Origin of the sequence: Lentzea sp. HUAS12 (genome assembly GCF_024125735.1) — a bacterium.
In the GTDB taxonomy this organism is placed as follows: domain Bacteria; phylum Actinomycetota; class Actinomycetes; order Mycobacteriales; family Pseudonocardiaceae; genus Lentzea; species Lentzea albida.
The window spans coordinates 9,367,687-9,425,357 of record NZ_CP099738.1 but is presented as its reverse complement, the minus strand read 5'-3'; the positions used below and the strand labels follow the sequence as shown (position 1 = coordinate 9,425,357).

Here is a 57,671-nt window from a genome sequence, read left to right as displayed (position 1 = left end):
CAGCAGCAGGGCCAGCTGTTCGCCGAGTTGTTCGGGATCGGCGGCGCCGGCCTGGCGAGCGGTCTCGGTGAAACGGGCCGCGACCGACATCTTGTAGTCGCGCGCGCACCTGCGCCCGGGATCGTCCGGGTCGGCTATCTCGACGGCGGCCGCGATGAACGGGCACAGCGGCGTCACTTCGGCCGGCGGCACCGTTCGCGGCTTGTCGAACGCGGCCAGCAGCCGCTCACGGGGAGACAGGTCGTCGCGGTCGAAGACCTCGGGCATCGTGTCGGGGTCGTGCCGGCGCAGGTACTCGGCGACGAGCTCGTTCTTGCTGCCGAAGTGCTGGTACACGGTGCGCTTCGACACCTGCGCCTCGGCGGAGAGCTGGTCCATGCCGGTGCCGCCGATCCCCTGGCCGCGGAACAGGCGCTCCGACGTCTCCAGGATGCGCTCTCGCGCGCCTCTGCCACGTCGTCGGCTCGACGGGCCCATCTCCAGCTCGGCCATGCCACCAGTGTACGAGCTGGGTAATGGTCGGAGTACTTAACTTGCGGCGCCACGGCCCGTCGGGCTAGCTTAAGTACACAGTCGTTGTACTTAAGGAACCGGAGAACCTCGATGCCACTCAGCCTTGACACCTACCGACTGCTGGGGCGGTCAGGACTCCGCGTCTCCCCGCTGGCGCTCGGCACGGCGACGTTCGGCACCGAGTGGGGCTGGGGCGTCGAGCGGGACAACGCCCGAGTTCTGTTCGACACGTACGTCGAGAACGGCGGCAACTTCATCGACACCGCCCCCACCTACACCAACGGGAGCTCCGAACGGCTGGTGGGCGAGTTCAGCCGCGGCCGGCGCGAAAGCCTGGTCCTGGCCACGAAGTACTCCACCCTGCGCACTCCCGGCGACCCGAACTCGGGCGGGCCGCACCGCAAGAACCTGTTCGCCTCGGTGGAGGCCAGCCTGCGGCAACTCGGCACCGACCACATCGACCTGCTGCACCTGCACGTCTGGGACTTCACGACACCGGCCGACGAGATCCTCCGCGGCCTGGACGACGTGGTCCGCCAGGGCAAGGTCCTCTACGTGGCGATGTCCAGCGCCCCCGCGTGGGAGATCTCGCGCATGCAGACCATCGCCGACCTGCGCGGCTGGTCGCCGCTGATCGCACTGCAGGTCGAGTACAGCCTCATCAACCGGGACGCGGAACGCGACCTCATCCCCATGTCCCGCGCGATGGGACTGGGCGTGACGCCGTTCTCGCCACTGGGCGGCGGCGTCCTGTCGGGCAAGTACAGCCGCGCCGACCTCACCCCGGCGAGCCCCGAGCCCGGCGAGAGCAACCGCAAGAGCTTCAACGCGAACCTGGGCATGGTGACCGAGCGGACGCTCGGCATCGCCGACGTCGTGCGGGACATCGCCGCCGAGCACGGACGCACGCCGGCGCAGGTCGCGCTGGCGTGGGTGCTGCGCAACCCCGGTGTCGCGGCGCCGATCATCGGGGCACGCACTCCGGACCAGTTGCGGGGCAACCTCGACGCCTTGCAGGTCGAGCTGACCGACGACCAGTTCGCCCGGCTCGACGAGGTCAGCGCGATCAGCCTCGGCGACCCGCACGACCTGCTCGCGAGCGACCACATCCGCATGGTGTCCCACGGAGACATGAAGATCGACACCCGCGGCCGCTGACCGTGCACAGTGGACCAGACCTCGAACCCCTTGCAGCACATCGAAGAACAAGCGCAGGAGATGCCAGGATGGGTGTGTACACCGGAAAGCACGCTGTCGTCACCGGCGGAGCCAGCGGACTCGGGTTCGGGATCGCCGAGTTCCTGGTGGAGCGCGGCGCACGGGTCGTGATCACCGGCCGCTCCCGGGAACGACTCGACGCCGCCCGGGAGAGGCTCGGACCGAACGCGCTGACCGCGCGGGGCGACGTGGCTTCGCTGGAGGACCTGGACTCACTCGCCGAACAGGTCTCGGCGGAACTCGGTTCGCTCGACGCGCTCTTCGTGAACGCCGGTGTCACCCGCACCGCGTTGCTGGAGGAGATGACCGAGAACGCCTACGACGAAGTGTTCGACATCAACGTCAAAGGTGCCTACTTCACGGTGCAGAAACTCGCCCCTCTGTTGCACAAGGGAGCCGGTGTCGTCCTCACGACCTCGGCCGCGAGCGTCATGGGCATCCCCACCACCAGTGCCTACGCGGCGGGCAAGGCGGCGCTGCGTTCCCTGGCCCGCAGCTTCGCCGCCGAACTGACCGGCCGAGAGATCCGGGTCAACGCGATCAGCCCCGGGCCGGTCGACACCGGGGTGCTCGAGAAGGAGATGAGCCCGGAGGCCGCCGCGGAGTTCATCGCGCAGCGGGTGGCGGAGAACCCGTTGCGACGTCTCGGCACCCCCGTGGAGATCGCCACGGCGGCCGCGTTCCTGGCCTTCGACGCCACCTACACCACCGGGGTCGAGCTGGCGGTGGACGGTGGCTACACCCAGCTCTGAGCCGTTGTCCCACAGGGAGTCCGAAGCAATCCCCGGCACGAGCGTCGCAGCCGGCAGCCGCGGTGCCCCGCCCATCACGGTGCCCTCACTCCGGACGGGGCCGCCCACGTCACGGGCCAGGAGATCATGGTCGGAGGCGGACCTCACCTCTTCTGAGTATAGTGATCGTTACATACAATTCAGAGGAGAACTCATGCCTGGCGACGGCTTCGAGCACAACCAGGCGGTCGTGTCCGCCCGAGCCGCGTTGATCGATCGTCTGCCCGCCCAGCAGGTGCACGTGTCCGGGCCGGAGTACGCCCGCGGCATCGCCTTGTGGAACGGTGCCGCGGAACAGCGTCCCGCCATCGTGCTGACCTGCACGTCCACCGATGACGTGGTGATCGGCGTGCGGACCGCTCGCGAGTTCGGGCTGCCGCTGTCGGTGCGTGGACGGGGCCACAACCACGCGGGACTGGCCTTGGCCGAGGGAGGTCTGACGCTGGACATCAGGCCGCTGAACTCCGTGCGGGTGGACCCGCGGGCCCGGACGGCCGAGGTGGGCGGGGGCGCTGCCGTCAACGACCTGCTGGGCGCGGCCGGCGAGCACGGCCTGGTGGCGGCGACCGGCACGGTGGGAACGGTGGGGGTGTCCGGTCTCACCCTCGGCGGTGGCTACGGGCCGCTGAACGGTGTGGCCGGTCTTGCCGCGGACAACCTGCTCGGCGCCGAGGTGGTGACCGCGGACGGGTCCGTTGTGGACGCTGACGAGGACCTGCTGTGGGCGCTTCGCGGTGGTGGCGGCAACTTCGGGGTCGTCACGTCGATGACCGTGCGGCTGCACGCCGTGCCACAGGTGGTGTCCGGGCTGTTGCTGTACCCGTGGCACCAGGCCCGTCAGGTGCTCGAGGGCGTGCGCGAGGCCATGGAGAACTGCCCCGACAGCCTGACGATCCAGACCGCGGTGATCGTGGGACCGGACGGTTCGCCCGGTCTGGCCGTCATCCCCACCTGGTCGGGTGATGTCGAGGCCGGGCTCGATCCGCACGGTCCGGCCATGGCGCTGACCAGGCTGGGCGACCTGGTGGTGGGCCGACTCGCGGCCGCGCCCCAGGCCGCGGTGATCGCCTCGCTGGACGCGATGTTCCCCGATGGCCGCAACGTCGTGATGCGGACGCGCAACGTCCCCTCCCTCAGCGACGAGCTCATCGATTCTCTCGTGGAGTTCGGCGACACGGTTCCGACGTCGTTCTCCGCTCTCGTGCTGCACCACTTCCACGGCACTTCCACGAGGGTCGCTCCGGACGCCACCGCCTTCGAGCGGCGCGAGCCGCACCTCATGATCGAGATCATCGGGATCTGGGAGGGTGAGGACGCGGGCGATCGTGTTCGCGCGTGGGCCGACGCGGCGTCGGAGGCGCTGGCGGAGCAGTCGTTCCCCGGCGGCTACGTCAACAACCTCGGGCCGGAGGCGACCGAGCAGATCGCACACCTGTACGGGGAGAACCTCTCCCGCCTGCAGCAGGTGAAGGCGAAGTGGGATCCGGAGGGCCTGTTCTCGGCGACGCCGTTGCCCGTGGCGGGGGCGTGATCCGCGATGCGATACCAGACCTTCGGCCGACGGACCGGACTGCGGGTGTCCGAACTGGCACTCGGCACAGCCGGGTTCGGCACCGGGCCGAACGCCCGCAGCACGCCGGACGAGGCCCGGATCGTCCTGAACGCCTTCGCCGACGCCGGCGGTACTTTCCTGGACACGTCGGACGGATACGGGGCCGGGGAATCGGAAAGCGTCCTGGGCGAGCTCATCGAGGGCCGGCGTGAGGACTTCGTGCTGGGCACCAAGTACACGCGCATGCCGCATTCGGTGCATCGCACCGGCAACAGCCGCCGTGCCGCCGCGCTCTCCGTCGAAGCCAGTCTGCGTCGCCTCAGGACCGACCACATCGATCTTCTCTGGGTCCACCTCCCCGACGGCGTCACCCCGATCGACGAGATCCTCTCGACCTTCGAGGACCTGCGGCGCGCGGGCAAGATCCTCCACGGCGGTCTCTCGAACTTCCCGGCCTGGCGGGTGGCGGTGGGGGCGAGCAGGAGCCTCGACCTGGTCGGCGTGCAGGAGCCGTTGAACCTGCTGAACCGCGACATCGAGCACGAGATGCTGCCGGCGGCCGAAGCGTTCGGTCTCGGCGTGTGCGCCTACTACCCGCTCGCCGGCGGCCGGCTGACCGGGAAGTACCGCCGCGGGGAAGAGGGCCGCTACACCGCCCTGGGGGTGCCGACCGAGGACACCGGGCACAAGAAGTCGGTTCTGGACGTCGTGCTCGAGATCGCCGACGAGGTCGGGGAGAAGCCGGGGCGCATCGCGTCCGCCTGGGTCCTCGCCCGCGCCGAGCGCGCCACCACCGCGATCGTCCCGATCATCGGACCGCGCACGACGGAGCAGCTCGACGACTACATCGCCTCGCTTTCACTCGAGCTCACACCCGAGCACTACACCCGGCTCGAAAGCGTTAGCGCACCACGGATTCGTGACGACTCCCCGTACGCTTTCGCGGGAGAAACCGCGCGCTTCAAGTTCCCCGCGATCCCTGTGATCTGACGTGGATGCCGAGTGACCGGCGGGGTGCGGTGGCCGGAACCACCGCACCCCGCCGGGTTCACGAGGTCACCGCGCGGCGGACTCGATCAGCTTCGTGACCACGTCCGGACGGCTGAGCATCACGGCGTGCGAGGCGTCCACCTCGGTGATCTTCGCGTTGGCCCTGGTGGCCATGAACCGCTGCACCGACGGGTCGATGGCGCGGTCCTTGCGCGTCACCAAGGCGAACGAGGGAATGGTGCGGAAGCCCTCGGTGCCGCTGGCGTCCGTGACCGCGTTGGTGTTCGCCGGCCGCTGGGCGACGGCGAGGGTGGTGGCGGTGGTCCGGTCGAGGTCACCCGCGAACCTGTCGCGGAAGTGGGCGGGGTCGATGACGACCTCGGTGCCGCCGGGGACCTGGGTGGCGAGCAGCGGCAGGGGCGAAGCCGACCGCGAGGCGAGCTCGCCGATCGTCTCGCCCTGGGCGGGGATGAAGCCCGCGACGTAGACGAGCGCCTTGACGCCAGGGGCGGTCGTGGCCGCGTTGGTGATCACGGCGCCGCCGTACGAGTGCCCGACCAGGATCTTCGGTCCCTCGATCGTCGCGAGGTAGCTGGCGAGGTAGGCGCTGTCACCGGTGAGGCCCTGGAGCGGGTTCGCGATGGCTCTCACCGGATAACCGTCGCGCGTCAGCCGCTCGACGACGGGCGCCCAGCTCGACGAGTCCGCCCACGCCCCGTGGACGAGCACGACGGTCGGCTTGGCGGAACCGCCGGGGCGGTCGGGTGTGGTGGCCGTCGCGGGCACGGACAGGGCGAGCACGGAGAGTGCGCTCACTCCGACGATCAAGGCCTTGCGGAGGAGTTCGCTGCGCATGACGGGTCCTTACTCGGAGACGGGAGGCTTGGGCGGCGGATCGTTCTCAAAGAGACAGAACGTTCTACCTCGATTAGTAAAGCCTCCACGACCTCCAGAGTCAAGACCGATCGTTCTATCTACATCCTGGGTCACAGCAGAACGGCGTTGCGGACATGGTCCGCAACGCCGCTCGCAGGAGGCTCCAGCTGTGGGCTCAGGCCAGGGCGAAGTTCCAGTTCGGAACGACCTCGCCCCTCGAGCCGCTGACGGCACCGCCGGCGGAGACCGGGGCAGCACCGCCGAACGGCGTCAGGACGATCCCGGCCGAACGGGGATCGCCGTCGTGCACCAGGGACTCCTGGGCCTGCACGTCGTCGAACGCGAACCCGTACGCCTTGCCGTCCACCATGTTCTGGTGCACCAGCCGGGAGTAGTGGTTGGTGATCGCGCCCTGGTAGAAGTCCGCCGGGCCACCACCGGGCTGGGTGTCGATGCGCCCCAGCGTCGAGCGGTGCAGCGCGGCGCACAGCGTGCGGGCGATCGGGCCGACCACCTGGTCGTTGGGCGCCTGCAACGCGCCGTCACAGCCCCAGACGTTGGACGTCGACGGCTTCGCGAACGACGCCACCTGCTTTCCGGTGGAGTCCGTGAAGTTCATGGTGGCGCCCGAGGTGCGGCCGAAGTACTTCACGTCAGGACGGTCGCCGAACGGCTGCACCGTCAGCGTCTTGCCCGTGTAGGCGTCCCAGGCCTCGGTAATGTACGGGTCGAGGTAGTTGCGGTCGAAGTTGCCGACGTCCGCCGCCTTGCCCGGCGCCAGCACCCGCAGCACCGTGCCGTCCGAACGGGACACGACCGACCCGCCCCACCCGGCCTGGCCGCGGACGCCGTTGATCACCGCGTCACGGCCGCCGGACTTCAGCTCACCGGTCTTCTTCGTGGCACCGCTCGCACCCGTCACGGTGACCGCGTGCGGCACCGCGAACATGTCCACCTGCGAGCTGTTGAGCCACAGACCCGCGTCGTTGTAGGTGAACTCGCTCCAGTCGAACAGGATGCCGCTGTTCGGGTCGCCACCCGCCCACGGCGCCGGCTGCACGAGGCCGTCCGGCGTCAGGAAGAACTTCAACTTCTCCCCGAACGACATGAACACCCGGCCCGAGATGAACCGCGGCACCTGCAGCGTGGTCGTGCCGCCCTGACCAGGGCCGTCGATCGACACGTCCGGTGCCGGGGTGGGCGGGTTGCCGCCCGGCGACCACGGCGTGAACGCCCCCGCCTGGTTCACGTACCCCAGACGCCCGCTGCGGATGTCCGTGCCCAGCACGTACAGGTGCACGGCCTCGGAACGGCCGCTGTTGTTGGTGACGGTGAACGGCAGCAGTTCGGGCCCGATCGCCTGGGCAGGTGCGGTCGCGATGACCGCCGATGCAGTCGCCGCCAGTGCGGCGAGCGCGCTCAACCACTTTGTTCGAGTGCGCATACAACTCCTTGTGCAGGGTTTTTCCGTCAGCAGGCCCCGGCCCTGCTTCAGGGAAGGCCGGCGCCCGCGCTCCGAGAACTGGTACAGACCGGTTATGAGAGCGCTTCCATGGTTGATCGCCGAGTCGGCTCTGTCAACACCGGACGAGCGTCCGGCACGGCCCGACTTCCCGCACGGACAAGCAAAACAGCGCACCGACCAGGGCTGATGCGATGAAAGAAAAGAAGAAAATTCGCAAACGATCTCGTGCTTTACCGAGACCTCACACGACAGCAGCGGATGTCCGACACCGTCCGTCCTCACAGGACGGATCAGCGCCGACGGACACAACTGTCGCAAGTAGACTGTCCAGGCGCGGTGCTGCTCCGTTCGAGTGGTTCAGGTTTCCCATGGCCTGACAGTGGGAACAGCGTCAGAGGTAGCGCACTCCCGTGAGCGCCTCGGCCGCGTTCCACAGGCGCCGTCCGACGACGGCGTCGGCGGCCTCCGCACTGGGGCGCACCTCGACGACGTGCCCGCGCATCTCACCGGGACCGGACGGGCCGAAGAACTGCCCACCGCGCACTCCGGTGGCCGTGGCGGCGTGCAGCTGGGGCAGCACGCCCCGTTCGACCCGTTGGGACGGCACGCGCAGGAGTGCGGCCGTCATCCGTCCTCGCCACCCGCGTTGCGCGAAAGCGTTCGGCGCCAGGGAGGTCCTGGTCAGGCCGGGATGGGCGACGACGCTCAGGACCGACGACCCGGCGGCGCGCAGCCGCCGGTCCAGCTCGAGACCGAAGACCGTCGTGGCGAGCTTGGACCGGCTGTAGACGCGGACGCCCTCGAAGTCGCGTTCGGACATGAGGTCGTCGACGTCGAGGTGCACGCTGCGATGCGCCGTGGAGCTGAGGTTGACGACTCTCGCCCCGCCCGCCCGGCTCAACGCGTCGAGGAGCAGGCCGGTGAGGGCGAATAGGCCGAGGAAGTTCGTGCCGATGTGGAGCTCGAACCCGTCCGCGGTCGCGCGCGCCGGGCCGAGGTCGGCGGTGGCGGCGTTGTTCACCAGCAGGTCGACCGTGCCGAGCGAGGACGTCACGTCGCCGGCGAACCCGCGCACCGACTCCAGGCACGCCAGGTCGAGTTCCCGCACCTGCAGGTCCGCGCGGGGCACCGAATTCCTGATCACCCCGGCCGCGTGTTCACCGGCCCGGACGTCCCGCACCGCCAGGACGACCAGCGCGCCGTGCCGCGCGAGCTGCGTCGCGGTGGCCAGGCCGAGTCCCGAACCGGCTCCGGTGACGACCGCGATCCGGTCCAGCTGGCTGGGGACGTCGTCCGCGCTCCAAGGGGACATGGCCGCACGCTAAGTCGACCCGCGCGCGGTGCGGGAGAGGTCGTTCCAGGTCGCGGAACGACCCGAGCCGGGCGGTCTGTTTCAGAAGGCGGCGGCGCTGCTCCCCCTCGACCTCGCCGCCACCTTCTCCCCCGGCCGTGGATCCCCCCGGTTCCACGACGCAGAGCCTGTCAGGGTGAACCTGAAGTGATGCTGAAGGATCCTGAAACGGATTTCAGGACTCGATCATGCGTGATGCGGCACGCTGCTCCCATGCGCGTGCTCGTCGTGGAAGATGACCCCCGCCTCGCCGACCTGCTCACCCGCGGCCTGACCGCCGAGGGGTTCGCCGTCGACGTGGAGCGCACCGGCACCGACGGGCTGTGGCGGGCGCGGGAGCACCCGTACGACGTGATCGTCCTGGACATCATGCTGCCCGGTCTCAACGGCTACCGGGTCTGCAAGGAGCTGCGGGACGCCGGGATCTGGACGCCGATCCTCATGCTCACCGCGAAGGACGGCGAATTCGACGAGGCAGAGGGTCTCGACACCGGCGCGGACGACTACCTGACCAAGCCGTTCTCCTACGTCGTGCTGGTCGCGCGGCTCAGAGCGCTCGGACGGCGGTCGCGCACCGCCCAGCCGGTGCTGCTGAGGGCCGGTGACCTGGTGCTCGACCCGGTCAGCCGCGAGTGCCACCGCGGGACCACGCGGATCGACCTGAAGGCCAAGGAGTTCTCGGTGCTGAGCTTCCTGCTGCGGCACGCCGGCGAGGTCGTCACGAAGTCGGAGATCATCGACGGCGTGTGGGACTCGGCGCAGGACCCCGACCCGAACCTCGTCGAGGTCTACGTCAGCGCGTTGCGGCGCAAGATCGACGCGCCGTTCGACCGGCGGAGCATCACCACCGTGCGCGGTGTCGGTTACAGGTTGGTGGACCGGTGAGGTCGTTGCAGGTCAAGGTGACCGTGCTGGCCACGGTGGCGACAGCCGTGATGGTCGGCCTGGCCGGGTTCCTGATGCTGGGGTCGCAGCGCCAGCAGATCACCACCCAGGCCGAGAACAGCTCGCGCGTGCACTACGTGTGCGCCGGCAGCAAGTGCGTCGTCCTGGACGAGCGGAGACTGCTCACCGCGCCGGACGTGGTGGTCCAGTACGCGACCACCGAGGTGCGCCCGGAGCTGACGCTGTCGCCGTTCGGCGAGTTCGGATACGAGGTGGTCGGGGCGGGGCCGCGGCCCGCGGAGGGGGTGGCACGGACGATCACCGCGCAGGCGCAGGCGGAGCTGAACACCGCGGCGCTGGGCCTGCTCGGAGTGTTCGTGCTGGTCACCACGCTGGTGTCGGTCACGGTGCTGACCGCGGTCGGGCGGGTGCTGCGGCCGGTGGAGGCGATGCGCGCCGAGGTGGCCGAGATCAACGAGCACAACCTCACCCGGCGCGTCCCCGTGCCGTCCTCGGACAACGAGATCGCCCGGCTGGGCGCGACGCTGAACGAGACGCTCGACCGGGTGCACCACGCCGTCGAGGACACCCGCCGGTTCGTCGCGGACGCCTCGCACGAGCTGCGCAGCCCTCTCGCCGCGCTGCGGGCCGAGCTCGAGATCGCGTTGTCGCACCCGGACATGGCGGACTGGCCGACCGTCGTGAAGATGGCGCTGGAGGACGCCGAACGGCTGCAGGAGCTGACCACCGACCTGTTGCTGCTGGCGAGGCTGGACGCCGACGCGCTGGACCGGCAGGACACCGTCGACCTCAGCGCCGTCGTGCGCCGCGAGGTCTCTCGCCGGGCGATGGTCACGCTCGACGCCGAGGACCACGTGCTCGTGCCCGGACGGCACGCGCAGCTGTCCCGGCTGCTCGGCAACCTGCTCGACAACGCCGAACGCCACGCGGGCACCGAGGTCGTCGTGCGCCTGCGCGGCGGGTCGTCCGCGACGCTCGAGGTGATCGACGACGGCCCCGGCATCCCCGAGGGGGACCGGGAACGCGTCTTCGACCGGTTCACCCGGCTCGACGAGGCCCGCACCCGTGCCGCGGGTGGTGCGGGCCTCGGGCTCGCCATCGCCCGCCGCATCGCCGGACGGCACCAGGGCACGCTGGAGGCCACCGACGCCGAGGGGTTCCGCGGGATCCGTTTCGTGGCGACGATCCCGACCGGCATCCCCCAGCCGAGGAAGGCCGCCGTCGTGGAACGGCACCGCGTGGGCGACGAGGTGTGGCAGTTCCTCAACGGGTCGATCGTCCCGACGCACCACCACCTCCCCGAACCGCGCCCGGTCCCCGAGCCCGAGCTCGACTGGGACCTCATCTTCGGCGAGCACCGGCCCGCGCACGGGCCGGTGCTCCCCCTCAGGTCCCGGTGATCAGCCGGACGGCGAGATCCGGGTCGAAGGTCCCGGCCGGTGTGGTCGGGGCGATGCCGCACGGGCCGTCGGACACACCGGGTGTCTTGACCCACAACAGCATTTCGGCACCACCGCCCGTCTGGGCGGTGACGCCGAGCTCGGCGCCCGCCGGGTTGCACCAGCCGTCCGGGTCGGAGTTGCGCCCGTTGCCGTTGCGGCTGGTGTCGATCACGAACGGCCGCGCGGTGCCCAGGAAGCCGTTGATCGAGTTCGCGTAGGTCGCCGACTGGCTGGTCGTGTAGTAGTTGGACACGTTGACGGAGAACCCGCGGATGTTCGCCACGCCGGCCTCGTTCAGCCGGTACGCCATCGTCGACGGGGTGCCCCAGCCGGCGTTGCCCGCGTCGAGGTAGGCGTAGGTGTTGGGCGCCTTGACTTTCAGCTGCTCGGTGGCGTACCGGAGCAACCCGGCCATCTCGTCGCGCTTCGCCTGGTCGAGGCAGCCGTACGCGGCGAGCGCGTCCGGTTCGACGACCACGACCGCGGGTTTGGTCCCGATCCCGGCCGCGAAGCCCGAGATCCAGGTCCGGTAGGCGGCCGCGCTGCCCGCGCCGCCTCCCGAGTGGCCGCCGCAGGCGTCCCGGTTGGGGATGTTGTACGCGACGAGCACGGGCAACCTGTCCTGTCCGTCGGCCGCGCCCGCGTAGTTGGCCACGGTCGAGCCGATGTTCGCGTCGTCGCCGAACCAGCGCGCGATCGGCTTGGAGCCGATGGAGGACTGGATCCGCGCGGACCTGGAGTCGCCCGGGTTGTTCCGCGCCCAGGTGGCGGGCGCGGAGTTCGGGTTGACGTAGAAGCCGCTCGTCAGGCTGATCGGACTGGCTGCTGTGGCAGGGGAAGCGGGTGCCAGCAGCGCGACCGCGCAGACGACGGTCGTGGAACGGACGATCCACCGCACTGTGGATCTCCTTTCGGACGGGGGACTTTCCTGCGGGGAGAGCGCGTCAGCGCGTGTCGGCGAACGCCGCGACCCAGGCGAGCGCCGAGTTCCAGTTGATGGCGACCTCGTTGGTGGACCAGGAACCCAGCTCGTCGATGTAGCACTTCGCGGGGGCGCAGCCCGGCAGGTTCTGCTGGGCCACCGGGTCCTGCAGGCCCGAGTTCGGGCCGCCGGCGAGCGCACCGGCGGGTGGGGTGGGCAGCTCGGCGTCGACCTGGTTCGCCCAGTGCCGGTGGTGCTGGTTCCTGCTGGCCTTCTCGCCGTAGCCGCTGATGAACGACTGGTTGAGGCCGTTGCGGCCGAGCAGGTAGTCCATCGACTCCAGCACCGCGTCGCTGTACTTGCGGTTCAGCGTGGTGTCGTAGGCCATCGCCATGATCATCGATGCGGTGAGCGTGGCGCTGGTCGAACCCCAGGCGTACTGGCCGTCGGCGGGCTTGGACGGGTTCGGGTAGCCCTGCGACCTCAGGTCGTCCAGGTGGCCGTCGGCGACACCGATGACGCGGGACCGGGCCGCGAGCACGCGGTCGAGCGGGAACTTCAGCGGCAGGCGCAGGATCGTCAGGTCGGCCAGCCCCCCGGTGTCCTTCCAGGAGAACCCGGCCGAGGTCAGCTTCGTGGTGATCCTGCCCAGGTACTCGCGCTTACCGGTCGTCGCGTAGAGCTCGGCCGCAGCCCACGAGAACTCGTCGGTGACGTTGGTGTCGTCGTAGGCGCCACCGCCCACGCCGTCCTCGTCCGGCGCGTACTTCGCCGGGGTGGCGAGGGCGGCTTTCCACGCCGTCTCGGCCGCGGCCAGGCACCTGCCGGAGAACGCGCGGTCCCAGATCTTGTAGACGCGGGCGCACTGGGCGCCGGCGGCGGCGAGGTTCAGCGTGGCGGCGGTCGACGGGGCGTGCAGGTAGCGCGGCTGCGGGTCGTTGGCCGGCAGCATCGGGTGTGCGGTCCAGGCCAGGTCGTGGATCTTGTGGTGGGCCATGCCCGCGAACGGCTTTCCGGCCGGCACCTGCATCTTCAGCAGGAACTCGACCTCCCAGCGCGCCTCGTCGAGCACGTCCGGTCGCTGGTTGCCCTGTTCCGGGATCGCTAGCAGGCCGTCGCGGATGCCCTCGACGTCGAACGTGTGGAGCGAACGCTCGTAGGTGTCCATGAGCTGCCACGCCGCCAACGCGCCGTTCACCACGTACTTGCCGTGATCGCCCGCGTCGTACCAGCCACCGCTCACGTCGAGCGAGTAGTCGCACTCCCCCGGCAGGCACGGCACCGAGACGTCGCCCTTGTTGGGCGCGACGCCCACGTGGCCCGCGGCGCGCGCGTAGGCGTCACCGACGTACTTCGCTTCGATCGGGATGCCGCTGCGGTTGTGGTAGAAGTACGCCAGCGCGTCCCGTCGCAGCTGGTCGTAGGGCTTGTCGGTGATGTCGAACGGGTAGCTGGCCTGGTCGCCGACGATCAGGCTGTAACCGCTTCCAGCCTGGCGGTAGGACGAGAAGTCGGCGATGTGCACGTCGTCGCGCGTCATCGCGTCGCGTCCCTTGACCTGCGTCTTCCCGCTCTTGACGATCGTTCCGGAAGCGTCCTTCAACTGCCAGTCGAGCGGAGTCGTGGAGCTGCTGACGATCGAGGCGCGCTTGGTGCCGTGCGTCGGGTAGGCGTGCTGGTTCGTGCGGACCGGTGAGCCGTAGTCCCAGCCGCCGCCGGGCGGGATGATGCCGCCGGTCAGCGACACGTCGTCGAGGCACAGCGTGTAGGGCTCCGCGGACGCGCCACCGGCCTGGATCGCGACCTGGCCGCCGGTGCGGGTGGCCACAGTGGACGTACCGGTGAACTCGAACGTCCTGGGAGCACTGGTGAGTGCGGCCGGCCTGTTCAGCACGGTGGTGTTCGGCGCGACGCCGAGAGCGACCGCCGCCCGCACCGTGACGTCCCGGGAGGCGGTCGCGGTGAAGCGCAGCGTGTACGGCCGGCCGGCCTCGAGCGGGACGTCGTTCTGGCCGATCATCGCGGTCCAGGGGTTCGCCGTGCCGCCGGGGATCTGCGCGCACAGCTTGCCGTCCTCCACTGTGGACGGAGCGATTCCGCTGCTCCACCAAGGCGTTTTCACGCTGTCGAACTTGCCGTTGAGCACGCGTTCGTAGGGCTCGGCCGCGGTCGCGGGCGTCGCGAGCACGGCGAACAGCACGAGCGGAAGGCCGGTTGCCACCAGCCGGTTCTTCACGGACATACCGGGGGCCTCTCGAGGTCGACTGTCTCCCGGCGCGACCGCAGCGTCGGAGCGAATGTTCACCCACCCGACCCCGGGTGTCAACGACCCCGCTTCATCGAAATGTGACCGGGACTACCTCTTCCCATCCCGATGAACTCGTGGTTACAGTCCTGTAAGCGCTCACAGTTCATCCCGATCCGGATGAGCGCACACCGGCACACGCCGCAGCGTCGCAGCAGGTGAACGGTGTTCCAGTGGCCGCTGAAGCGATCACTTTTGTGTGTTAGCGCTTGCGGACCATCCGCCGACTGGAGGTTCTTCGATGGGTGTTCGACCGAGGCGCGCTCTGCTCGCCACGACTCTGCTGGGCTCGCTGGTGGCCGTGTCCGCGTGCGGCGGCGGTGCCGCCGGCTCGGCGTCGGGGGACGTCACGCTGATCGTCAAGACGTTCAGCCAGTTCGGCTACGACGAGCTGTACCGGGAGTACGAGGCGAGCCACCCCGGCATCAAGATCAAGGAGGAGAACATCGGCAAGCTCGGCGACTACACGCCGAAGCTCCAGCAGTGGCTCGCCACCGGCAAGGGCGCGGGCGACGTCGTGGCGATCGAGGAGGGCATCCTCTCGCAGTTCATGGCGAAGCCCGACCAGTTCGTGAACCTGCTCGACCACGGCGCCAAGGACCTCTCGGCCGGCTTCCTGCCGTGGAAGTGGCAGCAGGCGTCCACATCGGACGGCAGCAAGGTGATCGGCCTCGGCACGGACGTCGGCGCACAGGGTATGTGCTACCGCAAGGACCTGTTCGAGGCGGCCGGCCTGCCGACCGACCGCGAGGAGGTCGGCGAGCTCTGGCCCACCTGGGAGAAGTACCTGGAGACCGGTAAGACGTTCAAGGCGAAGAAGCCCGACGTCGGCTTCTACGACTCGACCGGCAGCGTCTACCTGAACATGCTGATGCAGTCCGGTGACCACACCTACTACGACGCCACGAACAAGCTCGTCATCGACTCGAACACCGCGGTCAGGGACACGTGGAACAAGTCGGTCGAGATGGTCGAGGCCGGCCTGTCCGCCGGCATCGAGCAGTGGAGTCCACAGTGGAACGCGGGCTTCAAGAACGGCACGTTCGCCACCATCCCGTGCCCGTCCTGGATGCTCGGCACGATCGAGAAGCAGGCGGGCCCGGAGAACAAGGGCAGGTGGGACGTCACCCGCGTGCCCGGCAACGGCGCCGTGCGCGGCGGTTCGTTCCTCGCAGTGCCGACGCAGAGCACGCACCAGAAGGAAGCCGCCGAGCTTGCCAAGTTCCTGACCAGCGCGAAGGGCCAGACCGCCGCGTTCAAGGCGAAGAACAACTTCCCGTCGTCCCCGCAGGCCATCGACGACCCGGTCGTGCGGGACTTCAAGAACCCGTACTTCAACGACGCGCCCGTGGGAAAGATCTTCGGGGAGAGCGTCAAGGCCCTGAAGCCCGTTTACCTCGGCCCGGACAACAACGCCATCGGTGACCGCGTCGGCAACGCGCTGCTCGCCGTGGAGCAGGGCAAGCTCCGGCCCGACGAGGCCTGGGCCAAGGCCGTCGACGACGCGAAGCGCCTCGCCAAGTGATGGAGACGGACCTGAGGCCGAGGCCGGTCACGAGCACCGCGCCCGCCGGGAGCACACCACCCCGGCGGCCGCGGTCCGGGTGGCGCGACCGGATCTCGCGCGTCGAGGTGAGATGGTCCCCGTACCTGTTCATCGCGCCGTTCTTCGTGATCTTCGCGGTGTTCGGCCTGTTCCCGCTGGTGTACACGGCCTACGTGTCGCTGCACGACTGGACCATCACCGGCGCGGGCGCGTTCGTCGGCCTCGACAACTACGTCACGCTGTTCGGCGACCCGGACTTCTGGAACTCGGTCTACAACACCCTGGGCATGCTCGTGCTCGCCACCGTGCCGCAGCTGCTGATGGCGCTGGTGCTCGCGAGCCTGCTCAACCAGAGGCTGCGCGGGGTCACGTTCCTGCGCATGGGCGTGCTGCTGCCGATCGTCACCTCCGTCGCCGCCGTCGGCATCGTGTTCAGCCAGGTCTTCGACCGCGACGTCGGCATGGTGAACGGCCTGCTGGGTCTCGTGGACGTCGACGCGGTCGACTGGCGCGCCGACAAGTGGTCGTCGTGGAGCGCGATCGCCACGATGGTCAACTGGCGGTGGACCGGTTACAACGCCTTGATCTACCTGGCGGCGATGCAGGCGATCCCCCGCGACCTCTACGAGGCGGCCACCGTGGACGGTGCGGGCAAGGTCCGGCAGTTCTGGAGCATCACCGTCCCGAACATCCGGCCCGCCATCGTCTTCACCGTCATCATGTCCACCATCGCGGGCATGCAGCTCTTCACCGAGCCGCTGATCTTCGGCCAGGGGAGCTTCGCGATCTCCGGCGGCAGCCTGCGCCAGTTCCAGACGGTGTCGATGTACATGTTCGAGAAGGCGTTCCGGGACTTCGACTACGGCTACGGCTCGGCCGTCGCGTGGATGATCTTCCTGCTCATCACGGTGCTCGGCGTCGTCAACTTCCTGATCACGCGGAGGTCCCGCTGATGCGCAAGACCCAGCCTCTGCTGTACGCCACGCTCCTCGTGGGCATCGCGCTGTCGGCGTTCCCGCTCTACTGGCTCTTCGTCGTCGCCACCCGGTCCAACGACGTCGTCGGCGACTGGCCGCCACCGCTCGCGCCCGGCCCGAACCTCTGGGACAACGTCGGCAGGCTGTTCGCCGCCGAGGACGCGAACTTCCTGCTGGGCATGTGGAATTCGCTGCTGACCTCGGTGGTCGTCACCGTGTCCGTCGTGTTCTTCTCGTCGCTGGCCGGATTCGCGTTCGCCAAACTGAAGTTCCGCGGCCGCAACGGACTGCTGCTCGTCATCCTCGCCACCATGATGATCCCGGTGCAGATGGGCATCATCCCGCTGTACATGATCATGGTCGAGCTGGGCTGGCAGAACCGGATGGAAGCGATCATCGTGCCGGCGCTGGTGTCCGCGTTCGGCGTGTTCCTCATGCGCCAGTACGCCGAGCAGGCCGTGCCGGACGAGCTGATCGAGGCCGCGCGCATCGACGGCTGCAGCACGTTCCGGATCTTCTGGTCGATCGTGCTGCCCGCGTTGCGCCCCGGTGCCGCGGTCCTCGCGCTGACCACGTTCATGGGCACGTGGAACGAGTTCCTGTGGCCGTTGGCGGTGCTCGAAGCCGACAACCCGACCGTGCAGTTCTCGCTGTCGCAGCTCTCCACCACCTACTACACCGACTACACCCTCATGTTCACCGGAGCGCTGGTCGCGACCGTCCCGCTGCTGCTCGTGTTCCTCGCGTTCGGTCGCCAGATCATCGGCGGCATCATGGAAGGGGCGGTCAAGGCATGACGACGTTCGAACCGGATTTTCTCTGGGGCGCGGCCACCTCCAGCTACCAGGTCGAGGGCGCGGCGGCGCAGGACGGCCGTGGACCGTCCATCTGGGACACGTTCTGCGCGACACCGGGCAAGGTCGACAACGGCGACACCGGTGCCGTCGCCGTAGACCACTACCACCGCTACCCCGAGGACGTCGCGATCATGCGGTCGCTCGGGCTCGGCGCGTACCGGTTCTCGATCGCCTGGCCGCGCGTGCAGCCGCTCGGCTCCGGCGCCGTCAACCGGCGCGGGCTCGACTTCTACTCCCGGCTCGTCGACACGTTGCTGGACAACGGGATCCAGCCGTGGCCGACGCTCTACCACTGGGACCTCCCGCAACCTCTGGAGGACGCCGGCGGGTGGCCGGAACGCGACACCGCGCTGCGGTTCGCCGAGTACGCGCAGATCACGCACGAAGCTCTGTCCGACCGCGTGACGCACTGGACGACGTTGAACGAACCGTGGTGCTCCGCGTTCCTCGGGTACGCCACCGGACGGCACGCGCCCGGCCGCCGGGACCCGGCCGCGTCGATCCGCGCGACCCACCACCTCCTGCTGGGCCACGGACTCGCGGCACGGGCGATGCCGGGCTCACGGGTCGGCGTCACGCTGAACCTGTCCCCCGTCACACCGGGCTCGTCGTCCGCGGAGGACCTCGACGCGGCCCGACGGATCGACGGCCTGCAGAACCGGCTCTTCCTCGACCCGGTGCTGCTCGCCGAGTACCCGGACGACGTGGTGCGCGACCTCGAACCCGTGACGGACTTCGGTTTCGTGCAGGAGGACGACCTCAAGACCATCGCCGCGCCGATCGACTTCCTCGGCGTGAACTACTACTCCCCCATGCTCGTCGGCCACGGCGCGGAACCTCGCCCGTCTGCCTACGTCGGGTCGGAGCACGTCGAGCACCTCGACGGCGGCCGGGCGCGCACGTCCATCGGCTGGGAGATCGACGCCGGCGGCCTGCTCGACCTGCTGGTGCGGCTGGAACGCGACCACCCCGCGATCCCGTTGTACGTCACCGAGAACGGTGCCGCGTTCGACGACGAGGTGCACGACGCCGGCCGGGTCGCGTACCTGGACGGGCACGTGCGGGCGTGTGCGGAGGCCGTCTCGCGCGGGGTTCCCCTGAAGGGCTACTTCGCCTGGTCGTTGCTGGACAACTTCGAGTGGTCCTTCGGCTACGCCCAGCGGTTCGGGCTCGTGCACGTCGACCGCACGACCCAGCGGCGCACGCTCAAGGACAGCGCCCGGTGGTACGCCGACGTGATCCGGCGGGGCGGCCTGTGAGCGCTTACAACGTTGATAGGCTGCGTTCATGACCACGCGACCGCCCACCCTGGAGGAGGTGGCGCAGCGTGCCGGTGTCTCGACGGGCACGGTGTCGCGCGTCATCAACAACGCCCGCCACGTCAGCGACAAGTCGCGCCGCGCGGTGGAGAAGGCCATCTCGGAGCTCGGGTACGTGCCGAACACCGCGGCCCGCTCCCTCGCGACCCAGCGGCGCGGCGCGGTCGTGCTCGCGATCTCGAGCGACGACCCGGCGTTGTTCGCGAACCTGTTCTTCGCCGAGGTGATCACCGGCGTCAACGCGGTGCTCGAGGAGACTGACCTGCAGCTGATGCTGGTCCTCGCCGCCTCCGAACGGGGCCGCGCCCGGTTCGCGAAGATCCTCCAGTCGCGCAGCGCCGACGGCGTGATGCTGCTGGCGCTCAAGGAGAACGACCCGCTGTCCAAGATGGCCGAGGAGAGCGGCCTGCCGACCGTGCACGGCGGCCGTTCCCTCGACCGCACCCCGCAGTGGTACGTGGACGCGGACAACCGGGGCGGTGCCCGCACGGCCGTGGAGCACCTGATCGCCGCGGGCCGCCACAACATCGCCACGATCACCGGCGAACTGGACACCCACGCGGGTCACGGCCGGTTCATGGGCTACCGCGAGGCGATGGTGCTCGCGGGCCTGAGCGACCAGCGGGTGGCGCACGGCGACTTCAGCGAGGCCAGCGGCGCGGCCGGCATGAAGCTCCTGCTGGACGACCACCCGGACCTCGACGCGGTGTTCGTGGCGTCCGACGCGATGGCCATCGGCGCGCTGGACGTGTTGCGGGAGAACGGGAAGCGCGTCCCGGAAGACGTGGCGGTCGTCGGGTTCAACGACGTCGTCACCGCGCGGAACACGCAACCCGCGCTGACCACGGTCCGCCAGCCGATCGAGGCGATGGGCCGCGAGATGACGCGGATGCTCGTCCGGCTGCTCAACGGGGAACAGCCGACGTCGCTGATCCTGCCGACGGACCTGGTGCTGCGCGCCTCGACCTGAGGCGTCACTTGGCGCCGAGAGGCAGCACGCGCGAGAGCGTGGGCACGGCGGCCGCGGCCACGACGACGTGCATGAGGATCAACGCGATCGAGTTCACGATCGACGCGCCGCCCGCGAGGATGCCCAGGTCCGGGATCCACGAGACCACGACGACCGCGGGCACCAGCACGCGCAGCAGCTTCCGCGGGTTCGCGGCGAAGCGGCGCACGAGGTACCAGCCGAGCGTGCCGAGCAGGATCCCGATCACCGTGGCGGGCGCGTACTCGGCCAGGGCGAGGCCCATGCGTTCGGTGCCTTCGGGGATGAACGTGCCCGCGACCAGGGCGATCAGCGCGTTGACCGCGATCGAGACCACCGCCGCGCCGAGCAGGCCGACGACGACCTCACCGGTGGTCGGCGCGAGAACGGAGCGAGCGGGGAGGCTGGTGTCGGCCATGGGCCCTGTCCTTAGGTAGGCTAATTGCAAGCGGTCACTTGCAATTAAGGTAGCCACTCCGGTCTCCTGATTGCAAGTACGTACTTGCATTGATGGGTGATCGAGGAGGACGCGTGGCAGGTCGGGTGGCCGACGAGGCGGTGTTCGACGCGGTCCTGGCCGTGATCGCCGAGCAGGGGTACGAACGCGCGACCACCCGCGCGATAGCCGACGCCGCCGGCATCAACGAGGCGACGCTGTTCCGGCGGTTCACCTCGAAGGAGAACCTGCTGCGCCAGGCCGTGCGCAGCAACTTCGTGGGGTTCGCGCTCGACCTGGACGCGCCGGGCGACGACGTGACCGCCGACCTGATCACGATCGTGAGCTACTACGCCCGGCTCTACGAGACGCGCGGCGGGGTCGTGCTCACGCTGATGCGGGAGGCGAAGTTCAGCCCGGAGGTGGCGGCGGTGCTGGCCGAGCCGGAGAAGCTGCTGGCGAAGGTGGACGAGGTCATCCTGCACCACCAACGTCGTGGCGCCCTCGTCGTGGAACCACCGCGGCACACGTTCTTCGCGCTGATCGGCCCGCTGATGATGCGGTCCTTCGCCCGGCGGGTCGACCGGCTGGCCACGCAGGCGCCCGCCGACCCGGAAGCAGTGGTGAGGCGGTTCCTGCACGGCCACCAGCCGTAGTTTGTCGTTCACCCTGACGGGTACCTCGTCGACAGTTCAACCAGTTCGACGGAAGGCCGAGGGTGGAACCAGGACCCCTGCTCTACGCCGGAGCGGGCCTGGCGACGCTGGCCGCCGCGCTCCTGCCCCGGCTGCTCTCCAAGGCGCCGATCTCCATGCCGATGGTGTTCCTCGGCGCGGGCGCGCTGACGTTCACGGTCGTCGACCCGCTGCCCGACCCCGACCCCGTCGCGCACAGCGGCGTGCTGCTGCACCTGACCGAGATCTGCGTGATCATCTCGCTGATGGGCGCGGGCCTCGCACTGAACCGCCAGGTCAGCCTGCACGGCTGGGCCAGCACGTGGCGGCTGCTCGCGATCACCATGCCGCTCTCGATGGTCGCCGTCGCGGTGCTCGGGTGGAGCGTGCTCGGGCTCGGCATAGCGGCGTCCGTGCTGCTCGCGGCCGCGCTCGCGCCCACAGACCCCGTGCTCGCGAGTGAGGTGCAGGTCGCCGAACCCGCCGAGAACCCCGAATCCGACGAGGACGAGGCCCGGTTCGCGCTCACCTCGGAGGCCGGGCTCAACGACGGGCTCGCGTTCCCGTTCACCTACGCCGCCATCGCGATCAGCATCGCCGGGGTGGCGCCGTCGGGGTGGTTCGGGCACTGGCTCGCGGTGGACGTGCTGTGGCGGCTCGCGTCGGCACTCGCCATCGGCGTGCTGATCGGGTGGGCGCTGCGGAAGCTGTTCTTCTCGGCGCCGTCGGAGAAGTTCCGGCTGGCCGAGCACGCGGAGGGCTTCGTGGCCCTCGCGGCGACGTTCCTCGCCTACGGCGTCACCGAGCTCGCCGAGGGGTACGGGTTCATCGCGGTCTTCGTGTGCGCGTGCGCGATCCGGTCCGGTGAACGCCGCCACGGCTATCACCGGGTCCTGCACCAGTACGTCGAGCAGATCGAGCGCATGCTCACCGTGGTGATCGTGTTCCTGCTCGGCGGCGCCGCGGCCACCGGTCTGCTGGCGGGCGTGAGCTGGCAGCAGATCGCCGTCGCCGCGGCGGTGCTGCTGTTCGTGCGGCCGCTGGCGGGGTGGATCGGGCTGCTGGGCGGCAGCACCGGCCCCCGCGAACGGAAGGTCATCGCCTTCTTCGGCGTGCGCGGCGTCGGCTCGTTGTTCTACCTGGTCTACGCGCTGCAGCACGGCGAGTTCGCCGAGCAGAACGCACTGTGGCAGACCATCGGTCTCGTCGTGATCGGCTCGATCCTCCTGCACGGCCTCTCCGCGTCGCCCGTCATGTGGCTGCTCGACCGCAAGCGCGAGCGGAAGGCGGAGGCGCAGCACGACGACGCCTCGCACACCCACGTCTGAGCGGTCACCGCACCGGCAGGAACGTGCGGACGTCGACCCGCGCGAGCCACCGCCGCCAGCGCGGCACCGCGGACCGCATGCGGCCCCTGGCCTCCCGCACCGCCGCCCAGTACGCGTCCACCGCGGCCTGGTCCGGGGTGCCGGGGCCGAACACGTGGTCGTCCGCGTGCACGGCCAGACCGTGGATCCCGAACGGTGCCAGCAGGGTCGCCTCCTGCCGTCTGGTCAGGCCCTTCGGCACCTTCGCACCCAGGTCGCGGGCGTGGTCGACCAGCTCGCGCCAGCCGGTGGCGAGCCTGGTCGCGGTACTGCCCCTCGTGCGGCGGCGATGGCGCCGCACGGCCTTGCCGCCGGTGATCAGCGCGACCACCGCGACGACCGGTGCCAGCACCGTGGCGACGTCGAGCAGCAACTGCACCAGCCAGGCCGGGAGCCACGGCCCGCCGAGCTCGCCCGAGCCCACCCCGGACGCGTCGGTGCGGCTCGCGTCGACCAGCGAACTGGGCATCTTCACCGTGTTCGGCGGCGGGACGACCGACGCGTCGGTGTTCTCGATCTCCTGCGGCGGCTGGTGGTCCGGCCGCTTCGAGCGGTCCGGCATGTACTCGGTGTTCGGGATGGCCGCCCAGGTGCCGTCGGCCAGGTGGATCTCCACCCACGCCTGGACGTTCTCGCCGCGGACCACACCGCCGGCCGGAACGGCGCCCAGCACCACGCGGGCCGGCATGCCGAGTTCGTTGGCCACCAACGCGAACGCGGCGGCGTACTGCTCGTCGTTGCCCGCCGGCCGTTTGGAGTTGAAGAACGCCGTGAGCCTGCCGGTGCTGTGGCCGGGCAGGTACTCCGTCTCGCCGGGGCCGCCGTCGGTGTAGGCGCCGTTGTCGCGCAGATACGTGGCGGCCGCGCGCAGTCGCTCGGCCAGCGTCGTCGCGCCGCCGGTCCACTGGGAGATCTTGCCGCGCACGAACGCCAGTTCGCCGGTGCGGACGGTCGGCGGGCCGAACGGCTGGGCGTCGTCCGGGATGCCCGGCGCGGCGAGGACCGTGCGCACCGAGTAGGTGTCGCCTTCGCGCAGGCGGTCGGCGACGATGCCGGACGCCGTCGCGAGGTTGTAGCGCAGGTTCTCGGTGTGGCCGTCCTTGCGCTCGCCGGTGAACGCGATCTCCGTGGCGTGACCCGCGGTCGGCAGCCACGCGCTGAGCTCGTCGGCGGTGGCGTACGCGGCCTCGATCCTGATCGTCACGTCGGCCGCGGTACCGGTGCTCCGGGCCGGGATGCGCACGCCGATGCGCTGGAAGTTGTTGCGCTGCAACGGGTCGGTGGCGCCCGCCGGGTCGTTGGTGGCGCCCCAGACCCGTCCGTCGTAGCCGTCGAGGGTGGCGATGCGGACGCGTTCGCCGTCAGGGAGGCCCTGCACGGTGAACAGGGTCTGGTCCCACAGCTGGTTGGCGTCCTTGGTGTGCTTGCGGTAGCCGACGAGTGGGCTCGCGTAGGCACCGACCTCGAACGGCGGCTCCACGTAGTTGCGCAGCACCAGGCGGTGCGCGCTGCCGGTGCCCGGCAGGACGGGGGCGGCCACGAACGCCAGCCCGGCCGCGACGCCCACCAGCGCGACGGCGGTGAGCGTTCGCCTGGCACCGCCCGCGCGCGCTCCGGTGCGGTGACGGCCCGCGCGGACGGACAGCCAGCCCGTGCCGGCCGCCGCGAACACCGCGCCCAGCACGCCCGCGGCCTCGCCGGTGCCCAGCAGGACGACCGCGGCCAGCACGGCCAGTGGCGCGCCGATCGGGGCGGCGCTCAGCGACACCCGGCGGGCCAGCGTGAAGCCGCCCGCGCCGCAGAGCAGGCCGAGGATGTACGGCAGCACCAGCAGCGGACCGGTGCCGTCGACCGGCGGGAGCGTGGTGAGCAGCTGCTTCCAGCCGTGCACGCTGAGGGAGGCGAGCCCGGCCAGCGTGTCCGGCGTCGGCACGGCCTTCATCGCCACCACACCGCCGAGCAGGAAGAACACGGCGACCGTCATCGCCGCGACGGCGATCATCGGGCGGCGCAACGCCGACGCGACGTGGCCCGCGAGCACGCCGAGCGCCAGTCCGGTGCCGCCGACCAGCAGGAAGCCCCAGCCGGTGTAGGTGGTGCGGAAACCCAGGAGCGCCACGACGAACAGCGCACTGAGGAAGGCGGCGTCGACGAGGTCGTCGCGGCGGGGCACGAGTCCGGTCACTGCAGGGTTCCTCCCGACAGCAGCGCGGGCAGGTCGTTCAGCTGCCGCAGCGTGAGAACGGAGAACGCGGTGCTCGCCGCCCGCCTGGTGTGCGCGGACGGGTCCACCCGCAGCACGACCTTGCGCACCTCGGGCGGGAACGCGGCCGCCGCCACGCGCAGGTCCGCGTAGCTGTGCTGCGCGCTCGTGATCAGCACGACGAGCGTGGCGTCCGGCGCCGCGGCCACCGCACGGGTCGCGGCCTCGGCCAGCACCGGACCGCCCTGTTCGGCGCGGGCGAACACGTCCAGCACGTGCTGCGCCCTCCCCTTGCCGCAGACGTGCCCGGCCGCGACGACGGTGGTGTCGATCTCGTCCGCCGCCGCGCGCTTCACGACGGAAGCACCTGCGGACAAAGCGGTTTCGAAGACCTGTTCGTCCGGACAGGACTGACCGTCGACCACGACGACGAGGTGAGCCCGTCGTGAGTCGAGGTACTGCCGCACCAGAAACCGTCCGTCCTGAGTGGACGTGGACAGCTTCGCCGTGGAGCGCCAGTGGATGTGGCGGCGGTCGTCGCCCGGCACGTACTCGCGCAGCGCGTGGAACGCCAGGTCGCTCATCGAGATGTCGTCGGTGGTGCGGCCTTCCATGTCCCGCAGCAACCCGGTGCCGAGCGGCTCCAGCGGCACCGTCAGCGGGTGCACGAACACCTCGACGACCTCGGTCATCGGCACGGTCCTGCGCAGCAGACCGAGCGGATCACCCCGGACCGTCGTGGCGGGCCCGACCGCGATCACCCCGCGCCGCAGCCCGGTGATCTCGACCTCCCGGCCGCGGTCGAACACCTCGACCCGGTCCCTGCCGATCGGCAACTCGACCTCGGGCGCGAACAACGACCGCCGTCCCTGGTGCTCGACCTCGACGAGGCACCTCGTGGAGTCATCGGGTTGCAGGCGGCGCTTGGTGATCTCGACGGCGACACGCACCGACCCGTGCCCCAAGGTCATCGCACTGGCCAGCACCAGCAACAGCACCCCGGTCGCACCGAGCAGCACCAGTTCGTCCCACCCGAGCACGGCACCGAGGCCCCACGCCGCCACGGAGGCCACGGCGAGCAGCCGGCCGGACGACGAGACGGTCTCCAGCCCCATCTCAGACACCCCGCCGGACAGGCGGTTCGACGTCCGCGAACAGCGAATCGACCACCTTCTCCACGGTGGCACCGTCGAACTGCGCCTCCGGGTGCAGCAGGATCCGGTGCCCCAGCACGGGATGCGCGAGTTCCTGGACGTCGTCCGGGACGACGTGGGCCCGCCCCTGCGCCAACGCCCACGTCTTCACACACCGCACGTAGGCGAGGCACCCGCGCACCGAAACCCCGAGCCGCACGGCGGGATGCGACCGCGAGGCCTCCGCGATCCGGCTGACGTAGGAGAGAACGGCCGGGTCGACGTGCACCTGGTCCGCCAGCGCGGTCAGCTGCGACACGGCGTTCGCCGCGATGGCCGCGGGCACCGTCGCCGACCGGTCGCGCGTGGCCGCGTCCGCCAGCAGCGCCACGGTCGCGTTGTGGTCCGGGTACCCGATGCTGGTCTTCATCAGGAACCTGTCGAGCTGCGCCTCCGGCAACCGGTACGTGCCCGCCTGCTCGATGGGGTTCTGCGTGGCGATCACCATGAACGGCGACCCGACCGGGTGCGTCTCGCCGTCGACGGTGATCCGCCCCTCCTCCATCACCTCGAGCAGCGCCGACTGCGTCTTCGGCGACGCGCGGTTGATCTCGTCCGCGAGCACGATGGACCCGAAGATCGGCCCGGGGTGGAACCGGAACACCCCGCGCTGCTGGTCGTAGATCTGCACGCCGGTGACGTCCGAGGGCAGCAGGTCCGGGGTGAACTGGATGCGGGTTCCCTTGCCCTGCACGGTGTTCGCGAGGGCCTTGGCGAGCGAGGTCTTGCCGGTGCCGGGGTAGTCCTCCAGCAGGAGGTGGCCGTCGGAGAGCAGGCAGGTGAGGGCCAGGCGGATCACGTTCTCCTTGCCGGAGATGGCGCGGGAGATGTTCAGCACCATCTGCTCGAAGGTCTGCGCGAACAGCTGGGCCTGTTGCGGCGTAACGGACATGCTCATCTCCTCCACTACCAAACCATTGATCCGCGGACACCACCGCAGGTGACGTAGACCTGTTCTCGCGGATATCCGTAGTAGTTCCTCGTTTGCCTGGTCTCGTTCGGACCGAAGTTCTCGTTCACGAAGCCGACCGGGCCGTGGTCGCTGTCGAAGGTGCAGGTCACGTTGCCGGAGAAGTTGGCCGTCCGAACAACGATGTAGGCACACGCGTTCGACGTGCAGACTCCCGTGCCGTTGCACCCGCTCGCCGGGCATGCGGCGCCCTTCGAGACAGTCACCGACGGTGGTGGCGGCGGTGGCGGTGTGGTCTGCTGCTGGGACTGACTCAGTGTTGGCCTTCCCGCATCAGACACGGTCACGGTCACCGTGGTCGGAGCCGAGTAGCCAACGTCCTGGCTGCCCGACCAGCTCCACCCACCGACACCCGTGGTGAACGACTGGTTGAACCCGCGACTCGTCGTCACCTGGACGGTGGCGGGCTTGCCGTTCGGGTTCACCGACACGGAGAAGTTGACGACGGTGTTGCTGGTCGAGGTGTTCAGCACCAGGTCGCGCATCGGCCCGTACGTCGTCACCCCGGCGGAAACCGCGCTGTTGCACGGATTTCCGGCGTACGCGCCACCACCGCTGCCGTTGCACGTCTGGAGGCTGATGGTCACCGGCTGGCCGTTCGGCAGCCCGTTGACGGTCTGTGTCGCGCCGGCCTGGCCGCCGGTCGGGTACGTCCAGGTGCCGCACGAGCCACCGGACCACGTGCACGTCACGGTGTTCGACTTGCCGTGCGAGGCGGGGGCGTCGAACCTGAGCGTCGCCTGGCCGTCGGAACCCGTGGGGGTGGCGGTGAAGCCGGTGATCGGGTCCGGGGTGGCGGTCGCCTCCATCTGGGCCGGGGCGCTGGCGGGTGAGGTGTGGCCCGCCGGTTCGGACTCGGCGGCGGCGTTGGCGGCGACGACCGTGTAGCTGTAGATCGTGCCGTCGTTCTGGAGGCCGTCGTCCAGGCACGTTGTCGCGGTCACCTTGGTGCACACCGTTTTGGTGCCGCCGCCTGTGCGGGTCAGCGTGTACGTGGTGGGGCCGGGGCCGTTCGCACCGACCGCGCCCCACGAGACCGTGACGGCGCGGGTCTGCGCGTTCGCGGCGTTCGTGGCGGTGAAGGTCGGTGCTGCGGGGGCCTGTGGAGCACCTGCGGACTGGCCCTGCACGGTGACCGCCGGGCCGGGGCCCTGCGAGTTGACCGCGATCACGGTGAAGACGGTCTGGGCGTTGTTGTCGAGGCCGGAGGCGGTCACGGTCGTCGCGCCGCCCGGTGCGGTCGTGCGGCCGCCGCCGGACCAGCTGATCTCGTGGCGCAGCACGGGTGTGCCCTCGTTCGGCGCCGCGGTCCAGTTGAGTTGCAACGAGCCGTCGCGCGGGGTCGACGTCGTCAGGCCCGACACCGCGCCGGGCACCGTGTTCGGCTGCGCGCCCGCCGACGAACCGCTCGCCTTGCCCCAGCCGACGAGGTTGTGCGCGCGCACGGTGAACCTGTACTCCGTGCCGTTCGAAAGGCCCGTGATCGTGCACGGCGAGGCGGCGCACGTCTGCTTGCCGCCGTTGTACTCGACCTCGTAGGAGTCGATCGGGGCGCCGTTGCCCGACGGCGAGCTCCACGACAGCTCGACGACCTTGCTCAGCACCGTCCGGCCCGGCACCGGCACGCCCGGAGCGTCCGGCACGCCGAGCACGTTCAGCCTGATCCGGCCGGTGACCTTGCGATCGTCACGCGAGGTGTCGGCCACGTCGGTCACGACGACGTTGAAGTCGATCGCGCCGTGCGCCTCTCCGTTCGGTGTGATGCTCACGGACGAACCGGAGTTCGTGGCGCTCGCCGCCGCACCGCCTGCCTGGGTCACGGAGACGACCGAGACCTTCGGGTCACGCAGCTGTGAGCGCACGTACGAGACGAGGTCGACCGTTGCGGTGTCACCGGCCTTCACGCCGTCGAGCGTCACGGGTGACACGGTGGGCGGCGGGGCGGCCGCGACCTTGACGGCGAGCTTGCCCTTGGGGCCGTCGCCGGCACCGACCTCGATCGTGCCGGTGGATCCCGGCTTCGCGCCGCCCGCCGCCGTGACGGTCAGGACGCGTTCACCGGAGCCCTCCAGCGACACGCCGTCGACCTGGTCGAGCCACGTCGCGGTGTACCGGACGTCGCCGAGCTTCGAGCGGTCCGCGACCCACATGTGGCAGACGGACGTGACGTCGACCTTCACCGGCAGCCCGCCCTCGACGACGGTCAGCGCGGACGCCGGGCAGCGCAGCACGGGCGTGTCCGGTCCGACCTGCACCGGCACGGTGATCAGCGCGAATCTGCCCTCCGGATCGGTGAGCGAGGTGCCGTCGGTGACCTGGAACGTGACCGCGGCCGGTCCGGTGTAGCCGCCGCGCGCGGTCAGCACGAGCCCGGTGTCGCCCTCGTTGCGGGCCTCCAGCCCGGTCACGGGCGCGGCGGTCACCTTGTCGGTGGTCGTGAGCTTCGCCTGCTTGCCGGACGGCACGTCGACGTAGTCCTTGATCTGCACCGAGACCGAGCCGTCGGCGGGCACGGTGATCAGCTTGTCCGGGACGGCCCGCGGTGCGCCGGTTCCCTTGGACGGCACGTGGATCAGGCCCGCGGCGGTGGCGCCGGAGCTGTCCTTCACCTCGTAGACGAGCGTGCGCGGGTGGTCGCCGACCGGCACGGTGGCCTTGCGCCCGGACACCTTCGCCTGGTCGTGGAATACCTTGGTGACCTCCAGCCCGTCCGCGGAGCCGTCCGGGTCGGCGATCGCGCCCGCGAGATCCACCTCGACCGTGCTGTCCTCTTTCTTCACCACGGGGAACAGCTCGCCCGCGACCGGTGGGATCGCGTAGTCGTCACGGCTGCGCACGGTCAGCGTCGCGATCGACGGCTGGCCCAGTCCGTTCGTGATGCCGTAGGTGATCACCAGTGGCTTGCCGGTGAGGTCGGGCGCGGTCAGCTCGATCCGGCCGTCCATCGCCTTCACGTCCCCCGGCAGCGACGGGTTGCGCGGGCCGAGCGGCTCGACGGTGACCGTGTCGCCGGGCGCCTGCACGTCGTTGGACAGCACGTTCACCGCGAGGCGCGCACCGGGTGCGGCCGTCACGACGTCGTCCACGGCGACCGGCGGCTGCGGATCGCCCGGCGGCACCACGGCGACGCGCACGAGCGACTCACCGGTGCGGCCGTACGAATCCGTGACCACGAACCCGAACGTGTCGGTGCCGTTGGACGTCGGGAACGCCTCGTACGTCAGGGTCGTGCTGGCGATGCCGACGACGCGGCCGAGCGCGGGAGCGGACGCGATGCCGGTGACCGCGACCGAGTCGCCGTCCGGGTCCGCGCCGCTCGACGGCACGGTGATCGTCACCCGGTCGCCCGCCACGACCCGCACCTCGACGGGTTCGGGCGCCGGTGGCTGGTTCGGGTTGGCCGGGGTCGGCGCCGGGTTCACCGTCACGTGCGCGTGGCCGACGGCCTGGTCACCGTCGGGATTCTGGGCCACATACGAGATGTCGGCGACGAACGGCGCGTCGGTCTTGTCCGGCGCCACATACCGCACGACGTCACCGGAGACGTAGGCGCTGCCGACGTCCTGGCGGCCGTCCCGGGTGGTGACGGCCAGCCTGCCGTTGCCTGGCGCGCCCTGCACGTTGGACTGCAGGGAGAGCGGCGCTCCGGCCGGTGAGATGTCGTTGTCCAGCACCGGGATCGTGGTCGAGTCGCCGGCACGGGCGGCGGCGCGGTCGTCCTTCGGCACCGGGGTGTCGTCGGCGGGCGGTGGGAGCTGCGTGACGGTGACCTCGCCGGTGATCGGGCCGGTCACGCCGTCCGTCACGGTGTAGCGGACGACCTGCGGGTTGCGGGCGAGGGCCGGCGCGGTGGCGTTGATCCGCAGCCACCGTCCTTTCACGACGGCCACTTCCAGTTGTCCCGCGACGCTCTCCGCGTGCTGCACACCGAGCACGGAACCGGCCGGGCTGAAGTCGTTCGCCAGCACGTCGGTGACGACCGGCTCCTGACCGCGCACCACGGCGTTGTCCGGCATCGCGACCGGTGGCAGTGGCGAGGCGGGAGCGGCGGCCACGTCGACGCGGATGGCGCCCTTCGCGAACGGCGCGTTGCCGAACGCGGCGGTGTAGTCGAGCGGGTACGTGCCGGGCTTGGTGGCGGTGAGCGTCACCAGGCCGGTCTTGGTGTCGGTGGTGATCGACGCGCCGGCGATCGGCGCCACGTCGGCGGCGAGCCGCAGTTCGGCCGCGGGGTCGACGGGATCGGCGCCGGGGAGGTCGTTCTCCAGCGGGCGGATGAGGACCGGGGCACCGACCTGCCCGCGGGCCACGTCCGGCCGTGCGACGGGCGGCAGTGCGGCGGGCGCGGCCGGGTCGAGCACCTTCACGCGTTCCGCACCGGCCACCGCGTCGGCGACGCCGTCGGTGACCTCGTAGTCGATCGGCTGGTCACCGGCCTCGACCGGCGCCGCGTACTCGACGAACCCGGTGTTGGTCGTGGTCGCGACACCCGCCTTGGCGACGGCCTCGGTGAGCACCACCGGGTCGCCGTCGAAGTCGCGCCAGTCCGCGAGCACCGGCAACGTCAACCGGCCGCCCGAGGCGACGGACCACTCGTGCGGTTCGGCGCCCTTGCGCACGGCCGGCGGCTCGTTCTGCGACTCCGTGCGCACCTGCACGGTGACCGCGGCCGTGGCGTTCAGGCCCTTGCCATCGTCCACTGTGTACTTGAAGTGCGCGTCCTGCGCCTGCTCCGGCAGCGTCACCTCGACGGTCTGGCCGTCCGGGGCGATCGCGAGGCCGACGTCCTTGCGGTCGAGGTCGCTCACGGCCGTGACGGACAGGATGTTCCCGGCCGGGTCGGAGTCGTTGTCGAGCACGTGCAGCACGGTCGTGCGGCCGGGGCGTGCGCCCAGGGTGTCGTCGGTGGCTTTCGGCGGCTTGTCCTTCGCCGACTCGGTGGTGTTCTCGTTCTTGTCCTTGTCACTGGAGTTCTGCTCGGGCGGCGGCTTCACCGACTGCCAGTCGTCGACCTTGCGCTGGCTGCTGAGGTCCCAGACCGCGCCGGTCGCGACGTCGTTCAGCACGATCGCCCTGCGGTTGACCCGGAACACCGGCTGCACCAACGCCTTCGCGTCCCGCAGGTTGCCGGCCGACGCCTTCTTCCCGTCGCACGAACGGAAGTAGCCGCCCGACGCACCGGCCCACGCGCCGTGCACGCACTCGCCGAGCCGCACCGGTTCGGCGGGGGCGCCGTCCACGCCCTCGCTCAACGTCTCCGCTCCGTCGTCGTTGAGCTGGAAGGCCTTCATCCCGGTGTGGGACGCCACGACGACGGTGGCCGCCTCCGGTCCGGCCTGCTGGAGCACGGACTCGCGCCCGGCCTGCGCGGTGCGGCCGCCGGGGAGGAACAGCGTGCCGGACTCCGCGTCCAGCACGACGGTCTCGCCGCCCACCGCGGTGATCCTCGGCGCCTTCGGGGAGTTCGCGAGCTTGCCGTACTCGGGTTCGCCGAAGCCGGACTCCGCCGGGACGACCTTGACCGTGCGGCCGTTGGCGGACGCGGCGTGCACCACACCGTCCAGCCCGACGGCGAGCGCGGCGGTGTCGGCGGCGTCGAGGGTGGCGAGCGGCGGCGTCTCCTGGCTGAGCTGGTCGAGCGCGCTCACGCCGGCGTGCAAGTCGACTCGGAGCGCCCACACCTTGCCCGCGGCGGGGTCGAGGACGGCGAGCGTGCCGCCCGCGAGCGCGACCTGACCACCGCTCGGCAGCGCCAGCCCGCGGTCCTGGACCGTCACCGAACGGGCGACGTCCACCGGGTAGAGCTTGCCGCCCGCGCGGTCCCTCGCCACGACGGCGGCGGCGTCCTGGACCACGTCGAGCTGGTAGTTCTGCTGCGCCCCGCCGGGAGGGTTGAACGCCGCGTCGAGCGACCCGACCGGCTTGTTGAGCCTGCCGAACAGCCCGTCGCGATCACTCGTGACCCACACACCGCCGTCGTTGAGGTCGACCTGCCGCACCGGGTTGCCGGTGGACGTCAGCGCGTACGCCACGAGCGAGGCGGCCGCGAGGACCAGCACCGTTCCGGACGCGAGCGTGGTCCGGTGCCTCCTGAAGAATCCCACTGTTCCCCTCGCCGGGTTCCGGGAGCTAGCCACAGCTCTCCTGCGACCACTCCGCGGTCGCGTTGCTGCCGTCCGCGCGGACGACCTTCACCTGCAGGCACACCGGGTTCGCGCCCTCGACCTCGATCTGGGGCTCCTTCGCGGTGCCGGTCTGCGTGGAGGTCCGCCACGAGAACGTGTCGGTCGCCTGCTGGGCCGAGTAGGTCCACGCAAACCGGACCTTGGTGCCGTCCAGGCGGGTCGCGGTGATCTCGGGCCTGCCGGGCGGGGCGCCGCCCGCGCCGGCGTTCTGGTCCGGGACGTCGTCGGTGATGGTCGTGGTGACCGGGCCGGTGGGCTTGTCCTCGCCGGACAGCAGGAAGAGGCCAACGCCGACGATCGCCGCCGTGGCGGCGGCACCGACGACGTAGAGGGGCCAGCGGGACCGCGTGGAAGGCCGGATGACGTTGTCCGGTACCGGGTTGCGCAGCTGCGTCCGCTGCGCGTCGACGGTCAGCGGGCGTGGCGGCTCGGGCGAGCGGGCCGTGGTGTGCGGCACCGGCCGGGCCTGCGGCAGCTGCAGCGGCGGCGGTGCCGCGGCTCGTGCCGTCGTGTGCGGCGCCGGCTTCACCTCCTGCGGCACGAACACCGGCTGCATCCGTTGCCGTGTCGGCGGTGCCAGTGGCGCCTCCGGTGCCACGAAGGACGCGGCGGCCACCGGCTCGTCCGGCTCGGGGGCGGGCATCAGCACCAGTTCGGTCTCGCCGAACCGCTGCGCCTTCTGGATCCGCTGCAACCCGACGGCGAACTCGCGCACGGATCCTGGCCGTGCCGCCGGGTTCTTCGCCATCGCGCGTGCCAGCAGGCGTTGCAGGTCGGCGGGCGCGGCGAGGCCGGTCGGCAGCCAGCCGGACACGATCCGCTGCTCGATCGCGGCGAGCGAGTTGTCGGTGCCGCGCGGCATGAACGGCGAGTGGCCCACCAGGAGGTGCCACAGGGTGGCGCCCAGCGAGAACACCTCCGCGGGCACGCCGCCCTGCTCCACCGCCGACCTGTCGAGCAGTTCGGGCGCCGACCACGGCACGGACAGGATCACCTGGCCGTCCTCGTCCTGCTCGGCGAAGCGGCCGGCGATGCCGAAGTCCGTGAGGCACGGCTTGCCGTACTCGTTCATGAGGATGTTCGCGGGCTTGATGTCGCGGTGCAGGATCCGGCGCTCGTGCGCGGTCTCGATGGCACCGGCGACCTGCACACCGATGTCGAGGACCTCCTTGACGGACAACGGGGTGCGGCCGGAGAGCTTCGCGAGGTCGCCGCCGGGGCAGTACTCCATCACCAGGTACGGGCGGCCGTCGGCGGCGGTGTCCGTGTCGTAGACGGTGACGACGTTGCGGTGGTTGCCGAGCTCCGCCATCGACTCGCCCTCGGCGATGAACCGCTCCCGCACCGCGTCGGACAGGCCGGTCGCCTTGGGCACCTTCACGGCGACGTCGCGCTTGAGCTTGCGGTGGTAGTAGCGGTGCACCATGGCGAAACCGCCGCCGCCGATGTCGCCGCGGTACTCGAAGTGCGGGATCTCCGGTGGCTTCTCCGTCATCCGTTCACCTCGAAGGTGAACGAGAACTGGTCGCCGAGCACCACGCGCGTGCCGGGGTAGAGGAACTCCTCGATGTGCGCGGCGAGCTTCTGCGGCGGGCAGCCGGGGCGGGCGACGGAGGTGCCGTTCATCGAGCCGAGGTCGCGCACCAGCACGTCCCAGCCCTCCAGCCGCACCTCGACGTGCGTGCGCGAGATCTCGGTGTCGTTCTCCCGGCCGACCTGCACGAGGTTGACGCCCCTGCGGTCACCGCTGGGGTCGCGGCCCATGACGACGTTGCGGTCGAGGGTGATCGTGTCGCCGTTGGACAGCCGCAGCAGGCCGAGCACCGGCATCGGCAGCATGGCGGCGTCCTGCTCCGGCAGCGGCACCTCGCACACGCGGCAGTGCACGGCGTAGTCCGAGCTGAGGTGCCCCGCCGGGCACTTCTTGGCCCGCACCAGCTGCGGACCGCTGGTGCTGCCGGGGTGCAGCATGCGCGTTTCGTTGGGGGACAGCACGTTCGTGCGCAGCACCGTGTCGGTGACCGGTTCGGCCTGCACGACGGTGGCCGGTTCGGGGCGAGGGGCGGCGGGTGCCGGGGGCGCCCAGTCGAGGGACTGGATGACACCGGTGATCTGGGTGACCTGGGGTACGGGCGGGGTGGGCAGGGGCTGCGGCACGGCGGCCAAGTGGGGTGCGGGCTGGGGCTGGGGTGGGGGTGCGGCAGGAACCTGCGGAGCGGTCCGCGGCTCGTCCCGCACGACCGTCAGCTCCACCACTTCTTCCTGTCCTGCAACGTCTTCCTGCGGCGTGTCCGACAACGACACCGCCAGCTCGCCCGCGAGCACCACCCCGCCGCGCACCGGCAGGGCAGGCCCGGCCGCACCCGTCGCGATGCGCATCCGCGCCACCTCACCGAGGTTGCGGTCGACCCACGTGCCGACGCCCGCCGCGTTGATCTCGTCGACCGCACCGGAGGCGTCGGCGAACTGCAGCCGTGCCGCGCCCCGCACCACCGCGCGCTTCTCGCCGGGTGCCAGCCGGACGAGAGCGAACCCGCTGACCGCGCGGAACCCCTCGTGGACGATCCCGGCCAGCACCTCGTCGAGGGGCTCGTCGGTCCGCACGAGGTCCCAGCAGCGGCGCACCAGGCCGGACTCGGGCGCCACGGCCAGCAGGAGCCACGTCCGCTCCCCCACCACCGCGACCCACGTGCCCGGCACGTACTCGACGGCGCTCATCGCGGGCTCCGCGGCGCCGTGTCACAGCTGGCGTCCGCGACGACGGCGTAGTCGGCCACGAGAGCCGTCACGTTGTCGCGCGCACCCGCGGCGAGGGCCCGGTCGACCAGGGCGGCGGCCGCCTCGCGTGCGTCGGGGTGGGAGCGGAGCACCTCGTCGATCTCGGTGTCCGCGACCTCGTTGCTCAGGCCGTCGGTGCAGATCACGAACCGTTCCCCGGCGCGCGGCGGGAACAGCCACAGGTCCGGGTCGGACATGCCGGCCCTGCCCAGCACGCGGGTGACGACGTGGCGGCGCGGGTAGGTCCTGACCTCGTCGGCCGTCAGCAGGCCCGCCGCGACGAGTTCCTGCGCCTCGGAGTGGTCGACGGTGAGCTGCGTCAGTGCCGTGCCGTCGAACCGGTAGACGCGCGAGTCACCGACGTTGAACACGACCCAATGGGGCCGTTCGGAGACGGTGACGAGCGCGATGCCCGCGACCGTCGTCATGCCGGCGTGCCCGGCCTCCTCGAGGGACCGGCCCGCGGCCGCGAGCGCCGCGCGGACGTCCTCCGGGCCCGCCGCGGGAAGCCGGTCGAGCTCGTGCAGCCGCTCGACGAGCAACGCGCTGGCGACCTCGCCCGCCGCGTGCCCGCCCACCCCGTCGGCCACCGCGAAGACGCGTCTGCCCGCGATCGCGTTGTCCTCGTTGACGTCCCGCACCACGCCGGGATGCGTGGTGACACCGGTCCTGATCTCGCCCATCGTGCTCCCCCGCACCTCCTCCGCTGCGCCGTTCGGACGTCTCATCGCTCGCACCGCGCCGAGCGTTAGGCGGAAAAGGCGACAAAAACTGGCCACGACGAAACGGAAACGTTCGGGCTTCGCGCAACGATGGAAAAGGCCTTCCAGCGCGCTCCTGATCAGGCAATTCACCCAGAAGTGCGATATAGGAGTGATGAATCGGCGGTGCTCAGAACCGCCGCGGAAGAAATGTGGCAACGCTTTTTCGGGCAAAGGGAAACGCCCCGGCACCTCGTCGAGGTGCCGGGGCGTCGCGGTGCCGAACGGTCAGCTGATGCGGCCGCCGGTGAACTGCAGCGGTGCCGACGGGTCACCGGGCACCGAGGCACGCCAGTGGTGGATCTGGTCGCCGCGCCGCTCGGTGAGCACGACGTCACCCGACCTCGTCAGGCCGAGGCTCGGCGCGTCCAGGAAGACGTGCTCCAGGTCCGGTGCGACCGCCGCCCACGGGTGGAACCCGCGGGCACACCGGGCACCGTCGACGTCGTCACGAGCGGCCGGCGGAAGTCGCCAATCACCGTCACGGCCACCGAGCCGTTCGGCAACACCTGGGCGAAGGACCAGCATACGAAGCGAGTCTGACAATCCTGGTCGCCTTGAGGGCTTCCTCACCTGTGGCTAGCCCAGCCGCGCGGCGTTGAACGACAACGGGGTCGTCGGGCTCAACGGAACCGACGAGCCGAAGCGCCAGTACGAGTTCTCGGTCGACACGGCCACCACGTTCAGCACACCCGCGTCCATCCGAATGGTGGTCGGCTCGGCGAAAACGGCGTTCATCCCCTCCGGGCTCACCTGCTGCCAGGGGTGGAACTCGGTGCCGTCCGCTGCGCCCTTCGAGGTGGTCACGTAGACCTTGCCGCCGGCCGTCAGCGACACGGCGAGCGAGCCGTTCGGCATCACCACCGCGTCGACCTGGCGGTCTTCCGCGTCGGGCGCTCCCGGCAGGTCGGGCAGGAACGTCCAGCTGCTCTCGAAGCCGCTGCGGTCGGCCTTCTCCCTGAGCACGAAGGCGCCCTCACCGGCGCCCTCGCCCTCGCGGGCGCCGACGTCGACGAGCAGGATCCGGCCGGCGGCGTCCTGCACGAGCTTCGGCCGCGGGCCGACCACGTACGGCAGCCGGCCCTTCTCGACTGGGACGCCGTCCGCCCCGGTGCGGAACCACGACGTCAGGGACCCGTGCCTGCCGACGAGCGTCACCTCGCTGCCGCGGTTGACCACGCTCGGCGACTCGTCGTACAGACCGTCCCCGAACCGCTTCCACGCCAGGAAGTCGCCGTTCGCGAGCTGCTCGCGGTAGTAGAGCTGCCCGTCCCACAGGTGGTCCTGGCTCGCCTTGTCGCCCATCGCGTAGACGACCAGCGTGCCGTCCGGCCGCCGGACCAGCGACGGGGCCACCCGCATAGCGCCCTTGAGCACCTGGCTCTGCCACCGCCCGTTGGCCGCCAGCGTGTGCAGCTCGACGTCGCCGCCCGCCAGTCTGGTGGACGCGAAGGTCTCCGACCCGGACGTGGGGCCGGGCACCACGTTCGAGGCGCCGGTCTGGTCGGGGCTGAACGGCTCGAAGATCCAGAAGCCGGCTCCGCTGTCGCGCAGGTCCGTGAGGTAGTTGCCGGGCTCGACCCGCAGCAGGTGGGCGGCGCCCTGGGGGCTCACGTACGCGATCGGCGTCGCGTCCTGGTCCACGGTCGCCGGGTTCCTCGGGACCCAGTAGCCGGGCACCGCGCAGTCGTTCGTGGTCGCGGTGATGTCGATGTCGGTGCCCCAGTCGGTGCCGACCACGGTTCCGCCCGGCGACCGCCAGCCGTTCTCGACGTCCTCCTGGAAGGAGTTCCACATCAGCTGGCCCGTGCTCTGCCGCACCGTGTAGTAGACCTCGCCGCCGGGCGAGAACAGCATGGTGTCGGCCTGCCAGGTGTTCCGGTAGCGGACGGTCTCGTACAGGGTGAAGCGCTCGCTCATCCTGTCGTAGCGGAAGTGGTGCAGGACGCCGGAGCTGTGGCGCGCCTTGATGCTGCCCTGGCCGCTGGCGGCGATCAGGTCGAACCGGCCCCAGCCCTGGTCGAGCACGCGGCCGCTGCCCGGCGCCCACTGGCGGTTCTCCTGGTCGAAGGACCACCAGCGCAGCTGGTCGCCCTCGAGGGTGTAGATCGAGCCGTCCGAGTCGACCGTGATCTTGCCGCGGTTCGCGGGCTGGACGAACTTCTCCCAGCCCGAGCCGATCGCCTCGTACTGGCCTCCGCCGGGCATGATGTCCCAGCCGCCGCCGTTGTACCGCAACCGGCGCAGCTCTCCGCCGGTCGTGATGTTGAACAGCCAGCCGTCGGGGCCGGCGAACGTCTTGCCGCCCCAGCCCGAGCCGACCTGCTGTGCTCCCGCCCAGCTGAACTCACCGCCGGACGGGCTCGCGTGCCGGTAGAGCCACAGGTCGCCGTCCGCCTGCATCGTGAAGATGTTCGCGGTGGCCGCGCACTCCGCGGCGGACGCCGTGCCCGCGGTGACGGTCGCGACGGCCGTCACCGCGCCCGCGGCGAACGCCGCGGACAGCACGAGAGATCTCAGCTTCTTCTTCAATTGTTCCCCCAGTCGTTCGATCACTGTCGTGGTGCGGTCTAGCTCCCGGCCGGGCCGGGGAGGGTGATCGAGCAGTCGTTCGTGGTCGCCGTGACGTCGATGTCGGTGCCCCAGCCCGAACCGATCGTGGAACCGAGGACGCTCTGCCAGCCGGGGTCGTCGGTGAACCGGTTCCAGCGCAGTTCGCCGTTGTCGGGCCGCACCGAGTAGTAGAGGTCGCCACCGGGCGAGAAGAGGTTGCCGTAGCGCTCCCAGCCGGCCTCGGGGACGACGTCGCGCACGATGAACTGCTCGGTCTCGGCGTGGTAGCGGAAGCGGTGCAGGGCGTGGGCGGGGTCCTGCGCCTGCAGGCCGCCCTTGCCGCTCGCGGCGATCAGGTCGAAGTCGCCCCAGCCGGTGTCGAGCACGCGGCCGCTGCCGGGAGCCCACGCGCCGGCCTGCTCGTCGTAGCGCCACCACCGCAGCTGGTCGCCTTCGAGCGTGTAGATCGAGCCGTCGGCGTCCACGGTGATCTTGCCGCGGTTCGCCGCCTGCACGTAGGCCTGCCAGCCCCACCCGATGGTCTGGAACTGGCCGCCGCCGGGGTAGGTGTCCCAGCCGGTGCCGTTGTACCGCAGCCGGCGCAGCTCACCACCCGTGGTGATGTTGTAGACGCGGCCGTCGGGACCGGCGAAGGTCTTGCCGCCCCAGCCCGAGCCGATCTGCTTCGCGCCCGCCCACTCGAACCCGCCGGTCGCGGGCGCCGCGTGCTCGTAGAGCCACAGGTCGCCGTCGGCCTGCATGGTGAAGATGTGCGCCACCGGCCCGCAGGTGGGTTCGGCGGCGGCCGCCGCGCCGGTGGTCACGACCGACGCGGTCGCGGCGATCCCGGCCACGGCCAGGCACAACGATCTCAGCTTCTTTCTCAAGGCGAGTTCTCCCAGAGGCGTCCCAGTTCGTCGCCGGGGAGCTTACGTCGCGAGACCGACAATTCCGACGGGCTTGTGATCAGGACGTTCAGCCGCTGTGGCGGATGGCGACCAGCGCGATGTCGTCGGTCGCCTGCTGGTCGCCGACCAACGTGGCCATGATGCGGCTGCAGGCCGCCTCCGCCTCCATCGGACCGACGGCGTCGCGCAGCCGTTCCAGCCCGGCGTCCAGGTCCTGCCCGCGGCGCTCGACCAGGCCGTCGGTGTACAGCACGACGAGGCTGCCCGGCGGCACGTCGACGCTGACGCTGCGGCGTCCGGTGGTGCCGAGGTCGAACCCGACGGGCGGCCCGACGGGGGCACCCGCGAACCGGGCCGGCTCCCCCGGCACGGCGACGACCGGCTGCAGATGCCCCGCCACGGAGAGGCTCATGCGGTGGGTAGCGGTGTCGATGATCGCGTAGGCCACGGTGGCCATGGTGTTGTGCTCGAAGTAGCTGGCCTTGCGGTCGAGCTTGCCCAGCACCTGCGCGGGGTCGAGGTACTCCAGGGCGTAGGCGCGCAACGCGCTCCTCAACCGTCCCATCACGACGGCGGCGCGCAGGCCGCTGCCCACGACGTCGCCGATCACCACGCCGATGCGGTCGCCGGGCAGCGCGAACACGTCGTACCAGTCGCCGCCGACGCCGCTCTCCGCGCCGGGGACGTACCGGGCCGCAAGCTCCCAGCCGTCGGCGCTCGGCAGGCTCGACGGCAGCAGGCTCTCCTGCAGCATCGCGGCGGCGGCGCGCTCGGACCGCGTCCTGTCCACGTAGACCGCGAAGGCCAGGCGGTCGGCGACGATCTGCAGCGCCTCGACCTCCTCGTCGGTGAAGCGGCGGGCCGTGGTGCTGCCGACGTGCAGGACACCGATGAGCTCACCCTCGGCGATCACCGGCACGCCCAGCAGCACGCGCAGCCCGTGCTCCCACAACAGCGGGTTGACCACAGTGGACTCGTCGACCTGCTCGATCTGCACGGCCTGCCTGCGCTGGGCGACGCTGCCCGCGAAGCCCTTGCCGACGGGCACCCGCACGCCCTGGAAGACCTCCTCGTCGAGCCCGGAGCTCGCGCGCGCCACGAGCCTCTCGCCGCTGCGGTCGACCAGCAGGACGGTGACGGTGTCGACCTCGAACAGGGCGCGGGAGCGCTCCAGCAGGACCTCGAGCACCTTGTCGAGGTCGAGCTCCTTGAGCGCCGGGTCCGTGATGGCGTCGAGCACGCGCATGCGGATCGACGGCCTCTCCGCCTCGGTCATCACACCTCCGTCCCGCCGGCCCAGCTTTCCACGAGCGGGCGCGCGGCGCGGCCGCCGGGCCCCTGACCACACGCGACGGGAATTGTCGGACCCGCTTGCTACGGTCCGATCCAGCTGATCAACACGAGGGGGAAGACCGTGGCCGCTGCCACCACGTACCTGGAGCTGTCCGAATCCGCCGGGAGTGCCCACAAGTTCTACGAGGTGGTCGTCGACGGCACGTCGGTGAGCATCACGTTCGGCCGCATCGGTGAGCGGGGCTCCACGCGCACGTCGACGTTCGCCGACGAGGCCAAGGCCGTGAGCGCCGCCGAGAAGAAGATCGGCGAGAAGGTGCGCAAGGGCTACGCGCCGGCGGTCAAGGGGCAGCGGCAGCGGCGGGCGATCACGCGGCGCGAGATCACGAGCGTGCGGTCGAGCGCCCGGCAGGCTCCCGTGCTGTGGCGGTTCGCCTCGGGCGCGCCCGCGTTCGGCATCTTCATCGGTGAGGACGAGGCGTGGGTCGGCAACGAGAACGGCGACGTCTTCACGCTCACCCACGACGGCCGGGTCACGGGCCGCTACGGCCTGCCGGACGGCGTGAAGTGCATCGTGGCCGACGACTTCTGGATCTACGCGGGCTGTGACGACGGCCGCGTGTACGACCTGGGCGGCAAGGTCCCGCGCGTCGCGTACGAGATCGCCACCGACGTCGACATCTACTGGCTCGACATCGACGACGGCGTGCTCGGCGTGTCCGACCGGCAGGGCGGCATCACGATCGTCGACCACGAGGACGAGTTCCAGTGGTCGCGCCGCAGCAGGGGCGACAGCGCGTGGATGGTGCGGTGCGCGCCGGAGGGCGTGTTCCACGGCCACTCCGACGGCGTCACGCACTACGCGGCGCGCAGCGGCGATCCCGTGTGGCACGCCGAGACCGTCGGCGCGGTGCTGTTCGGCTGGCAGGAGCCGGCCGAGGTGTTCGCGGGCACGAGCCGCGGGTACGTGCACCGGCTGGCGCGCGCGACCGGCGCGGAGACGGGCCGCTACCGCTGCGACGCGGCGGTGTTCTCGTGCGCCACCTCACCGGGCGGCGACTACGTCTTCGCGGGCGACAACCACTCGTCGGTCTACTGCTTCGCCGCCGACGGCACCCGCCTGTGGAAGCTCGGCACCGGCTGCGGTTCCGCGTTCTCCATGCAGTACCGCGACGAACGCCTCTACATCGTCACCACGGACGGCTCGCTGGCGTGCATCGACGCGAGCCCGGCCGCCATCCACGCGGCCGAGCAGGGCGACCTGCCGCAGCGCAGCGACATCAAGGCCGACCACTGGCAGCGCGTCGAGGCGACCACCGAGGTGGAGACCGTGGTGGCGAGCGCGGTCCCGGCCGGCGGCGTCGTGGTGGAGTGCGTGCAGGAGGCGGGCCGCCTGCGCGTGCACGTCATCTCCGACGGCTACGACCACACGCGTGCCGTCCAGTTCCCCAAGGACATCCGCGTCCCCGGCGCCCGCTACCTGGTGACGGAGATCCACACGTCGGCGAGCGGCGGCTTCTACCGCGCGAGGGGAGAGATCAAGCGCCTGCTCTGACGGGGGGTGCTTCAGCCGCGGTACAACGGGTTCGGGACGTCCACGTACCGGCCGGCGGCACCCTCCGCGCGCGTCCACCGCAGCAGCAGGTTCGCCTTCGCGGGCACGAACGGGTCCTCCAGCAACGACATGACCTGCTCGCAGCCGTGTTCTTCCGCGTACGCCACGAAGACAGCGCGCGCCTCGGCCCACACGTCCAGGCCGGGGTGCCGCTCCCGCACCGCGCCGGCGATCTCGATCAGGTTGTTGACGACGAGGCAGTACCGCAGGCGCTCCCAGCCCTTGGCCTCGGACACACCGCGCGCCCCGCCCTCTCCGTCCACTGAGGACAGGAGGTCGGCGTGCCGGGGCAGCAGGCGCATGCCCTCGGGGTCGCGGTAGATCGCCTGCACCGGCATGCCCGCGGCGTCCACGCCGACGACGACGTTCTGCAGGTGGCACTCCATCACGACGCCGTGGGCGAAGAACGCGTGCAACACCGGGGGAACGACGACCGAGACGTACCGCCGGAACCACCGCAGGGCGTCGGCGGAACCCAGGCCGTCCAACGGGTTTCCGTCGAACCCCTCACTGATCCCCGCCGCCAGCAACGGGGTCGCGCCGGGCAGGGTGTGCCGCCGGATGCCGTCCCGCACCACGACGGCGAGGCCCTCGAAGGCGTCGGGGGACGTCCGGTAGCCGCGGTCGATCAGGAACGTCGCGCCGGGGAAGACCGAGGCGATGTCGGCGAACACCGGTCTCAGCAGGCGCGCGAGCGGCGGGATCCAGCGCAGGTCGTGCGCCCACAGGCGGCGCACGTCGTTGGTGATCTGCACGTCGAGGCTGAACTTGTAGAACAGGTCCGCGGCCGGGTCGTAGACCGTGCGCACCGAGGACGTCGGCCACACCTCGCGGCCGGTCGCCTCCCCGCGCAGGCCCAGCAACGACAGCTGCCACGGGTGGGCGGGCAGCACCCCGGGAGGCAACGGCACCTCGCCGTCGTCGACGAAGTCGCCTTCCAGCTGTGCCAACGAGAAGCTCGCGTGCACCTCGGGTGCGTACGGCAGCCATTCCGACGCGGGAACGCCTCCCCGGCCCTTCGGCGCGGGGTGGTAGCGGTGGCCGGCGACCAGCGCCTGCTCGGAGCGCTGGTAGAGGTCGGCGGGCGGGGTGGCACGGGCGTCGAGCACGGCGGCGATGGCCGACCGGGAGCCCGCGATCTCGTCCAGGAACCCGATCGGCGGGTCGCCCAGCTCCTTCGTGACGAGCACAGCGAGTTCGTGCCAGGACAACGGTTGCCACGATCCGGTGAACACCTCCGGGTCCGACAGCCAGCGGCCCTCCCGCGCGCGCAGCAGCGTGCCCGTGCGGGGCAGGCGCAGCACGCCGCCCCGCCACTCCCCCACCTCGCGGCGCAGGCAGTTCAGCAGCGCCGTGGAGGTGGTGCCGTCGGGATCAGTGATCGCTTCCACCGGTGTCCGCTTCCCTCACGCGATGTGCCAGGATCAGATCATTCTGACGCAGACACCGGTCGAGTCCGCCTTCGCCGCGGCCCTGGACGAAGATCGCGCCGAAAGGTTCACCGCGGCTTTGCCGGGAGCCCGTGCGGCGATCCTCGCACGCTTGCTCCGGGCTTTCGCCATCGAGCCGTTGCCGCAGGTCAGCGTAGATCCGAGAGCCTTCAGCCACCCGGTCGACCTCCTCACCGCACTGCGCTGGCCGCGCTCTGAGAGCCTCGTCACGGAGGTCGCCCACAGCGTCGCCGGACTGGCCCTGTCCCGCACGACGAGCCCGCTCACGACCCCGTTCGCCGACCGCTCGCTGGAGGAGCACGAGCAGAGCGTCGTCGACGGCCACCCGCTGCACCCGTGCTGCCGCAACCGCACCGGTTTCACCGCACTCGACCACCTCGCGTACGGCCCCGAACACCGTCCGGTCGTCGCACTGGGACTGCACCCCGCGAAGGACCACGTGGTGTTCGGCGACTGGCCCGGCGAACTCCGCGACGGCGACCGGATCCTCCTCCCCGTCCACCCGTGGCAGGCGACCCGGCTGGGCGTGCCCACGACGGGCACCCTCACCGCATACCCGCTGATGGCGTTGCGGACCCTCTCGGCGGGCGACTGGCACGTCAAGACGACGCTGAGCGCCCAGATCACCTCGGCCGTGCGGGACATCTCCGGCGACTCGATCGCGACGGCGACGACGGTCTCGGACTTCCTGAGCGCCGCGGTCGAAGGCATCGAGCTGCAGGCCAACCGGGCCTCGGCCGCCGTGCTGACCGACGGCGAACCGGACCGCAGGCTCGGCGTGATCCTGCGCGACAAGCCCGTGCCGCGCGAGGGCGAGACCCTGCTGCCCCTGGCCACGCTGAGAGCCCACCACGTCCCCGACCCGGTCACCTGGCTGCGGGAGTTCGCCGAACTGACCGTGCCACCGCTGATGACGCTGCTCGCGCGCGGGGTGGCGCTGGAGGCCCACGAACAGAACCTGGTGGTGGGCCTGGTGGACGGACGGCCGAGCCGGGTGATCTACCGCGACCTGGCCGACATCCGCGTCAGCCCGCGCGCGGGCCTGCCCACCCGCCTGCACGCGAGCCCGGAGGCGTTGCGCGCCAAGACGTTCGCGACGTTCTTCGCCACCGCGCTGACCGGTCTGGTGGGCACGCTCGACGCCCCGGACGCCGAACTGTGGGACGTCGTCGCGAAGACCGTCCCGGACACCCCGGACCGGCACGCGCTGCTGCACGACCCGCTGCCCGCCAAGCCGCTCACGCTGATGCGGCTGGACCAGGGCACGAAGGCCTGGGCCTACCTGCCCAACCCGTTCCGGAGCTGAGCACCGGCGTCATCGTCGGCGAACACGCCGACATGACCGGGTCACCGCCTGACCCGGTCTCCGCGGTACGAGGCGGTCAGGCCCGCCAGCGCCGTGACGCGTGGACGACTTCGCCGACCGCGCGTGCCAGGCTCCCGTCGGCGTCGACGTGGCTCTCGTAGTGCTCTGCCGGAAGCGGCTGGGCCACCTCGGGCGGTGCGGTGTACGAGTCGCTGTCTTCCCAACGCAGCTTGCGCGCCGTCTTCACGAACACGACCGCCGCGCCCAGCAGCAGCACCCCGACCACGGCCGGCCACCAGACCGATTCCGCGACCGCGATGGCGAACTGGACCTGGGCCACCACGACGAACACGACAGTCAGTCCGACCACCGACCACGGGGCCGATCTGCCGTCGTGTCTTCGCTGGGCGGCACTTGCCCCCATTGGCGTCACCTCCACCGATGTTGCCGTGGACATCGGCGATTGATCGCACGGAGTTACAGCGCCCAGCGTACTCCTGGATCGTTTGGTCGCAGACCGTCACCTGCGCCCGAATCACCACCAGCGCAAAGCCGGTGCACGGCGCGTGCGCGATTCACCCGCCGGTGTGATGATCAACCCCGTGTCCGCACTGCACTCGGGTGACCCCGCCACGTTCGCCGCCGACGTCCTCGCCGAAGGCCCGCCGGAGCTCGAGCACGTCCCCGGGGTGGCGTCCCGGCGTCCCACCAAGACGAGCGCGGGCGGTGCGCTGATCCGCGACTCGGCCGGACGTGTCCTCTTCGTCGTGCCCACCTACAAGGCGGTGCTGGACATCCCCGGCGGCATGACCGAGGACGACGAGTCGCCGAGGGCCGCGGCGCTGCGCGAGGTCCGCGAGGAGCTCGGCCTCACCGTGCCGCTGGGACGTCTGCTCGTGGTGGACTGGACGCCGCGCAACGGGGTCTGGCGCGACTGCCACCAGTTCGTGTTCGACGGTGGCGTGGTGGACGGCGCCGTGGCGTGCGACCCCGAACTGGAGGGCGTGACCTACCTGGCGCTCGACGAGGCCGCGCCGAGGATCTACCCGTCGCTGCACCGCAGGCTCATCCTCGCCGTCGCCGCCCTGGAGAGCGGTTCCACGAGGTACGCCGAGTTCGGCCGGGAGGTCTGATGCGGATCGTCTCGCTGCTGCCCGCGGCCACCGACGTCGTGGCCGAGCTCGGCCTCGTGGAGCACCTGGTCGGACGCACCCACGAGTGCGACTGGCCCGCGGGGATCGAGAGCGTCCCCGTCGTCACGAGCACCGGCGTCGACCAGTTCACCCTCAGCAGCAGGGAGATCAACACGACCGTGCACCGCGGCTCGTCGCTCTACGGGCTCGACGCGGACCTGCTCGACGACCTGAAGCCGGACGTCGTCCTCACCCAGGACCTCTGCGACGTCTGCGCGATCTCCTACCGCAAGGTCACCGACACGGTCCGGATGATGGACGTCGGCCCCGCGGTCCTGAGCCTCGAACCCTCCACTTTGGACGAGGTGCTCGACTGTCTGAAGACCGTCGGCGACGTCTTGGGCGTCGACAGCGCGGACAAGATCGCCGCCCTCAGGCACCGGATCGACGAGGTCGAACGGCGGACGAGGCACCTCCCCCGCCCGCGGGTCGCCCCGATCGAGTGGCTCGACCCGGTCTGGCCGGCCGGGCACTGGGTCCCGGAGCAGATCGCGAAGGCCGGCGGCGTCCCGCTGCTCGCGGAGAAGGGCGAGCACACGAGGCCGATCACCTGGCAGGCCGTCCACGACGCGAAGCCGGACGTGGTGCTGCTCATGCCGTGCGGCTTTCCGCCCGAACGCACCTTGCGGGAACTCCCGGACGAAAAGCTCCCCGAGACGTGGGTCCTCGACGGACCGTCGTACTTCAACCGCCCCGGCCCGCGGGTCGTGCGCGGCATCGAGGTCCTCGCCCACGTCCTGCACGGCGTCGGAGAGCCTCCGACCGACACGGAGGCAACTAAGCTCGCGCCATGGACCTGAGCGCGTTCCCCCGAGTCGCACTGGGCAGCTGGCCGACCCCTCTGGAGGACGCCCCGAGGCTCGCGGCGGCGCTCGGCAGCCCTCCGGTCCTGATCAAGCGCGACGACGTCAACGGCCTCGGCGCGGGCGGCAACAAGCTGCGCAAGCTCGAGTTCCTGCTCGGCCGGGCGATCGAGGACGGCGCCGACACGATCATCACGTTCGGCGCGCTGCAGACCAACCACGGGCGCCAGACGGCGGCGGCCTGCGCGAAGCTCGGCCTGAAGTGTGAACTCGTCCTCACGGCCAAGGTGCCGATGGCGGGCGACGCGTACGAGAGGTCCGGCAACGTCGTCCTGGACCACATGTTCGGTGCGAACGTGCACGTCTGCGCCGATGCCGACGAGACCGCCGCCGCCTACGAGCGGATCAACCACGACAAGGCCGTCACCCTGCCCGTCGGCGGCTCGAACGGCCTGGGCGCGCTCGGTTACGTCGCCGCGGCCGTCGAACTGGTCGGGCAGCTGAACGAGCGCGGCATCGACGACGCCACCATCGTCGTGCCGGACGGCAGCGGCGCCACGGCGGCGGGCGTCGCGCTCGGCACCGAGCTGCTCGGCTGGCCCGGGAAGGTGCACGCCGCGAGCGTGTCGCACACCGCGCAGGACGCCGAGCAGGAGCTGCACGCCCTCGCCACCGAGGCCGCCGCCCTGCTCGGGGAGCCCGCTCCGAAGCTCGCGCACGTCACCGTCACCGACGACACGATCGGGCCGGGTTACGGCGTGCCGACGCCGCAGATGTGGGACGTGCTGAAGCTGTTCGCCGAGACCGAGGGCGTCGTCCTCGACCCGGTCTACACGGGCAAGGCCGCGGTGAAGTTCCGCGAGATCGCCCCGCGAAGCGACGTACCGGTCGTGTTCCTCCACACAGGTGGTCTTCCGGGCTTCTACGGCTACGCGCCCGAGGCGGTCGCGCGGTTCCGGTGAGCGTGATCAGTACCCTGGACGGCGTGACCGATCTGGCCGACGACCTGGGTGTGCTCCGCGATCTCGAACGGCGGCTGCTCGTCTACAAGTTCGCGATCGAGGAGCTGATGACGAAGCTCCGGATCCTGAGCGAGGAGTTCGACTCGGTCCACCAGCACGACCCGATCGAGCACATCTCCAACCGGGTGAAGAAGCCGGAAGGCATCCTGGAGAAGCTGCGCCGCAAGGGCTTCCCGCTCGACCTCGACTCGTTCGGCGACTGGCTCGACGACGTCGCCGGTGTGCGCGTGGTCTGCCCGTTCGTCTCGGACGTCTACCGCGTGAAGGAGATGCTGGCACGCCAGCACGACGTCGAGATCCTGCGCACCAAGGACTACATCGCGCAGCCGAAGCCGAACGGCTACCGCAGCCTGCACCTGATCGTGCGGATCCCGGTGTTCCTGTCCGACCGGGTCGAGCACGTGAAGGTCGAGGTGCAGCTGCGCACCATCGCGATGGACTTCTGGGCGACGCTCGAGCACAAGCTCTTCTACAAGTACGACGACCACCCGCCGGCCGACTTCGTGGGCGAACTGATGTCGACGGCGATGATCGCGGCCCAGCTCGACGACCGGATGGAGTCGCTGCACCGGCGCATCCACCGGGACGACGTGTGAGACCCGTCCTGCCGCTGTGCGCGGCGGGGTTCGTCACGGCGTTCGGCGCCCACGGCGTCGCCTCCGGCCTGGGGTTCCTGCAGTCGGACCTGCTGGCCCTCGGCCTCCTGCTCGCGATCTACGACGGCGCCGAGGTGCTGCTCAAACCGGTGTTCGGCACGCTCGCCGACCGCATCGGCCCCCGTCCCGTGCTGCTCGGCGGGCTCGCCGCGTTCGCCCTCGCCTCCAGTGCGTTCGTGCTGGTCGACAACGTCGCCGTCGCCCGGTTCGGGCAGGGGGTGGCCGCGGCGGCTTTCTCCCCGGCGGCGAGCGCGATGGTGGCGCGGCTGACCCCGGAGTCGGCGCGCGGCAAGGCGTTCGGGCGTTACGGCGCGTGGAAGGGCATCGGGTACACGGCCGGGCCGCTGCTCGGCGGGGTGCTGATCCACTTCGGCGACTTCGAGCTGTTGTTCCTCACGATGGCCGCGCTGGCGGTGGTCGTCGCGCTGTGGTGCCTGACCGTGCCGCACCTCGAACCCCTGCCGCGCCGGCGGCAGACCGTCCGCGACCTCGTGAAGCGCCTGTCCCACAACGACTTCCTCAGGCCGACGGCCGCACTCGCCGCGTCCACCGCCGCACTGGCGACCGCGATCGGGTTCCTGCCGGTGAAGGCCGCCGCGCACGGCCCGGTCGTCACCGGCGCGGCGGTGAGCCTCCTCGCGGTCACCGCCGCCCTGGTGCAGCCGCGCGTGGGCAAGGCCTTGGACTCCCGGCAGGTCAGCACGCGCACGGGCGTCCGGGCCGGCCTGCTCCTGGCGGCGGCGGGTTTCCTGGCCGCGGCGGTGGTTCCCGGGCTCACCGGCACGCTCGTCGCGGCCGCCCTCATCGGAGCGGGCTCGGGAGCCGTGACGCCACTGGCGTTCGCGGCGCTCGCCAAGTCCACTTCGGAGGAACGCCTCGGTCAGACGATGGGCAGCGCCGAGGTGGGCCGCGAGCTCGGCGACGCGGGCGGCCCGCTCCTGGTGGGCGGGCTCGCCTCGGTCGCCTCGCTGCCGGTCGGCCTGCTCGGGCTGGCCGCCGTGATCGCCCTTACGGCTTGGTGATCTCGAGCTGCAGCTCGGTCTCCCAGTCGGCCGGGTCGCCCTCGCCGTAGCGGACGTACACCTCGCGGGCGAACCCGTTCTGCTGGTACCCGTGGGCCTCGATCCACGCCGCCACGGCCTGGTACGACGTGTCGACGTCGTCCATCGTGCCGCGGTGCACGATCGTCGCGGCCTCCGCCAGCGCCGGCAGATCCACGACCTCGAAGTCGTAGGCGGGGGACGGGTCGACGGCCACGGTCACACCCGCGTGCACGACCACCGCCTCGCCCTCGGCGGGCTCGTAGGTCGCGATGCCGTGACCGGCGGGCGCGACGCCCGCGCGGCCCAGCCGTGCGAAGAGCTCCGGGTACATCGGCTGGATGACCGGACCGATGTCCTCGGGCCCGTACGACGGCGCGGTGGCGGTGAGCCGGGCGACGCGGACGGCGGGAACGGACTTCACGACGATCTCGTCGGTGGGCATGGCGCCCTCCCTCTCTATGACCCGGAGACGTGCCTCGACCCGCCGCAACCGCGACTCGTCCGCGAGGATCTGCTGCCGCAGCTCGGCCCGCCGCAACGACAACATGCCGTGCAGCTGTTCGACGGAAAGCTTTTCGTCGAGCACCACGCGCACCTGGTCTAGCGTCAGGCCGAGGTCCTTCAGCGCGACGAGGCGGTTGAGGCGTTGCAGCTGGGAGGCGGTGTAGAAGCGGTAGCCGCTGGACGGGTCGACGTGTGCCGGCGGGAGCAACCCGACCGCGTCGTAATGGCGCAGCATCCGCACCGACACGCGCCCCAGATGGGCGAAGTCTCCGATGGTGAACATGACTGCTCCTGTGTAGGGGCTGACACGGTGTCAGGGTCAAGAAATGATGGTTTGAGCGACGCTCCGGGTGGGGATCCTGGGACGTTGACGAGAGGTGGCACATGACGTTCGCACATCCGGCGCTGTTCTACTCCGACGAGGAGTCCTACATCGACGGGACGGTCCCGTTCGTCGTGGAAGGTCTCGTGAGCGCCGAGCCGGTCGCCGTGGCGGTGCCGAGCAGGAACCTCGAGCTGCTCAGGGAGGCGCTCAGCGGGTTCGCCCACCTCGTCACCTTCATCGACATGGAGGACACCGGCCGCAACCCCGGCCGGATCATCCCGGAGCTCCGCGCGTTCGCCGACCGGCACCGCGGGGCCGTCCGCATCGTCAGCGAACCGGTGTGGGACCTGCGCACCGACGTCGAGTACCCGGCGTGCACGCTGCACGAGGCGTTGGTCAACTACGCGTTCAGCGGCCGCGACCTGAGCATCCTTTGCCCCTACAGCACCACCACCCTCACCCACGACATCCTGGCCGACGCCGAGAAGACCCACCCGGTCGTGATCGACGCGGGCGGCCACCGCCCCAGTGACCACTTCCACCCGGCACGGGTGGTCGTCGCCGCCCACTCGCTGCCGCTGACCATCCCGTCCGACGCGGCGAGCACGTCCGTCGGCGCGGGCGCGATGGCGGCGGTGCGGGCGTTCGCGCGCGAGCAGGCCCTGCAGCACGGGCTCGCGCAGGACCGGGTCGACGACTTCGCGCTCGCGGTCACCGAGCTCGCGACGAACAGCGTGCGGCACGGCGGGGGCGAGAGCACGGTCCGCGTCTGGGCCGAAAGCCGAAGTATTGTTTGCCAAGTCAACGACAACGGGCACATCACCGATGTTCTGGCCGGACGCACCCCTGTTCACGCAAACGAACCAGGCGGTCGCGGTCTGTTGCTTGTCAACCGTTTGGCGGACCTCGTGCGCACCCAAACGACGTCAAAGGGCACCGCAATCCAAGTCAGATTCGACCTGACTGACAAAAAGACAACGTGATCCACTCACATTCGGTCGCTTTCGTTATAGCTTGAGCACGTGCACGACGAGGAAGCGACGGAAATCGGTTACACGGGGGCTCGATTCGGGTCTCCGGCGACCCGCAGACGGCTGCACGCCGACGGAAGTGGAGACTTCAACGGCGCGGAGACGCAACAACTGCCCCGTCAGCAACCGTTGCGCCAACGCCCACCGGAACCGCCACCGGAGTGGCCTGTGCAAGAAGAAGAACGGCCCCAGACCCCCGCCAGGGACAGTTCGCTGATCCGTCCCTACGCCCGCACCGGCGGCCGCACGACGGCCCGCCACGACCTCCGGCTGGAGACGCTGCTCTCCACCGACGAGGAGCGCCTCCACCGCGCGAACAACGACCAGGCGGCGATGATGCGGCTGTGCCTGCAGCCGCGGTCGGTCGCCGAGATCTCCGCGCTCATGAAGATCCCGCTCGGCGTCACGCGGGTGCTGCTGAGCGACCTGATCACGCTGAACCTGGTCGCCGTGCACGAGCCGGGCGACAAGCCGAACATGGCTCTGCTCGAGCGCGTGCTGTCGGGGTTGCGCCGGTTGTAGCCCGTTCGCCAGCGCGCGGGATCACGCCTGGTCGCCGATAATTCTCCCGTGGCGACCTCCAGCGACGAGACCCCGAAGACGCCGGTCACGGAACCGATCCCGAGCGCTCCGCGGACCGTTCCCCCCTCCCCGCCCGCCCCGGCGGCCGCACCGAAGAAGCTGCGGCCCACCCGGATCAGCGGCACCTGGATCGCCGTGCTGGTGGCGATCGTCGTGCTGATCTTCCTGCTGGTCTTCATCCTGCAGAACGGCGACACCGCGACGATCCACTTCCTGTGGGGCCAGTTCAGCCTTCCCCTGGGTGTGGCGCTGCTGTTCGGCGCGATCGGCGGCGCGCTGCTGGTCGCGGTCGTCGGCGCGGCCCGCATCCTGCAGCTGCGCCGTCAGGCCAAGCGGATCACTGGTCGTCCCGCGACCGCATCACCAGCTCGACGCGAGAGCTGATCTCGAGCTTCCGGAAGATCTTGCGCAGGTGGAAGTTCACCGTGTGCGGCGACATGAACAGCTGCGTCGAGATCTGCCGGTTGGTCTGCCCCTTCGCGACCAGGTTGGCGATGGCCCGTTCGGTGTCGTCCAAACTGGACCATCCGGACGCAGGTCGCGCGGGGGCGGCACGGCGGCGCCGGCCGAGCTTGCGCAGCCGGCCCAGCACCCGTGCGCTGTCGCGGGACGCGCCGATCTCCCGGTAGAGCGCGAGCGCGTTCTCCAGCGCCTTCACCGACTCCGCCCGCTGCGAGTCCGTGAGCAGCACACCGAGGTCCTCGGCCGCGTTCGCCCGCGCCCACGGGTCGCACTGCTCCCGCGCGGCCAGGTCGAGCAACGCCGCGTCGGAGTCGAGCAGTCCTCGCGCGTGCACCGCGGCGGCCGTCACCGCGCCGAACCCGGGGTGCTCCTCCGCCAGCCGTTCCACCCGGTCCACCACGGCTTTGGCCAGTCCCTCGTCGCCGGCCTCGAGCGCGCGCCGCACGAACCACCCCGCGGCACGGGGTTCCTCGGCGAAGAGCCCCGACGCCACCAGTTCCGGGGTGAGCAGCGGCAGAGCCTTCTCGAGCCCGGAATCGACGTGGGCGACCAGCACCTCGGCCCACCGGTAGTAGGCGCCCGAGAAGATGATCGCGTCGGCGGGGACCTGGTCGCGGTAGCGCGCGACGTGCTCGACCGCGGCCGGCAGGTCGCCGGTGTGGACCGCGACCATCGCGAGCACCGCCAGCGCGGGCGCCACCACCGTCTGGTGACCGGTCTCCTCCGCCACCGCCAGCGCCGAGCGCGCCTCGGCGGCGGCCTCCTCGATCCGTCCCGCCTGCAACAGGATCCGGGCCTGCACGACCGCCGTCATGACCTGCCGGGTCACCACGGCGGACGGTCCGCTGCGGACCCGCCGCACCACGCCGTCGGCGTCGGCGAACTCCCGCAGGCCCGAGAGCAGGGACGCGAGCAGGAGCTGCGGGTACGCGCTGAGGTCGTGGGAGGTGCCGCACCGCGCGCCCTCGCGGGCCAGTTCCAGTGCGGCGCCGGGACGTCCGGTGTCGCGGGCGATCGCCGCCAGCACGGCCAGCGCCGTGGCCAGCACGTCGTCCGGCGCCCCCTGGCGGGTGTGCACGACGGCCTCGGCGAGCTCCTCCGCGCGGTCGCGGTCGTGGCCGAGCATCGCCATCAGCCTGGTGATCTCCACCCACGGCGCCAGTTCCGGCGCCAGGTCGGGTTCGCGCAGCAACGCCTCGGAGATCTCCACCGACTCGGCGTGCCGGGCGCGCAGCAACGCCGTGGTGGCCACGCAGTGCCGGAGCTTCGCCGCGGGGTCCGGCGGGACCTGGCGGGACAACGCCTCCCGCGCGAGCGAGTGCGCGGCGTCGAGCCTGCCTGCCGCGGTGAGCGCCCGCACCGCCATCACCGTGCGGTGGACCAGCGAAGCAGACGCTTGGTCGGTCAGCTCCAGTGCGCGCACCGCGAGTTCGGCGGCGGCCTCGGGTGCGTTCCACAGCACGGCTTTCGCGGCCGTCACGAGTCCGTCGATCGACCGGACGTCGCCGCGCTGCGCGCCGTGCAGCAGGTGTTTCGCGGCGACGACGGCGCTGTCGCCACGTCCCAGCAACATCTCGCCGGCCTCGCGGTGCAGCGCGCGCCGCACGGGCGGGGGCACGGACTCGGCGACCAGGCGCCAGAGCAACTCGTGGCGGAACGCCAGCCTCTCGTCGAGCGACGTCACGACGCCCGCCGTGATGACCTCGTCCAGGGCGGGCAACAGGATCGCGGTGCTCGACGCCAGCATCTCGGCCACGTCACCGGGTTCGAAGCTCGGCCCGAACACGGAGGCGACCTGCAGCACGTGCCTCGCCTTGCCGCTCAACGCACTCACGTGGCCGCGCAGCAACGTCCCGGTGGCGAGCGCCGGTTCGTCACGGAGCGAAGCGCGCCCGTCGTTCACCACCACGAGGTCGTCGTCCCGCAGGGCTTCGAAGAGGCCGATCAGAGCGGCGGGATTGCCCTGGGCGGTGGAAGCAAGCGCTTTCAGGCCGTCGTCGGGAACGGCGCCGGTGAGGTCCGCGACGAGGTCCGCGACCACGTCGTCCGGCAGCGGCCGCAGGTCGATCCTGGTGGCACCGCGTTGTGCGGCGGCGGCGAACACCCGGTCGGCGCCCTCGCGGCGGCGGGCGAGCAGCCACACGACCTTCTCGTGCGCGGCGGCGGAGAGGAGCGCGCGCAGGGTGACCAGGGTGCCGGGTTCGGCCAGGTGGAGATCGTCCAGCACGACGAGCGCGGGGCCGTCCGGACGGCGTTCTGCCAGGCGGGCCACCAGGAACGGCAGGTCGAGCTCGTCCTGCGCGGTCACGACCTCGACACCGCGGCTCGCGGCGACGGCGGAGATCTCGGCCAGCAGCCGCGTCTTGCCGGTACCGGCCGCCCCGTCGACCAGCACCACACCGGTGCCCGCGTTCAGCACGCCGCAGAGGAGCTCCCGTTCTCCCCCACGGCCGCGGAACACCCCGTCCCGATTCCCCGACACCCATTTTCCTTTCGCTCCGCGGCGGCGGAGAACAAGCGCTGCAATACCACAGTGATCGCACCGTGACCACCCCCCGACCGGCCTCCCCCAGGCCCTTCGGATGGCGAGTGAGGCCACCGCCAGGCTGCCGCTACCCATTCGAGTAGTTGCCCGCGGGATCATACGTGCAGCCCCTCCTGTTGAGACGCCCGTAGCGCGGGAAGCTTTACCTGGGCAAGTGGAGCTGTTTCTCCTAGCATCAATTCTGCTGATCTTTCAGCGGCGGATTGTGGAGAGATCTTGGAAAACCGGCTGAAAGCGTGGTGCGCCGGATTCAGCGATCAGGTGGCGCGGGGCACGACCACGGTGGTGGAGGGCGCCCCCGGCACGGGCAAGACGGCGGTGCTGGACGACGTCGCCGCACGCTGGGAGGCCGCCGGCGGGCAGGTCGTGCGGGCCCGCGGCAGCGCGCTGGAGGGCGACCTGCCGTTCGGGATCGTCGCCCAGCTCTTCGACCTGGTCGACACCGATCTCGTGCCCGCCGAGGCGATCAGCGCGTTGCAGCTCACCGCCACGACCGCCGACTTCCCCGTGCTGCACGGCGTCTACCGGCTGGCCGCCGGCCTGGCCGCGCGCGGTGACCTGCTCGTCGTCGTGGACGACGCGCACTGGGCCGACTCCGCGTCACTGCGCTGGCTCGCGTACCTGGCGCTGCGGGTACGGCGCCAGCCGATCGCCGTGGTGCTGGCGGTCGGCCTGGGCGAGCGGTGCGACGACCCGTCCTACGGCGAGATCATGACGGCGTGCCACCGCATCGCGCTGGACGTCCTGACCTACCCCGAGACGCACCGCCTCGTCTCGTCGGTGCTGGGTGAGGCCGCGCCGGAGTTCTCGAAGGCCTGCTTCGACGCGACCGGCGGCAACCCGCTCGCCGTGACGCGCCTGGCCCGCGCCCTGGCGGAGGACGAGGTCGCGCCCACCGCCGGCGCCGCCTGGCGGGTGGCCGCGCGCGGCGCGGAGGTGGCCGGCGAGATCATGGCCGCCCGGCTGCGCCGCCGTCCCGTTGCGGTCGTGACGACGGCGCACTGCCTGGCCGCGCTGGGGCCGTCGCCCCATCCGGGCGTGCTGGCCGACCTGACCCGGCTGAGCCCGGTCGAGCTCGCCGAGGCGGTCCGGACCGTCGAACTGCTCGGCGTGGCCGGACCCGCGGTGCTCGACGACATGTCCGCTCCGGCGCGGGCCGCGTTGCACTTCCGGGCAGCGCGGTCGCTGCGCGCGCACGGCGCCGCGGACCGGGTCGTCGCCGACCACCTGCTGGAGACCTCGCCGGGCCTGGAGCCGTGGGCGGGCGAGGTGCTCGACCGGGCCGCGCAGGAGGCGGTGACCCGCGGCGACACGGCCGGTGCCGCCCGGCTGCTGTGGCGGGCGCTGCGGGAACCGGTGGCGAACCCGTCGCGGGCGTTGCGGATGCTGGGCATCGCCGAGCTGGTCGGCAACCTGCCCGGCGCGACGGCCCGGTTGCGCGAGGCCTTCCAGTCCGATGTGGACGACGTGGAGTCGGCCGTGGCGCTGTCGTACGCCCTGCACGCCGATGGCACCCCGGCCGAGATCCGGTCGGTGCTGGGCGATTCCCCGCAGGCGCAGGCACATCTCGCCGTGCACGGGCTCGCGTGGCACGAGGCCGTGCCGTCGTCGGTCTCGCTCGACACGCCCGCCGGGGTGCTGCACCACGTGATGGTGGGCGACATCAGCTGCACGGAGGCCGTGGCGCGGGTGTCCACGTCGGACGTCCTGTCGTCGCTGACGTCCGCGATGGTCCTGAACCTGGCCGACAACCTGGACGAGGCGCTCGCCGTGCTCGACGAGGTGGACCGCGCG

The 57,671-nt window shown here is 70.9% G+C and carries 46 protein-coding genes (2 of these 46 only partly in view); 24 read left to right on the top strand and 22 right to left on the bottom strand.

The window, feature by feature from the left end:
* Nucleotides 1-492 carry the 5' portion of a TetR/AcrR family transcriptional regulator gene (locus tag ND450_RS44395; RefSeq protein WP_253323924.1) on the bottom strand. 123 nt of this gene lie to the left of the window's left edge, so 492 of the gene's 615 nt are visible here — the first part of the coding sequence; its start codon is at nucleotides 490-492; its stop codon lies beyond the left edge, outside the window.
* A gap of 111 nt (nucleotides 493-603) precedes the next feature.
* Between ND450_RS44395 and ND450_RS44390 the strand changes: the two genes are divergently transcribed.
* The 4 genes from ND450_RS44390 to ND450_RS44375 all read left to right on the top strand — a co-directional run bounded on the left by ND450_RS44390 (nucleotide 604) and on the right by ND450_RS44375 (nucleotide 5,064).
* Entirely contained in the window at nucleotides 604-1,671 is a 1,068-nt protein-coding gene (locus ND450_RS44390; RefSeq protein WP_253323923.1) for an aldo/keto reductase, read from the top strand.
* A 68-nt stretch (nucleotides 1,672-1,739) separates the two neighbouring features.
* Nucleotides 1,740-2,483, top strand: a complete 744-nt coding sequence (locus tag ND450_RS44385; RefSeq protein WP_253323922.1) for an SDR family oxidoreductase — start codon at nucleotides 1,740-1,742, stop codon at nucleotides 2,481-2,483.
* Between the two features lie 193 nt (nucleotides 2,484-2,676).
* Complete coding sequence (locus ND450_RS44380) at nucleotides 2,677-4,053, top strand: FAD-binding oxidoreductase (RefSeq protein WP_253323921.1); 1,377 nt, start codon at nucleotides 2,677-2,679, stop codon at nucleotides 4,051-4,053.
* Between the two features lie 6 nt (nucleotides 4,054-4,059).
* On the top strand, nucleotides 4,060-5,064 hold the full coding sequence (locus tag ND450_RS44375) for an aldo/keto reductase (protein ID WP_253323920.1): 1,005 nt from the start codon (nucleotides 4,060-4,062) through the stop codon (nucleotides 5,062-5,064).
* Nucleotides 5,065-5,130: 66 nt separating this feature from the next.
* Here ND450_RS44375 and ND450_RS44370 read toward each other — a convergent pair whose 3' ends face one another.
* From ND450_RS44370 to ND450_RS44360, 3 genes are all read right to left on the bottom strand, one after another.
* Nucleotides 5,131-5,919, bottom strand: a complete 789-nt coding sequence (locus ND450_RS44370; protein ID WP_253323919.1) for an alpha/beta fold hydrolase — start codon at nucleotides 5,917-5,919, stop codon at nucleotides 5,131-5,133.
* A 196-nt stretch (nucleotides 5,920-6,115) separates the two neighbouring features.
* Nucleotides 6,116-7,384, bottom strand: a complete 1,269-nt coding sequence (locus tag ND450_RS44365; protein WP_253323918.1) for a beta-1,3-glucanase family protein — start codon at nucleotides 7,382-7,384, stop codon at nucleotides 6,116-6,118.
* Between the two features lie 412 nt (nucleotides 7,385-7,796).
* Nucleotides 7,797-8,717 (bottom strand): oxidoreductase, encoded by a 921-nt coding sequence (locus ND450_RS44360; RefSeq protein WP_253323917.1) that lies wholly within the window; start codon nucleotides 8,715-8,717, stop codon nucleotides 7,797-7,799.
* Between the two features lie 252 nt (nucleotides 8,718-8,969).
* Here ND450_RS44360 and ND450_RS44355 point away from each other — a divergent pair, with 252 nt between their 5' ends.
* Nucleotides 8,970-9,641, top strand: coding sequence for a response regulator transcription factor (locus ND450_RS44355; protein ID WP_253323916.1), 672 nt, complete (start codon nucleotides 8,970-8,972; stop codon nucleotides 9,639-9,641).
* Nucleotides 9,638-11,062, top strand: a complete 1,425-nt coding sequence (locus ND450_RS44350) for a HAMP domain-containing sensor histidine kinase (protein WP_253323915.1) — start codon at nucleotides 9,638-9,640, stop codon at nucleotides 11,060-11,062. Before ND450_RS44355 ends, ND450_RS44350 begins: the two co-directional genes overlap by 4 nt.
* Here the strand turns inward: ND450_RS44350 and ND450_RS44345 are convergent.
* Together ND450_RS44345 and ND450_RS44340 are read right to left on the bottom strand one after the other, a co-directional pair.
* A complete protein-coding gene (locus tag ND450_RS44345; protein ID WP_253323914.1) occupies nucleotides 11,049-12,002 on the bottom strand; it encodes a glycoside hydrolase family 6 protein in 954 nt (317 codons plus the stop codon). The genes ND450_RS44350 and ND450_RS44345 overlap by 14 nt on opposite strands.
* A gap of 46 nt (nucleotides 12,003-12,048) precedes the next feature.
* The gene (locus tag ND450_RS44340) at nucleotides 12,049-14,247 is read right to left on the bottom strand and encodes a glycoside hydrolase family 9 protein (RefSeq protein ID WP_253323913.1); all 2,199 of its coding nucleotides are present in this window, start codon (nucleotides 14,245-14,247) and stop codon (nucleotides 12,049-12,051) included.
* A gap of 325 nt (nucleotides 14,248-14,572) precedes the next feature.
* Here ND450_RS44340 and ND450_RS44335 point away from each other — a divergent pair, with 325 nt between their 5' ends.
* The 5 genes from ND450_RS44335 to ND450_RS44315 are packed head-to-tail and all read left to right on the top strand — an operon-like array spanning nucleotide 14,573 to nucleotide 20,000.
* Nucleotides 14,573-15,856, top strand: coding sequence for an ABC transporter substrate-binding protein (locus tag ND450_RS44335; RefSeq protein WP_253323912.1), 1,284 nt, complete (start codon nucleotides 14,573-14,575; stop codon nucleotides 15,854-15,856).
* Complete coding sequence (locus ND450_RS44330) at nucleotides 15,856-16,830, top strand: carbohydrate ABC transporter permease (protein WP_253323911.1); 975 nt, start codon at nucleotides 15,856-15,858, stop codon at nucleotides 16,828-16,830. The genes ND450_RS44335 and ND450_RS44330 overlap by 1 nt, the downstream gene beginning before the upstream one ends.
* A complete protein-coding gene (locus tag ND450_RS44325; RefSeq protein WP_253323910.1) occupies nucleotides 16,830-17,651 on the top strand; it encodes a carbohydrate ABC transporter permease in 822 nt (273 codons plus the stop codon). The genes ND450_RS44330 and ND450_RS44325 overlap by 1 nt, the downstream gene beginning before the upstream one ends.
* Entirely contained in the window at nucleotides 17,648-18,970 is a 1,323-nt protein-coding gene (locus ND450_RS44320) for a GH1 family beta-glucosidase (RefSeq protein ID WP_253323909.1), read from the top strand. The genes ND450_RS44325 and ND450_RS44320 overlap by 4 nt, the downstream gene beginning before the upstream one ends.
* 28 nt (nucleotides 18,971-18,998) lie before the next feature.
* Nucleotides 18,999-20,000 carry a LacI family DNA-binding transcriptional regulator gene (locus ND450_RS44315; protein WP_253323908.1) on the top strand — a complete coding sequence of 334 codons (1,002 nt, stop codon included), beginning with the start codon at nucleotides 18,999-19,001 and terminating at the stop codon, nucleotides 19,998-20,000.
* Nucleotides 20,001-20,004: 4 nt separating this feature from the next.
* Here the strand turns inward: ND450_RS44315 and ND450_RS44310 are convergent, their stop codons facing one another.
* Nucleotides 20,005-20,436 carry a DUF6069 family protein gene (locus ND450_RS44310; RefSeq protein WP_253323907.1) on the bottom strand — a complete coding sequence of 144 codons (432 nt, stop codon included), beginning with the start codon at nucleotides 20,434-20,436 and terminating at the stop codon, nucleotides 20,005-20,007.
* 113 nt (nucleotides 20,437-20,549) lie between these two features.
* On the opposite strand from ND450_RS44310, the gene ND450_RS44305 reads away from it, so the two are divergent.
* Nucleotides 20,550-21,110, top strand: a complete 561-nt coding sequence (locus ND450_RS44305) for a TetR/AcrR family transcriptional regulator (RefSeq protein ID WP_253323906.1) — start codon at nucleotides 20,550-20,552, stop codon at nucleotides 21,108-21,110.
* Nucleotides 21,111-21,172: 62 nt separating this feature from the next.
* Nucleotides 21,173-22,456 carry a sodium:proton antiporter gene (locus ND450_RS44300; RefSeq protein WP_253323905.1) on the top strand — a complete coding sequence of 428 codons (1,284 nt, stop codon included), beginning with the start codon at nucleotides 21,173-21,175 and terminating at the stop codon, nucleotides 22,454-22,456.
* A gap of 4 nt (nucleotides 22,457-22,460) precedes the next feature.
* On the opposite strand, the gene ND450_RS44295 is transcribed toward ND450_RS44300, so the two are convergent.
* The 11 genes from ND450_RS44295 to ND450_RS44245 all read right to left on the bottom strand — a co-directional run bounded on the left by ND450_RS44295 (nucleotide 22,461) and on the right by ND450_RS44245 (nucleotide 41,322).
* A complete protein-coding gene (locus ND450_RS44295; RefSeq protein WP_253323904.1) occupies nucleotides 22,461-24,680 on the bottom strand; it encodes a transglutaminase domain-containing protein in 2,220 nt (739 codons plus the stop codon).
* A complete protein-coding gene (locus tag ND450_RS44290) occupies nucleotides 24,677-25,813 on the bottom strand; it encodes a DUF58 domain-containing protein (RefSeq protein WP_253323903.1) in 1,137 nt (378 codons plus the stop codon). Before ND450_RS44290 ends, ND450_RS44295 begins: the two co-directional genes overlap by 4 nt.
* 1 nt (nucleotide 25,814) lies before the next feature.
* Nucleotides 25,815-26,783 carry a MoxR family ATPase gene (locus tag ND450_RS44285; protein WP_089914261.1) on the bottom strand — a complete coding sequence of 323 codons (969 nt, stop codon included), beginning with the start codon at nucleotides 26,781-26,783 and terminating at the stop codon, nucleotides 25,815-25,817.
* 14 nt (nucleotides 26,784-26,797) lie between these two features.
* The gene (locus tag ND450_RS44280) at nucleotides 26,798-32,965 is read right to left on the bottom strand and encodes an Ig-like domain-containing protein (RefSeq protein ID WP_253323901.1); all 6,168 of its coding nucleotides are present in this window, start codon (nucleotides 32,963-32,965) and stop codon (nucleotides 26,798-26,800) included.
* 25 nt (nucleotides 32,966-32,990) lie between these two features.
* Nucleotides 32,991-34,541, bottom strand: a complete 1,551-nt coding sequence (locus ND450_RS44275; RefSeq protein WP_253323900.1) for a serine/threonine-protein kinase — start codon at nucleotides 34,539-34,541, stop codon at nucleotides 32,991-32,993.
* A complete protein-coding gene (locus ND450_RS44270; protein ID WP_253323899.1) occupies nucleotides 34,538-35,764 on the bottom strand; it encodes an FHA domain-containing protein in 1,227 nt (408 codons plus the stop codon). The genes ND450_RS44275 and ND450_RS44270 overlap by 4 nt, the downstream gene beginning before the upstream one ends.
* Nucleotides 35,761-36,552 (bottom strand): PP2C family serine/threonine-protein phosphatase, encoded by a 792-nt coding sequence (locus ND450_RS44265; protein WP_253323898.1) that lies wholly within the window; start codon nucleotides 36,550-36,552, stop codon nucleotides 35,761-35,763. Before ND450_RS44265 ends, ND450_RS44270 begins: the two co-directional genes overlap by 4 nt.
* 261 nt (nucleotides 36,553-36,813) lie before the next feature.
* Nucleotides 36,814-37,113, bottom strand: coding sequence for a hypothetical protein (locus ND450_RS44260; RefSeq protein WP_253323897.1), 300 nt, complete (start codon nucleotides 37,111-37,113; stop codon nucleotides 36,814-36,816).
* 51 nt (nucleotides 37,114-37,164) lie between these two features.
* Entirely contained in the window at nucleotides 37,165-39,117 is a 1,953-nt protein-coding gene (locus ND450_RS44255; RefSeq protein WP_253323896.1) for a tachylectin-related carbohydrate-binding protein, read from the bottom strand.
* A gap of 38 nt (nucleotides 39,118-39,155) precedes the next feature.
* Nucleotides 39,156-40,025, bottom strand: a complete 870-nt coding sequence (locus tag ND450_RS44250; protein ID WP_253323895.1) for a tachylectin-related carbohydrate-binding protein — start codon at nucleotides 40,023-40,025, stop codon at nucleotides 39,156-39,158.
* A gap of 88 nt (nucleotides 40,026-40,113) precedes the next feature.
* Nucleotides 40,114-41,322 carry a PP2C family protein-serine/threonine phosphatase gene (locus ND450_RS44245; RefSeq protein ID WP_253323894.1) on the bottom strand — a complete coding sequence of 403 codons (1,209 nt, stop codon included), beginning with the start codon at nucleotides 41,320-41,322 and terminating at the stop codon, nucleotides 40,114-40,116.
* A gap of 138 nt (nucleotides 41,323-41,460) precedes the next feature.
* Here ND450_RS44245 and ND450_RS44240 point away from each other — a divergent pair, with 138 nt between their 5' ends.
* Entirely contained in the window at nucleotides 41,461-42,894 is a 1,434-nt protein-coding gene (locus ND450_RS44240; protein WP_253323893.1) for a WGR domain-containing protein, read from the top strand.
* Between the two features lie 11 nt (nucleotides 42,895-42,905).
* Here the strand turns inward: ND450_RS44240 and ND450_RS44235 are convergent, their stop codons facing one another.
* Nucleotides 42,906-44,345, bottom strand: coding sequence for an IucA/IucC family siderophore biosynthesis protein (locus ND450_RS44235; protein ID WP_253323892.1), 1,440 nt, complete (start codon nucleotides 44,343-44,345; stop codon nucleotides 42,906-42,908).
* Between the two features lie 151 nt (nucleotides 44,346-44,496).
* Between ND450_RS44235 and ND450_RS44230 the strand changes: the two genes are divergently transcribed.
* On the top strand, nucleotides 44,497-45,711 hold the full coding sequence (locus ND450_RS44230) for an IucA/IucC family protein (protein ID WP_253323891.1): 1,215 nt from the start codon (nucleotides 44,497-44,499) through the stop codon (nucleotides 45,709-45,711).
* A 76-nt stretch (nucleotides 45,712-45,787) separates the two neighbouring features.
* On the opposite strand, the gene ND450_RS44225 is transcribed toward ND450_RS44230, so the two are convergent.
* Nucleotides 45,788-46,135: a hypothetical protein gene (locus ND450_RS44225; protein ID WP_253323890.1), complete on the bottom strand. Its 348-nt coding sequence runs from the start codon at nucleotides 46,133-46,135 to the stop codon at nucleotides 45,788-45,790.
* Between the two features lie 178 nt (nucleotides 46,136-46,313).
* Here ND450_RS44225 and ND450_RS44220 point away from each other — a divergent pair, with 178 nt between their 5' ends.
* From ND450_RS44220 to ND450_RS44200, 5 genes are read left to right on the top strand one after another with little or no spacing between them, the layout of a single operon-like run.
* Complete coding sequence (locus ND450_RS44220; protein WP_253323889.1) at nucleotides 46,314-46,844, top strand: NUDIX hydrolase; 531 nt, start codon at nucleotides 46,314-46,316, stop codon at nucleotides 46,842-46,844.
* Entirely contained in the window at nucleotides 46,844-47,704 is an 861-nt protein-coding gene (locus tag ND450_RS44215) for an ABC transporter substrate-binding protein (RefSeq protein WP_253323888.1), read from the top strand. The genes ND450_RS44220 and ND450_RS44215 overlap by 1 nt, the downstream gene beginning before the upstream one ends.
* Nucleotides 47,695-48,669: a D-cysteine desulfhydrase family protein gene (locus tag ND450_RS44210; RefSeq protein ID WP_253323887.1), complete on the top strand. Its 975-nt coding sequence runs from the start codon at nucleotides 47,695-47,697 to the stop codon at nucleotides 48,667-48,669. The genes ND450_RS44215 and ND450_RS44210 overlap by 10 nt, the downstream gene beginning before the upstream one ends.
* Nucleotides 48,670-48,692: 23 nt before the next feature.
* On the top strand, nucleotides 48,693-49,325 hold the full coding sequence (locus ND450_RS44205; RefSeq protein ID WP_245786023.1) for a GTP pyrophosphokinase family protein: 633 nt from the start codon (nucleotides 48,693-48,695) through the stop codon (nucleotides 49,323-49,325).
* On the top strand, nucleotides 49,322-50,407 hold the full coding sequence (locus tag ND450_RS44200; protein WP_253323886.1) for an MFS transporter: 1,086 nt from the start codon (nucleotides 49,322-49,324) through the stop codon (nucleotides 50,405-50,407). Before ND450_RS44205 ends, ND450_RS44200 begins: the two co-directional genes overlap by 4 nt.
* On the opposite strand, the gene ND450_RS44195 is transcribed toward ND450_RS44200, so the two are convergent.
* Complete coding sequence (locus ND450_RS44195) at nucleotides 50,394-51,215, bottom strand: MerR family transcriptional regulator (RefSeq protein ID WP_253323885.1); 822 nt, start codon at nucleotides 51,213-51,215, stop codon at nucleotides 50,394-50,396. The genes ND450_RS44200 and ND450_RS44195 overlap by 14 nt on opposite strands.
* Nucleotides 51,216-51,316: 101 nt before the next feature.
* Between ND450_RS44195 and ND450_RS44190 the strand changes: the two genes are divergently transcribed.
* The 3 genes from ND450_RS44190 to ND450_RS44180 all read left to right on the top strand — a co-directional run bounded on the left by ND450_RS44190 (nucleotide 51,317) and on the right by ND450_RS44180 (nucleotide 53,254).
* Entirely contained in the window at nucleotides 51,317-52,240 is a 924-nt protein-coding gene (locus ND450_RS44190; RefSeq protein WP_253323884.1) for a sensor histidine kinase, read from the top strand.
* 216 nt (nucleotides 52,241-52,456) lie between these two features.
* Complete coding sequence (locus tag ND450_RS44185) at nucleotides 52,457-52,810, top strand: DUF742 domain-containing protein (RefSeq protein ID WP_177229680.1); 354 nt, start codon at nucleotides 52,457-52,459, stop codon at nucleotides 52,808-52,810.
* 48 nt (nucleotides 52,811-52,858) lie between these two features.
* A complete protein-coding gene (locus ND450_RS44180; protein ID WP_371927598.1) occupies nucleotides 52,859-53,254 on the top strand; it encodes a lipopolysaccharide assembly LapA domain-containing protein in 396 nt (131 codons plus the stop codon).
* Here ND450_RS44180 and ND450_RS44175 read toward each other — a convergent pair.
* Nucleotides 53,208-55,814 (bottom strand): LuxR C-terminal-related transcriptional regulator, encoded by a 2,607-nt coding sequence (locus ND450_RS44175; protein WP_253323883.1) that lies wholly within the window; start codon nucleotides 55,812-55,814, stop codon nucleotides 53,208-53,210. The genes ND450_RS44180 and ND450_RS44175 overlap by 47 nt on opposite strands.
* 279 nt (nucleotides 55,815-56,093) lie before the next feature.
* Between ND450_RS44175 and ND450_RS44170 the strand changes: the two genes are divergently transcribed.
* Nucleotides 56,094-57,671 carry the 5' portion of an AAA family ATPase gene (locus ND450_RS44170; protein WP_253323882.1) on the top strand. Its footprint extends 975 nt past the window's final position, so 1,578 of the gene's 2,553 nt are visible here — the first part of the coding sequence; the start codon lies at nucleotides 56,094-56,096; its stop codon lies beyond the right edge, outside the window.

Bases quoted from the DNA above. Each gene is read 5' to 3' on its own strand.
- ND450_RS44365 (WP_253323918.1), bottom strand. From the start codon at position 7,384: ATGCGCACTCGAACAAAGTGGTTGAGCGCGCTCGCCGCACTGGCGGCG.
- ND450_RS44390 (WP_253323923.1), top strand. From the start codon at position 604: ATGCCACTCAGCCTTGACACCTACCGACTGCTGGGGCGGTCAGGACTC.
- ND450_RS44310 (WP_253323907.1), bottom strand. From the start codon at position 20,436: ATGGCCGACACCAGCCTCCCCGCTCGCTCCGTTCTCGCGCCGACCACC.
- ND450_RS44275 (WP_253323900.1), bottom strand. From the start codon at position 34,541: ATGACGGAGAAGCCACCGGAGATCCCGCACTTCGAGTACCGCGGCGAC.
- ND450_RS44285 (WP_089914261.1), bottom strand. From the start codon at position 26,783: ATGTCCGTTACGCCGCAACAGGCCCAGCTGTTCGCGCAGACCTTCGAG.
- ND450_RS44380 (WP_253323921.1), top strand. From the start codon at position 2,677: ATGCCTGGCGACGGCTTCGAGCACAACCAGGCGGTCGTGTCCGCCCGA.
- ND450_RS44355 (WP_253323916.1), top strand. From the start codon at position 8,970: ATGCGCGTGCTCGTCGTGGAAGATGACCCCCGCCTCGCCGACCTGCTC.
- ND450_RS44265 (WP_253323898.1), bottom strand. From the start codon at position 36,552: ATGAGACGTCCGAACGGCGCAGCGGAGGAGGTGCGGGGGAGCACGATG.
- ND450_RS44335 (WP_253323912.1), top strand. From the start codon at position 14,573: ATGGGTGTTCGACCGAGGCGCGCTCTGCTCGCCACGACTCTGCTGGGC.
- ND450_RS44270 (WP_253323899.1), bottom strand. From the start codon at position 35,764: ATGAGCGCCGTCGAGTACGTGCCGGGCACGTGGGTCGCGGTGGTGGGG.
- ND450_RS44315 (WP_253323908.1), top strand. From the start codon at position 18,999: ATGACCACGCGACCGCCCACCCTGGAGGAGGTGGCGCAGCGTGCCGGT.
- ND450_RS44360 (WP_253323917.1), bottom strand. From the start codon at position 8,717: ATGTCCCCTTGGAGCGCGGACGACGTCCCCAGCCAGCTGGACCGGATC.
- ND450_RS44195 (WP_253323885.1), bottom strand. From the start codon at position 51,215: ATGTTCACCATCGGAGACTTCGCCCATCTGGGGCGCGTGTCGGTGCGG.
- ND450_RS44325 (WP_253323910.1), top strand. From the start codon at position 16,830: ATGCGCAAGACCCAGCCTCTGCTGTACGCCACGCTCCTCGTGGGCATC.
- ND450_RS44245 (WP_253323894.1), bottom strand. From the start codon at position 41,322: ATGACCGAGGCGGAGAGGCCGTCGATCCGCATGCGCGTGCTCGACGCC.
- ND450_RS44330 (WP_253323911.1), top strand. From the start codon at position 15,856: ATGGAGACGGACCTGAGGCCGAGGCCGGTCACGAGCACCGCGCCCGCC.
- ND450_RS44260 (WP_253323897.1), bottom strand. From the start codon at position 37,113: ATGCTGGTCCTTCGCCCAGGTGTTGCCGAACGGCTCGGTGGCCGTGAC.
- ND450_RS44370 (WP_253323919.1), bottom strand. From the start codon at position 5,919: ATGCGCAGCGAACTCCTCCGCAAGGCCTTGATCGTCGGAGTGAGCGCA.
- ND450_RS44215 (WP_253323888.1), top strand. From the start codon at position 46,844: ATGCGGATCGTCTCGCTGCTGCCCGCGGCCACCGACGTCGTGGCCGAG.
- ND450_RS44225 (WP_253323890.1), bottom strand. From the start codon at position 46,135: ATGGGGGCAAGTGCCGCCCAGCGAAGACACGACGGCAGATCGGCCCCG.
- ND450_RS44385 (WP_253323922.1), top strand. From the start codon at position 1,740: ATGGGTGTGTACACCGGAAAGCACGCTGTCGTCACCGGCGGAGCCAGC.
- ND450_RS44190 (WP_253323884.1), top strand. From the start codon at position 51,317: ATGACGTTCGCACATCCGGCGCTGTTCTACTCCGACGAGGAGTCCTAC.
- ND450_RS44375 (WP_253323920.1), top strand. From the start codon at position 4,060: ATGCGATACCAGACCTTCGGCCGACGGACCGGACTGCGGGTGTCCGAA.
- ND450_RS44320 (WP_253323909.1), top strand. From the start codon at position 17,648: ATGACGACGTTCGAACCGGATTTTCTCTGGGGCGCGGCCACCTCCAGC.
- ND450_RS44290 (WP_253323903.1), bottom strand. From the start codon at position 25,813: ATGGGGCTGGAGACCGTCTCGTCGTCCGGCCGGCTGCTCGCCGTGGCC.
- ND450_RS44210 (WP_253323887.1), top strand. From the start codon at position 47,695: ATGGACCTGAGCGCGTTCCCCCGAGTCGCACTGGGCAGCTGGCCGACC.